Origin of the sequence: Pseudomonas sp. LS-2 (assembly GCF_003605735.1) — a bacterium.
In the GTDB taxonomy this organism is placed as follows: domain Bacteria; phylum Pseudomonadota; class Gammaproteobacteria; order Pseudomonadales; family Pseudomonadaceae; genus Aquipseudomonas.
The window spans coordinates 243646-301068 of record NZ_QXTJ01000026.1 but is presented as its reverse complement, the minus strand read 5'-3'; the positions used below and the strand labels follow the sequence as shown (position 1 = coordinate 301068).

The 57423-nt window shown below is 56.4% G+C and carries 50 protein-coding genes, 1 tRNA gene and 4 pseudogenes (1 of these 55 only partly in view); 19 read left to right on the top strand and 36 right to left on the bottom strand.

The genetic code is table 11. The annotated features are described in order from the left end of the window. Positions 1-95: 95 nt before the first annotated feature. Together D3M70_RS16170 and gpmI are read left to right on the top strand one after the other, a co-directional pair. Positions 96-1103 (top strand): annotated as a pseudogene (locus D3M70_RS16170) (aldehyde dehydrogenase family protein); the annotation flags it as partial. Between the two features lie 13 nt (positions 1104-1116). Continuing rightward, positions 1117-2639 (top strand): annotated as a pseudogene (gene gpmI, locus D3M70_RS16165) (2,3-bisphosphoglycerate-independent phosphoglycerate mutase). A 189-nt stretch (positions 2640-2828) separates the two neighbouring features. Here the strand turns inward: gpmI and D3M70_RS32340 are convergent. From D3M70_RS32340 to D3M70_RS16150, 3 genes are all read right to left on the bottom strand, one after another. Next, complete coding sequence (locus D3M70_RS32340; RefSeq protein ID WP_218568424.1) at positions 2829-3317, bottom strand: restriction endonuclease; 489 nt, start codon at positions 3315-3317, stop codon at positions 2829-2831. 553 nt (positions 3318-3870) lie between these two features. Continuing rightward, positions 3871-4158 (bottom strand): hypothetical protein, encoded by a 288-nt coding sequence (locus tag D3M70_RS16155; protein WP_177418430.1) that lies wholly within the window; start codon positions 4156-4158, stop codon positions 3871-3873. Between the two features lie 79 nt (positions 4159-4237). Continuing rightward, positions 4238-5143: a DUF6216 family protein gene (locus tag D3M70_RS16150; RefSeq protein WP_133306477.1), complete on the bottom strand. Its 906-nt coding sequence runs from the start codon at positions 5141-5143 to the stop codon at positions 4238-4240. 201 nt (positions 5144-5344) lie between these two features. On the opposite strand from D3M70_RS16150, the gene D3M70_RS16145 reads away from it, so the two are divergent. Further along, the gene (locus D3M70_RS16145) at positions 5345-5713 is read left to right on the top strand and encodes a histone-like nucleoid-structuring protein, MvaT/MvaU family (RefSeq protein WP_120126716.1); all 369 of its coding nucleotides are present in this window, start codon (positions 5345-5347) and stop codon (positions 5711-5713) included. 90 nt (positions 5714-5803) lie between these two features. On the opposite strand, the gene D3M70_RS16140 is transcribed toward D3M70_RS16145, so the two are convergent. The 7 genes from D3M70_RS16140 to D3M70_RS16100 form a co-directional block, all read right to left on the bottom strand. After that, a complete protein-coding gene (locus tag D3M70_RS16140) occupies positions 5804-7555 on the bottom strand; it encodes an ATP-binding protein (protein ID WP_165869818.1) in 1752 nt (583 codons plus the stop codon). 3 nt (positions 7556-7558) lie between these two features. Further along, positions 7559-8839, bottom strand: a complete 1281-nt coding sequence (locus D3M70_RS16135; RefSeq protein ID WP_256659870.1) for an SIR2 family protein — start codon at positions 8837-8839, stop codon at positions 7559-7561. A 770-nt stretch (positions 8840-9609) separates the two neighbouring features. After that, positions 9610-9966 (bottom strand): hypothetical protein, encoded by a 357-nt coding sequence (locus D3M70_RS16120; RefSeq protein ID WP_120126714.1) that lies wholly within the window; start codon positions 9964-9966, stop codon positions 9610-9612. A 473-nt stretch (positions 9967-10439) separates the two neighbouring features. Further along, a complete protein-coding gene (locus D3M70_RS16115; protein ID WP_120126713.1) occupies positions 10440-13157 on the bottom strand; it encodes a hypothetical protein in 2718 nt (905 codons plus the stop codon). Positions 13158-13702: 545 nt separating this feature from the next. Beyond that, positions 13703-14179, bottom strand: a complete 477-nt coding sequence (locus D3M70_RS16110; protein WP_120126712.1) for a hypothetical protein — start codon at positions 14177-14179, stop codon at positions 13703-13705. Between the two features lie 175 nt (positions 14180-14354). Then, on the bottom strand, positions 14355-15500 hold the full coding sequence (locus D3M70_RS16105) for a hypothetical protein (protein ID WP_133306476.1): 1146 nt from the start codon (positions 15498-15500) through the stop codon (positions 14355-14357). A 491-nt stretch (positions 15501-15991) separates the two neighbouring features. Continuing rightward, entirely contained in the window at positions 15992-16648 is a 657-nt protein-coding gene (locus D3M70_RS16100; protein WP_120126844.1) for a histidine phosphatase family protein, read from the bottom strand. A gap of 141 nt (positions 16649-16789) precedes the next feature. Between D3M70_RS16100 and D3M70_RS16095 the strand changes: the two genes are divergently transcribed. From D3M70_RS16095 to D3M70_RS16080, 4 genes and pseudogenes are all read left to right on the top strand, one after another. Continuing rightward, positions 16790-17092 (top strand): nucleotidyltransferase family protein, encoded by a 303-nt coding sequence (locus tag D3M70_RS16095; RefSeq protein WP_120126843.1) that lies wholly within the window; start codon positions 16790-16792, stop codon positions 17090-17092. 173 nt (positions 17093-17265) lie between these two features. Beyond that, a pseudogene (locus D3M70_RS16090) lies at positions 17266-17535 on the top strand (hypothetical protein); the annotation flags it as partial. 122 nt (positions 17536-17657) lie between these two features. Further along, positions 17658-18827 (top strand): restriction endonuclease, encoded by a 1170-nt coding sequence (locus D3M70_RS16085; RefSeq protein WP_120126709.1) that lies wholly within the window; start codon positions 17658-17660, stop codon positions 18825-18827. Between the two features lie 163 nt (positions 18828-18990). Then, positions 18991-19530, top strand: a complete 540-nt coding sequence (locus tag D3M70_RS16080) for a hypothetical protein (protein ID WP_120126708.1) — start codon at positions 18991-18993, stop codon at positions 19528-19530. 411 nt (positions 19531-19941) lie between these two features. Here D3M70_RS16080 and D3M70_RS16075 read toward each other — a convergent pair whose 3' ends face one another. Beyond that, complete coding sequence (locus D3M70_RS16075; RefSeq protein WP_120126707.1) at positions 19942-20415, bottom strand: transcriptional regulator; 474 nt, start codon at positions 20413-20415, stop codon at positions 19942-19944. Between the two features lie 361 nt (positions 20416-20776). Here D3M70_RS16075 and D3M70_RS16070 point away from each other — a divergent pair, with 361 nt between their 5' ends. Next, on the top strand, positions 20777-21337 hold the full coding sequence (locus tag D3M70_RS16070; protein ID WP_165869817.1) for a hypothetical protein: 561 nt from the start codon (positions 20777-20779) through the stop codon (positions 21335-21337). A gap of 10 nt (positions 21338-21347) precedes the next feature. Beyond that, complete coding sequence (locus D3M70_RS16065) at positions 21348-22307, top strand: hypothetical protein (protein ID WP_120126706.1); 960 nt, start codon at positions 21348-21350, stop codon at positions 22305-22307. 83 nt (positions 22308-22390) lie between these two features. Here D3M70_RS16065 and D3M70_RS16060 read toward each other — a convergent pair whose 3' ends face one another. Continuing rightward, entirely contained in the window at positions 22391-23338 is a 948-nt protein-coding gene (locus D3M70_RS16060; protein ID WP_120126705.1) for a site-specific integrase, read from the bottom strand. Between the two features lie 179 nt (positions 23339-23517). On the opposite strand from D3M70_RS16060, the gene D3M70_RS16055 reads away from it, so the two are divergent. Both D3M70_RS16055 and D3M70_RS31725 read left to right on the top strand, forming a co-directional pair. Next, positions 23518-24588, top strand: coding sequence for a DNA-binding protein (locus D3M70_RS16055; protein ID WP_120126704.1), 1071 nt, complete (start codon positions 23518-23520; stop codon positions 24586-24588). After that, complete coding sequence (locus tag D3M70_RS31725; protein ID WP_133306475.1) at positions 24585-24785, top strand: hypothetical protein; 201 nt, start codon at positions 24585-24587, stop codon at positions 24783-24785. Before D3M70_RS16055 ends, D3M70_RS31725 begins: the two co-directional genes overlap by 4 nt. On the opposite strand, the gene D3M70_RS16050 is transcribed toward D3M70_RS31725, so the two are convergent. Together D3M70_RS16050 and D3M70_RS32005 are read right to left on the bottom strand one after the other, a co-directional pair. Next, positions 24750-25160, bottom strand: a complete 411-nt coding sequence (locus D3M70_RS16050) for a helix-turn-helix domain-containing protein (RefSeq protein ID WP_120126703.1) — start codon at positions 25158-25160, stop codon at positions 24750-24752. The two genes, D3M70_RS31725 and D3M70_RS16050, sit on opposite strands and share 36 nt — an antisense overlap. A 270-nt stretch (positions 25161-25430) precedes the next feature. Then, positions 25431-25664 (bottom strand): hypothetical protein, encoded by a 234-nt coding sequence (locus D3M70_RS32005; RefSeq protein ID WP_165869816.1) that lies wholly within the window; start codon positions 25662-25664, stop codon positions 25431-25433. Positions 25665-26367: 703 nt separating this feature from the next. Between D3M70_RS32005 and D3M70_RS16040 the strand changes: the two genes are divergently transcribed. After that, the gene (locus tag D3M70_RS16040) at positions 26368-28089 is read left to right on the top strand and encodes an RNA-directed DNA polymerase (RefSeq protein ID WP_120126702.1); all 1722 of its coding nucleotides are present in this window, start codon (positions 26368-26370) and stop codon (positions 28087-28089) included. A gap of 194 nt (positions 28090-28283) precedes the next feature. On the opposite strand, the gene D3M70_RS16035 is transcribed toward D3M70_RS16040, so the two are convergent. Together D3M70_RS16035 and D3M70_RS16030 are read right to left on the bottom strand one after the other, a co-directional pair. After that, positions 28284-28838 carry a DUF262 domain-containing protein gene (locus D3M70_RS16035; protein ID WP_120126701.1) on the bottom strand — a complete coding sequence of 185 codons (555 nt, stop codon included), beginning with the start codon at positions 28836-28838 and terminating at the stop codon, positions 28284-28286. 180 nt (positions 28839-29018) lie between these two features. After that, positions 29019-30395: a recombinase gene (locus D3M70_RS16030; protein ID WP_120126700.1), complete on the bottom strand. Its 1377-nt coding sequence runs from the start codon at positions 30393-30395 to the stop codon at positions 29019-29021. A gap of 73 nt (positions 30396-30468) precedes the next feature. Here D3M70_RS16030 and D3M70_RS16025 point away from each other — a divergent pair. Next, positions 30469-30553, top strand: a tRNA-Leu gene (locus D3M70_RS16025). A gap of 478 nt (positions 30554-31031) precedes the next feature. Here the strand turns inward: D3M70_RS16025 and D3M70_RS16020 are convergent. From D3M70_RS16020 to D3M70_RS15990, 8 genes are all read right to left on the bottom strand, one after another. Further along, on the bottom strand, positions 31032-31268 hold the full coding sequence (locus tag D3M70_RS16020) for a hypothetical protein (RefSeq protein ID WP_305955087.1): 237 nt from the start codon (positions 31266-31268) through the stop codon (positions 31032-31034). A 107-nt stretch (positions 31269-31375) separates the two neighbouring features. Further along, on the bottom strand, positions 31376-34057 hold the full coding sequence (locus D3M70_RS16015) for an excinuclease ABC subunit UvrA (protein WP_177418428.1): 2682 nt from the start codon (positions 34055-34057) through the stop codon (positions 31376-31378). A 34-nt stretch (positions 34058-34091) separates the two neighbouring features. Then, a complete protein-coding gene (locus D3M70_RS32000) occupies positions 34092-34259 on the bottom strand; it encodes a hypothetical protein (protein ID WP_165869815.1) in 168 nt (55 codons plus the stop codon). Next, positions 34256-35314 (bottom strand): DNA topoisomerase IB, encoded by a 1059-nt coding sequence (locus tag D3M70_RS16010; RefSeq protein ID WP_120126699.1) that lies wholly within the window; start codon positions 35312-35314, stop codon positions 34256-34258. The genes D3M70_RS32000 and D3M70_RS16010 overlap by 4 nt, the downstream gene beginning before the upstream one ends. 110 nt (positions 35315-35424) lie before the next feature. Then, the gene (modC, locus tag D3M70_RS16005; protein ID WP_120126698.1) at positions 35425-36513 is read right to left on the bottom strand and encodes a molybdenum ABC transporter ATP-binding protein; all 1089 of its coding nucleotides are present in this window, start codon (positions 36511-36513) and stop codon (positions 35425-35427) included. 7 nt (positions 36514-36520) lie between these two features. After that, positions 36521-37201, bottom strand: a complete 681-nt coding sequence (gene modB, locus D3M70_RS16000) for a molybdate ABC transporter permease subunit (RefSeq protein WP_120126697.1) — start codon at positions 37199-37201, stop codon at positions 36521-36523. Then, on the bottom strand, positions 37202-37969 hold the full coding sequence (gene modA, locus D3M70_RS15995; protein ID WP_120126696.1) for a molybdate ABC transporter substrate-binding protein: 768 nt from the start codon (positions 37967-37969) through the stop codon (positions 37202-37204). A gap of 136 nt (positions 37970-38105) precedes the next feature. Further along, positions 38106-39188 (bottom strand): nitronate monooxygenase family protein, encoded by a 1083-nt coding sequence (locus D3M70_RS15990; RefSeq protein WP_120126695.1) that lies wholly within the window; start codon positions 39186-39188, stop codon positions 38106-38108. 136 nt (positions 39189-39324) lie between these two features. On the opposite strand from D3M70_RS15990, the gene D3M70_RS15985 reads away from it, so the two are divergent. Together D3M70_RS15985 and D3M70_RS15980 are read left to right on the top strand one after the other, a co-directional pair. Beyond that, positions 39325-39963, top strand: coding sequence for a TetR/AcrR family transcriptional regulator (locus D3M70_RS15985; RefSeq protein WP_120126694.1), 639 nt, complete (start codon positions 39325-39327; stop codon positions 39961-39963). 47 nt (positions 39964-40010) lie between these two features. Then, positions 40011-40994, top strand: coding sequence for an MDR family oxidoreductase (locus D3M70_RS15980; protein WP_120126693.1), 984 nt, complete (start codon positions 40011-40013; stop codon positions 40992-40994). On the opposite strand, the gene D3M70_RS15975 is transcribed toward D3M70_RS15980, so the two are convergent. The 5 genes from D3M70_RS15975 to copC form a co-directional block, all read right to left on the bottom strand. Continuing rightward, complete coding sequence (locus D3M70_RS15975) at positions 40985-41449, bottom strand: RES family NAD+ phosphorylase (protein ID WP_120126692.1); 465 nt, start codon at positions 41447-41449, stop codon at positions 40985-40987. The two genes, D3M70_RS15980 and D3M70_RS15975, sit on opposite strands and share 10 nt — an antisense overlap. After that, on the bottom strand, positions 41449-41898 hold the full coding sequence (locus tag D3M70_RS15970; RefSeq protein WP_256659868.1) for an antitoxin Xre/MbcA/ParS toxin-binding domain-containing protein: 450 nt from the start codon (positions 41896-41898) through the stop codon (positions 41449-41451). Before D3M70_RS15970 ends, D3M70_RS15975 begins: the two co-directional genes overlap by 1 nt. Before the next feature lie 51 nt (positions 41899-41949). Beyond that, complete coding sequence (gene ada, locus D3M70_RS15965; protein ID WP_120126690.1) at positions 41950-43059, bottom strand: bifunctional DNA-binding transcriptional regulator/O6-methylguanine-DNA methyltransferase Ada; 1110 nt, start codon at positions 43057-43059, stop codon at positions 41950-41952. A 152-nt stretch (positions 43060-43211) separates the two neighbouring features. Beyond that, on the bottom strand, positions 43212-44081 hold the full coding sequence (copD, locus tag D3M70_RS15960) for a copper homeostasis membrane protein CopD (RefSeq protein WP_120126689.1): 870 nt from the start codon (positions 44079-44081) through the stop codon (positions 43212-43214). 4 nt (positions 44082-44085) lie between these two features. Beyond that, entirely contained in the window at positions 44086-44472 is a 387-nt protein-coding gene (gene copC, locus D3M70_RS15955) for a copper homeostasis periplasmic binding protein CopC (protein ID WP_120126688.1), read from the bottom strand. Positions 44473-44789: 317 nt separating this feature from the next. Between copC and D3M70_RS15950 the strand changes: the two are divergent. Then, positions 44790-45956 (top strand): annotated as a pseudogene (locus D3M70_RS15950) (pyridoxal phosphate-dependent aminotransferase); the annotation flags it as partial. 561 nt (positions 45957-46517) lie between these two features. Next, entirely contained in the window at positions 46518-47846 is a 1329-nt protein-coding gene (locus tag D3M70_RS15945) for an OprD family porin (RefSeq protein WP_120126686.1), read from the top strand. Between the two features lie 69 nt (positions 47847-47915). Here D3M70_RS15945 and D3M70_RS15940 read toward each other — a convergent pair whose 3' ends face one another. From D3M70_RS15940 to gcl, 3 genes are all read right to left on the bottom strand, one after another. After that, entirely contained in the window at positions 47916-48818 is a 903-nt protein-coding gene (locus D3M70_RS15940; RefSeq protein WP_120126685.1) for a 2-hydroxy-3-oxopropionate reductase, read from the bottom strand. 181 nt (positions 48819-48999) lie between these two features. Beyond that, on the bottom strand, positions 49000-49782 hold the full coding sequence (hyi, locus tag D3M70_RS15935) for a hydroxypyruvate isomerase (protein WP_120126684.1): 783 nt from the start codon (positions 49780-49782) through the stop codon (positions 49000-49002). 39 nt (positions 49783-49821) lie between these two features. Next, positions 49822-51597 carry a glyoxylate carboligase gene (gene gcl / locus D3M70_RS15930; protein ID WP_120126683.1) on the bottom strand — a complete coding sequence of 592 codons (1776 nt, stop codon included), beginning with the start codon at positions 51595-51597 and terminating at the stop codon, positions 49822-49824. Between the two features lie 129 nt (positions 51598-51726). Here gcl and D3M70_RS15925 point away from each other — a divergent pair, with 129 nt between their 5' ends. Continuing rightward, complete coding sequence (locus D3M70_RS15925) at positions 51727-52635, top strand: LysR family transcriptional regulator (RefSeq protein WP_120126682.1); 909 nt, start codon at positions 51727-51729, stop codon at positions 52633-52635. Positions 52636-52772: 137 nt separating this feature from the next. On the opposite strand, the gene D3M70_RS15920 is transcribed toward D3M70_RS15925, so the two are convergent. The 3 genes from D3M70_RS15920 to D3M70_RS15910 all read right to left on the bottom strand — a co-directional run bounded on the left by D3M70_RS15920 (position 52773) and on the right by D3M70_RS15910 (position 56258). Continuing rightward, positions 52773-53540, bottom strand: coding sequence for a 2-keto-4-pentenoate hydratase (locus D3M70_RS15920; RefSeq protein ID WP_120126681.1), 768 nt, complete (start codon positions 53538-53540; stop codon positions 52773-52775). 84 nt (positions 53541-53624) lie between these two features. Beyond that, positions 53625-54935 carry an MFS transporter gene (locus D3M70_RS15915; protein WP_120126680.1) on the bottom strand — a complete coding sequence of 437 codons (1311 nt, stop codon included), beginning with the start codon at positions 54933-54935 and terminating at the stop codon, positions 53625-53627. Between the two features lie 117 nt (positions 54936-55052). After that, positions 55053-56258, bottom strand: a complete 1206-nt coding sequence (locus D3M70_RS15910) for an alanine--glyoxylate aminotransferase family protein (protein ID WP_120126679.1) — start codon at positions 56256-56258, stop codon at positions 55053-55055. A 157-nt stretch (positions 56259-56415) separates the two neighbouring features. Here D3M70_RS15910 and D3M70_RS15905 point away from each other — a divergent pair, with 157 nt between their 5' ends. Further along, positions 56416-57144: a GntR family transcriptional regulator gene (locus tag D3M70_RS15905; RefSeq protein WP_120126678.1), complete on the top strand. Its 729-nt coding sequence runs from the start codon at positions 56416-56418 to the stop codon at positions 57142-57144. Positions 57145-57217: 73 nt separating this feature from the next. Here the strand turns inward: D3M70_RS15905 and D3M70_RS15900 are convergent, their stop codons facing one another. Continuing rightward, a protein-coding gene (locus D3M70_RS15900) for a DUF2790 domain-containing protein (protein ID WP_120126677.1) crosses the window boundary here: on the bottom strand, positions 57218-57423 show its 3' portion. The gene runs 67 nt beyond the window's last position; the window shows 206 of its 273 coding nt (coding positions 68-273); its start codon lies beyond the right edge, outside the window; the stop codon is at positions 57218-57220.

The window sequence follows — 57423 nt, the reverse complement described above, 5'->3', positions numbered from 1 at the left end:
ATGTGCTTGTGTCGGGTGAAGATATACAGCAGAACCGTGCCGCTATACAGCGAGGCCGGGAAGAGTGTTGCGGCGCCGAGCAACTGAGTCAGGGCACGGTGGTCTTCAAGCCAGCCAAGTTCGGCGTGTTGTTGATTCGCCCATTGCTGGAGGCTTTCCGTGACAGCTTCCCAGCCGGGGTGATCAACGTAATCTACGGCAGTGGTCGTGAAACCGTTAGTGCTTTGATGGCCAGCGGGAAGGTGGACATCTTCGCCTTCATTGGTACCAACAACGGCGCAAGCGCCCTGAAGAAACTGCACCCTCGTCCACAGCGCTTGCGTACGGTGCTGGGCTTGGACGCGAAGAATCCAGGTATAGTGCTTCCCGAAGTGGATCTGGACAATGCGGTCAATGAAGCCGTGACCGGATCGCTCTCCTTCAATGGTCAGCGCTGCACCGCCCTGAAAATCCTTTTCGTACATGAGGATGTGGTCGATCAGTTCCTAGAGAAATTCAATCACAAGCTGGCCTCCTTGAAGCCAGGTATGCCCTGGGAGCCTGGAGTTGCGCTGACGCCGTTGCCGGAGCCAAGATAGGTCGATTTCCTCAATTCGCTGGTAGCTGATGCTCAACAGAAGGGCGCACGCATCGTGAACGGGGGTGGCGGGGAGGCGCGCGGTTCGTTCTTCTTCCCGGCTGTTCTGTACCAGGTTTCTTCTGAAATGAGGATCTACCAAGAAGAGCAGTTTGGCCCACTGGTACCCTTAGGGCCTTACCGGGATATTCAGACCGTCATCGATTACGTCCTGAACTGTGATTTCGGTCAGCAACTGAATATTTTCGGTACAAATCGAAAAGAGGTGGGTCACCTCGTCGACGTGTTCGCCAACCAGGTTGGACGCATCAATCTAAATACTCAGTGCCAGCGCGGCCCGGATTCATACCCATTCAATGGGCGCAAGAATTCGGCTGAAGGCACGCTCTCTGTTCATGACGCGCTTCGGGTGTTCTCGATCCGTACCCTTGTTGCCAGCAAGTTCAACGAGCAAAACAAGGAGCTGGTGAGCGATATCATTCGGAATCGCGAATCGGGCTTCCTCACCACCGACTACATCTTCTAAGCGAGCACCTGAAATGGCTGCCTGCACACTGATCATCCTTGATGGGATTGGTGTGCTGGCAGAGAGGTTGAGGCCAATGCCTTTGCCGCTGCTCGCACCCCCACGCTGGACAGTCTTTTTAAACGATACCCGCATAGCCTCATTGCCACCTCTGGTTTGGCTGTCGGATTGCCAGATGGCCAAATGGGCAACTCCGAAGTCGGTCACATGAACCTTGGTGCTGGCCGGATCGTTTACCAGAATTTCACTAGGATCAACAAAGCTATCGAGGACGGCAGTTTCGCAGTCAACCCTGCGCTTACCGAATTGATAGATAGAACCAAGGCCCGTGGCGGCGCGGTGCATGTGATGGGGTTGCTCTCACCCGGAGGTGTTCACAGCCATGTCGACCAGACCATTGCATGCTGCAAGGTGTTGGATGAGGCCGGTATTGACCGATTGTGTGTCCATGCGTTTCTCGATGGTCGCGATACACCTCCAAAGAGTGCCGCTGACTCGATAAGCCTTTTGGAAACCCACCTGGCTCAACAGCAATGCGGTCGGATCCCTACGGTCATCGGGAGATACTACGCACTAGATCGAGACAAGAGATGGAGCCGGGTTGAGGCAGCGTATGAGGTCATCACTCAGGGCAAAGCTGAATACCTCGCCGAGTCCGCCAGAGATGCCCTTCTAGCCGCTTATGAGCGTGGAGAGTCGGACGAATTCGGCCAGGCCACCCGCATTGGGAACACTGAACCAATCGGGTTGGATGACTCGATCATCTTCATGAATTTTCGGCCTGACCGGGCTCGCCAGCTTTGTGAGGCACTGGTGTCTCCGAGCTTCGATGCATTCTCAAGATCGGCGGTGTTCCCCAAAGATCAACTGCTGACGCTGACCCGATACTCCAATGAGCTCGATGGCCCCTGTGCATTTCCTCCCCAGGCCATTGAGAACAGCTTGGGTGAGTACCTTGCGGGGATGGGAAGATCTCAACTGCGCAACGCCGAAACTGAGAAATATGCCCACGTCACCTTCTTCTTCAACGGTGGCCGTGAGAAACCTTTCGAGCGAGAGCGGCGGGGGTTGATCCAGTCCCCTCTAGTGGCGTCCTATGACCTACAACCTGAAATGAGGGCCTTTGAGGTCACCGGTAGTTTGCTAGCTGAGATCCTGAGTGGCGAACACGACCTGATCGTGTGCAACTACGCGAATGGGGATATGGTGGGGCATACGGGCTCGTTCGATGCTGCAGTGAGAGCAGTTGAAGTCCTTGATGAATGCTTGGCCAAAGTTGTCGAGGCCACACTCACAACCGGTGGACATTGTTTGATCACTGCGGATCACGGCAACGTTGAGCAAATGATCGATCCAACCACTGACCAGGTGCATACGGCCCATACCACTAACCCTGTACCCCTGATCTACGTTGGTGGTGAGCTCGGAGGACGACTGAAAGATGGCCGGTTGTGTGATATAGCTCCAACCATTCTTAAGATCATGAGACTAGCCATTCCAGAGCAGATGACTGGCCAGCCGCTCACCGAATCGTAGATGAGATCTTCGTAGATCGAGGATGCGGCATCCGTTTCGCAAAAGGGGATGGGTGCCGGCGCGCTGTCCGAGCGCCATCCTCCGAAGTTGCTATGTTTGCGGAGGGGGCGTGTGCGCTGTTGGTGTAGAAGATTGTGTCAGTTATACACCGCCAAGTGTCAGCCAATGGCCAACGGGTCTTCGCAAGGGTCATCGTCGCTTGTTGATCAACCAGCTTAGGAGGCCACTATTGATCACCAGCGCAGCGATGTCCTCTATCCCCCACAGATGAACATTACCGTCTTTGCAGGCCAGATCACTGAGGTCTTCGGTGGCGGTGTGGTACACAAAAAACATCTCGTCGAAATCATCGTATGATCTAAACGTATCGATGTACTTCTTGGCCTCGTGTCGGTTGGTCTGTGACTTGATTTGTATGAATGCCCGCCTCTGAGTGGTTGGCGCATACGCGTCAATATCGATGTCTTTTTCGGTTTCGCCCAAAACGGAGAAACGTTGCCAGCCAGCTTTGGAAAATATCAGGTCGGTCAGCAGTTCGAAATCTTTCCACCACAGGCCTGCTATCAGTCCGCAGACCTGCGTGCGCAATGCCGTCAATGTCTGTTCAACCTCTGTAATCTCGGGTGCCACTTCACCCCGAAGTTTACGAAGTAAGTAGTCTGCATCGATACCGCGCATATCGTTCCTCGAAACGCTTGGACTTTCGTTACGCGCCCGTCCAGATTCTCCACGCTGAGGGGGCTCCCACTTTCATCAGTGCACGACCATTGACCGATAACCCGACGAATTCGGCTTCCGTCTTCAGGTAGCTCTTCAACCTCACCAGCTGCCCGGCACCAATACATGCGCTTCTTGTGGAAGGTTATCCAAATGTCATTTTCGGATGCCTCGTAGAAGTCCCGAATTTGGTTGATGTCCCGTGTGGCGGCACCTTTGTCATTGTTACGAGCATTTAGCCAAAAAGCTTTGACCTGATCCCAATCGCCTTGTAGCGAGGCTTGGTGGACAGGGCTTTGATAGCCCAGTCTCAGATATCCTTCTCGGATACAAAAGTCTTCCCACCGGCCAGCTTCGCCGAGCTTTATGAAACGAATCTTTGGTAACGGCTTGTCCATTCAGTTTTCTGTCTTGAAGGTGAGGGGAAAGAGGCAAGAGTGAACCTGATCTCTAGGAGCTCGTGCGTGTGACGGTGCCCGGAGATAAGGTTGACGCGTGCCGGATTGTGAGGAGTTCACTCTTTTAGTTCGATGTCCCAAGTTCCTGTAACTCTCAAGCCGTTCTCAAGCTCGCTCCAGGTGCCATCCAGCAGATTATCTTCTGGTTGACTGAGATAGGCCTCTGCGGCGAAGCCCTCAATTTCAGACACGTGATCAAGGTTGTACCGCTCGCCCTCCAGTTCACCACGATACATTGAGTGGCCGCTTTTACGTTGATATTCGATCACCATCTCCTTGTCACGAATAACTACCACGCAAGACTCCTCTTCGGCTCCTTCGTAACCATCGTAGTAAGTCGTCATCACTGAATTTGCATATCGCATTCTGCGGGTTGCCTCTGTTGATCTGATGGCACAAGTAAATGGATTGGCTGAGATCTCGTCACGCCGTTTCTGTCGTGGGCTGAGATTGGCTGATCGGGAGGGGCTCAGAGTCTGAAGCAGCCTTGTTGCCTGGGATTGAATCTGTGCTGGAAGACTTCGCCCCCAGCGCCGCCTGCAACTCTTTAGCTCCCGCCAACCAGAAACCGACGAAGAGCATGGCTACAAAACACCCAACACCGAACCCCCTCAAAACCCATGATGCTCTGGTTTGTGATGCTATCGCTTCAGCGATAAAGCCATCGTTCATCCCTAGGACGAGCCGGCAGATAACATCCTTGTCCCAGATGTTGTGCAGCGGAGTCGAATCTTCTACATACCTGCAGTCGCCCTGCTGCAGCCGCCAGGGATCACCTCGGAGCCATTCTGGAAAGTCGAACCTGACGCTGTAGGCTTCGTTGTTACCAACCCAGAACCATGTCTCTGTGGCCTTTACTCTTAGCAATGCATAGTCGTCTGCGTCTACGGACTGGCCACCGGCAAGAAAGCCCAGTCCTAGAGCCATAATCAGTACAACGGACATCCTCGTTTGCCACCTGGTCGGGATGTCGAATTTGATTTGGTTGGCTTTGAAAAACCAACCAGCTCGCCTCAAGTCGGCGAACTCAAGATCGTGCTCCCTCATCCAGCGATGCAGCACCGTTTTAGCCTTCGCAGATTTTAGGTGGAAGCCGGTCTTCAGGTTGAATTTGTTGAGGTCTAGATACTCGTCAGCGACCCTTTGGTCATCTGCATTTGTGTACTTACCCTCAAGCCCAAGCCATTTCAGGATCTGGTGGAAAAGAAAAAACAGTGATCGTGTTCTGTACCAGACGACCCCTACGGCCACTAGCCCAACGACGATAGGCCAAAGCTTGTACAGCACGTCCAGGTAGTGCATCAGCGACGTAAAAGTCTGTTCAGTCAAGATCACTCGCTCCATGAGGGCAAAGGCCGGCATCCTACCGTGACCTGATTGCTTGAACAGCATGTAGCCTGAAAATCAACTCGCTGTGAAATCGTGGAGTTGGCTGTTGTCCCCGATTACACGCCTGCTTCAGATAGGCAGTGGCTCTTAAGTTCGGCTAGCATGGCGTCTATACCAGCCATCCTGCTCAAGGAGCAAGCAATGTCCCGCCTCGCAGAGTTCCGCAAACTCGAACAACAGCTCGCAGCCCAGCTCGCGGAGCTTGAAACACTTAAAAATGACGACGGCCTCAAGCGCGAAATCGAGTTTGAAACCAAACTCCGTGATTTGTTGGCTGCACATGGCTACAGCCTCCGCGATGTGATCAACATCCTTGATCCACAGGCTGCCAGCCGCAAGGGCGCGTCGATTGTTCCTGAGAAAGGTACCCGTCGTGCACGTACTGTGAAAGTCTACAAAAACCCGCATAACGGTGAGATCGTCGAAACCAAAGGGGGCAACCACAAGACTTTGAAGGCGTGGAAAGCTGAACACGGCAGCGACAAGGTTGAGTCTTGGCTTGCTCAGTGATCTGTTGAACTGACCAAAAAAGCCGTTCACTTGGGCGGTTTTTTTGCCATAGATCTCGGCTCTCGTTCGCCCTCAATGCCTAGTGCACGGCTACAGGTTTTCCAGCTCGCCTGGGGGGCTAGGAACGGCTGGGGCACCCCACAAACCTTGAAAACTCGGCCCGTCTGACTTGGGTGGTTGGCTAGGGCGTCCCATCTGAATCGTTACCGGAATCGGAAAGTCTACCCCTACAAGTGCAACTTCACCTTGCTTAAGATTGGGCAAGAAAGCAGCCGCCGATCGATCCAGTTCTCCGCATGCGCGCTCTACCACTTCGCGATCGCGATCATTGGTCAGTCGGTGAACCAGTAAAGTACCCATCTGGCTGAGAACTCCCTCTGTGATATCCCTCGGACGCTGTGTTGCGAGGCAGATATTGAGTCCGTATTTACGACCCTCTTTCGCAATGAGTTCGAAGGCATCCAAATTTTGAACTTCGTCTTCCCCGCCTAAGGTTTTGCCGAGGAAGTTGTGTGCTTCATCGAGAATCACAATGAGCGGACGGTTCCGAAAAACCTCATCGCGTGCTCGACGTAACAAAAGCCTGCCAATCGCGTTTGCGATGACTTCTCGAGCGTTGAATTCGTATCCGACAGAGCTGAGGCAAATTCGAAATAACCGCTTTTCGCTCTCAATAAAATAATCCAAATGTTCGACCAAGCTGGGCAGCCCCTCCGACGGGCTGAACACGCTGCCCAGTGACGGAGACTCCATGACACTCATGATCCGAGTCAGGAGGGAGGAGCAGTATGTGAGCTCAGTACTTGCAGCTCCCCAGCGAGACATGTCGTTGTTTGGCCCTGTAGGAAAACAGCACTCCTCGACAATTTGTCGCACCAGCATCGCTGGATCGAATGGCAGACTCGGGTTGCCAACCCGATTGCCATTGCCATCGCGATTCATGGCCCTTCGATAGTTTCCTTTGGATTGATTGACCTTGGGGACGTATCCTTCAGGGAAAATATCCGGCGCCAACGTCGCTAGCCGAAGGCTTTTAATAGCCTCCCTGAGCTTAGGGCCCTGTGTTTTGCCCGAAGGTTGGAACAGGGCTATGAAATCCGTTTCGTTGAAGCAGGTTGGAGGGATTGCTACCTCTAACGATTCGCGGGCCAAGTGAAGCGGGCTTCCCAAGTGGTATTGGCTGGTATCACTGCCCTCCAGCGAGCGGTATTCACCAGTTGCGTCGATGAGTACAACTTTACACCTGTATCTACGACATTCCTGAATCAGCTTTGAGGTTGTCCAACTCTTTCCTCCGCCGGTTGAGCCCAATATCGCGCAATGGCGACCAAATAGCTTCTCAGGTGTTACAGCAATTGGAAATCCCCCGTCGCCAGATACATAGCCGAGACCTAATACAACGCTTGGAGGTTCTCCATCTATACCGTTTGAGATCAGTGAGGGGATTCGTGAAATGAAAGAGCCAGGAGCTGAGTACACTCGATCACCTAATCTGGGGTAAGAGGTCACTCCGGCGCTAACCTTTAGGGTGCTGGGGTGGACGGAACCCAGCAGGCGGATGAATCCGATCGCATCGATTGCTTGGGTTCCAGCGAAGTCCTGCGAGATTTCAGTGCGCTCGCGGTCTGGCAAATTAACTTCAGTGATGCGGCCTAGGAGAACAGCTTGCTGACCTTCGATGAGCACCAGTTCGCCGACTTCACCCTTACCGTAGCGGTTTTGGCCTAGGTACCGTCCGCTTACCTCTCCTGCATGGGCGAGATTAGTTTTTATCAGCTGTGCCCCCACGCTGGTAACCACGCCTATTTTTAGTGCGCCGAGGAGAATACCTTCTGGTGACATTGCTTATCTTCCAATCCGTTTGACAGCGTTTGCCAACTGTTCAGCTGGCGAGGCGGTGCGTAGGTGAGGGATGTGGGAGGCTAGGTCGCTGAAAGAACCACTGACGAAATGAACGTCAAAGCCACGTTTTGCCAAGTCATGGAATTTTCCCCAGTAGGAGCTAGATCCGTGGAAGCCTCGATTATGCAGATGGTTGATGCATTGGAAGTCGCAAAGGATGAGCTTTAGGCTTGGGTTCGATTGCAATGCTGAATAGATCGGTTCGGAAAGGTGGTCATCGTTGAAGCCGAATCCAGAGACGACCAAGCAACTGTTTGGCTGACGCAAAAACTCTAAAAATCTTGAGAGCAGTTCCAGATGTGGTTGGAGAAATGCTTGTTGATATTTTCCCTTCGCAGGATAAATCAAGCAGGCGTTCTCCGGCGTTGGCTGACTGTCCTCGTAGACCTCGTGATTTTCCCGGCTCCAACTGACCGATCCATGCAGCTTCAGTAATTGAAAAATTCCTTCCGCGAACTCGTGGCTATCCGACTCGCGCCGCACAATGTCATAAGTAAAATGTTTACCGTCGAACCGGCGTCGTCGTGTGTAAGAGAACCCGTCAATGATGACCATTCCCAGTTCTGACGCCGCAGTTTCAAAGCACATGTCATAGTTTGTCGTAAAGACCTTCAATCGAGGGTCGCGAACTCTCCTTCTGGCCAGCTTTTGGAGCAGTTCTCTGTAGGCCGAAATGTCTGATGTCGGTTGGGTTATGAACGTTGAGCAGGCATGCAGGATTTTCCCCTTCACCTGCGCAACAAACGAGCGTACGACCTCATCCTCGTTGAACGCCAGATAGGCGTCGCATTGCGATAGGAAATGCTCAATATTTGGATTTGTGCGTTCCGTGTATCTCACGCTGGCAGTCACCTGAGTTGCCAGCTGTGTGAGGGCAGCGGGCGACTCTGGCTCACACATGGTGTCTACCCAGAGCTTCCACATGCTCGGGCCTCCAGGGCTACCTAACGAGGTGCCACTTCCTGCAAGAAATCCTAAATTAGGAACTTGCAGAGCAGACGAGAACATGTCGCTGAGTGCGTTCCTATTCGACCGAATCACCTGATCATCATCAAGCTCTGCGCCTTTGAGCACAGCGTATGAGTCTGCGGTGAGTGGCAACCACTCTGCACCGCCAGGTGGTAAATACGCTTGCTGACCTTGATGCTGGGATGAGAGAGGAACTGGCGGTGGGGATGGTACTTGAGCCGGCGGTGCTATGGGCGGCGGGATATCCAATGGCATGCAATACGATCCTGTGTTTGGAGGTAAATGCCTGAAGGCTCGGTCTGTTCAGCCGCATTCAAAGCGGGCCTTCAAAATGAGCTGACGAGCATCATAGTCTGGGTATTGAGCTGGAAACCAGCGCGTCACAACCTAAGCCGGCAAAGTGAAACGGGTAGCCAACGGCAGAGGCAGTCTTCCAGCACCCTTCCTTAAAATGAACTGACGTGCAATAGCGGAGTGATGAAGAAAGCGGTGGCCCAAGGCGCTGAAGGCTGTGCTCAGTGACTTGACCGCGACAGTGTCGATCTCCAGGGAGAGGGCAAGCCTGAGAGTGGTGAGCAACTTGCGCATGACAATGGCTGAACCTTCCTAGAAATACTCTTGGCTTACCTCGAAGCGGACTGGATAGATGTGCACGACTGTCGCGCCCTTGTTCAACGCACGAGGGGGCTCTTCTGTTGGTAGTTGTGTTTATCTTCAGCGCTCCATCTACATCGCATTGGGTGTGCTGCGATGACCCCCTCTAGATAGGGCGGGGTTGGTGGTCAGCGACTTTGGCTACCTGTGTGTATAACTGCGTGGGACACAGCTACCGGACTCTTCGAGGCAAGCGGAGCGCGCAGGCGCGAAGGGGGGAAGCCCGCAGGGCCGAGACGCCCGCATGAGGGCGGCTCGGTTTACGACAACCTGGCCAGTAGGCGCGCCAACGCAGCCATCAATTCTCCTCAATCTATCGACCGGGTGAATCAACGGATGCCATCTTACTATGCTGCCAAAACACTGGGGCCCTAGCGATGGTAACGGTGGATTTCGTGATGATGACGACGCTCCCAATCTCTACGGCGTTCAGCCTCTCTGCGGGCTTGCTCTCTGCGCCAATGGGCTCGACGCATTTCTTCTCTGCGGGAGTGCCATCGACCGTCGTGCCAGTAGCGGTCGCCCTGGGCCAGCATTGGCCCGGAAGTTGAAGTGTCCACGCTCGCCAAGTTAGGCCACGGGTTTTCCACGGGGTGGGACATGGCCTCTGCAGCTGTCGGATCCGTCGGCGTATCTGCACTGTGCTGCATCTGCATGGCTGATACGTTGCTCAGCACCGTGAACGAGAAGAGACCTGCCAGCAGCACTTTGGGAATGTAGGATTTCATTCAGGTACGCACCTCAGCTGAACAATGGAAGGCATGAATATCGGCCTAGCTTGATCAAATAGACCTGAGATGAAAGAAAAGTTCGTCAAGTGGCCCGGTTAAATAGCCATATAAAACAACAATTTACATATTGCTTACACTGGCTTGACAGAGGCGGTGCCCGCTTAGGCGCCGTATCTGTGTTCGAAGATCGGAGTCAAACTACCCCGGGCGTTCAACGGGTTGGAGCTCATCGCTTGTCCCACGTAGTCCAGCGTTCATCAGATGGGTAATGCCTAGGCAATTCAATACCGGCGGTCTGTGAGCAAAAGCGCGTGAGGATGGAAGCGACCAATTCGTAAATCAGATCAACATGATAAACGCGCAATGCTAATGGTTTCTCATTTTTTGTGAACAGAGCCGCCCCCGGCGGCTCTTCTCGTCCTGTGCTATTGAACGTTATACCGGCGTATGTGAATTAAGCAGCAGTCTGGTCAGGAGTCCCCTGCGGACTGATCAATTGTGATATTGAATACACCGAACTGCAATCGTCCATTATTGATCATGTCATCTATTGCCTCCCCAAGATAAGGATTTATAGAGTTTGCTAATATTTCCTTTTTGCGGCTGCACGGTTTGACGAAACTACATTGACTCGTCTTGTCCGCAGGTTTGTCAAACCAAAAACACTCGAAACCGGAAGAAATTTCTGCGTCTTCGCTCCAAAACATAAAGGGGAAAAGCGACAGGCCAGTTTGTGATTCTGGATCAAGTAAGACGGGGATTTCTCTAGCTAGTTGCGTGGTCGAGGTAAAGCCTACGGTTTCGATAAAGGGTTGAATGTCATTGGCTACTTTGAAAAGCCCTTGATAGGTGCCCATTTTGAAGGGCGTAGGTCTAGTCTCAGAAACGTAGCCGAATTTTTTTCCCCTGACCACTTCAAGGCATAGATTTATTATCAAGAAAAGATGGCTGTGACTGTCAAATGCGTCATCTGCTAACTTCTCGTGTTTATGCTGAGTAAAATCAGATATGGATTTGTTTAGCTGTTCCATGTGTTTCGGGAGAATTTTTAATAGCTCCGCGCAGAAGAAAAGACCATTGCCACCATGCTCCAACGCTCGTTCAAGCAGATCTTTCAATGGGCCCATCGAGCGGTGTTGAAAACTTTTTAGAAACCGTGTGGATGGCTTGGCTGATAGGGATTCAGCCGCTGTGCAATATGCTAAAAACGCTAATGCGGCCTCGAATGCTTCCCTTGCGACAGATGTGGATTGTGTAGAGTTCTTGACGTCCAAGTATTTTCTAAGCGGGTAAGCTACTGGATACGGAAGTAGAGCGAGGGCGTCGCTTAGACCTAGCCAGGACGACTTAGATGCTCGGAGTTTTGTCGTTTTGACCTGATCTTGGGTAATCATGCATATTGCCGAACAACTGGTGCCAAAATCATACCCTATGTAGTTAGCAGCCGAACTATCCTTGCTTGTAGGTGCGGTCATGTCGATGGCAAACGCTTTGCCCTCGACAATATTGCCCGAAACGCCAAACTCTGCATTAGGCTGTTTATAGATAAATGTAGGTTTGGCGGTTCCGTCTTCACTGACTGTAAGTTGCACTGTTAGCGATGAGTCAAAATGTTTATTGTCTCGCGTGTGCACGACTTGAGACTCGACATTGTAAACATCGTCTTCACCTTGCTCCGATGGTTTGGAAAATACGTAGGTTAAATGACTTTTTGGAGGGCTGTTGAGTCTAATCTTCCATTGGAGAGGTTGATTGATAAAGTTGTTTAGCGCAAGTGCGGAAGGCATGAGATCTGCGGGTTTCGCACCCTTCATGTCAACTTTGTCACCAACAGATATGAAGATTTTGTTTTCTTCAAATCCTTTATTGTCGGGATCTAGCTTGAGGCGTATAGGGTTATAAGTAACACCCACAAATTCAGATTCATCTTCGTAGTAGCGTCGAGCGCATTCAATTGCCAATCCGGTAGCTACTACCTCTTGAAATGATTGGCTGATTGGAATTGGTTCAGCGCCTGCAAGCTCATTTTCAAAATCCCGTATCAGAAGCTCTAGCAACCATCTGATATTAGAGGATCCACCAGAAATTAATGTCGTGGTAATCTCTTTGCCAACTAACTCTGGCTCAGCTGCCTTAAATACCTTTTTAATAACCCTATGTAGATGCTGATCCCAGATTTTTTCAATAAAAATATTGCGAAGCTGATGCGCGTACAGGTCGTCTTGAATCCAGGGCTCGTCTACGAATGGATCCTTGGGCAGCTCTATGCTGATTTTTTCGTAAGCGTCATTATTTAAGCTCCAGCTTTTAACTGAAGATACTAATCCAATTTTATAATGTTCACATTTTTGAATTAGTTGTCGAAAATTTTTGATAAATATTTGTTTTTTAGGGCTCAAGCTATCGAGCTGAAGTTCGCCTGATCTAATACGATGATGGTTTTTTATGCAGCTATCTGCATCGGCTTTTGTGCGAGGGTCTATGCTTCGTTTTATAAGATATTCGGCTAGGCACTGATTGATGTAGAACCCGCCTTTAGCAACTGAATCAGCGCCTAAGGGTTTCGAATGCTTTCCGGATAAGCTGATATCCCCCTTGTTAGTAGATTCTATGATACATCCGTCAAACGTGCCACCGCCAAAGTCTAATACCAGTGCGATATGTTTAGCATTTTCCTGTAGATGAGGAATTCGCTGTCCATACCGATAATATTGGTAGACCGCGAATGGTTCAGGTAGAAACTCAACCTCTTCGTACCTGCTTAAAATTCTTCGTATGTTCCCCCTGTAATTTTGCACCCATGCCTTATAGTTCTCCTGCAGCTGGAAGTTTAGCGGCTCCGCGACAATAATCTTTGCAGGTATTTTAGGTTCGTTATTTGGGTTGAGTTCACGCTCAATTGTCGACAGAGAATTCTCTATAAAGTCCTTGCTGAGTTCGTAGGCGCTTTTTTCAACTCCTGACTCAGTGGGGAATAACTTGCGAGTACTAGAGCCCGGAGATATGTCGCCTAAGTCTATCTTAAAGTTGTTGTTTAATATCCCGGACGTGACGGTGATAGCAGGTAAACCAAAGCTTACGTCTCCATCCTTTCCATACCTTAGTGCTGTAGGGATGTATCGGCTTCCGTTGATTTCAACAGGTTGAACGCCAGTGACCCATAGCGTTTTTTGGATTTTTATTGTCATTACTGTCCTTGGATCGTTCAGGCCCTGCGAAACATGGTAGGAAACGCCTTTGGGACGTGCCCCTAACACAGGTAGCCGCAGAGAGGGCTTGGTTGATTTCCCTAAATTGCTATTCAACCTATCAAAACACTTCACTTCCGTCCATATGCTGGGAATACATTGATGGCCTCAGTAAATCAGGCAGTCCTTCATGGATAGATGTGCCTCCTGAGACAGTTGCTGGCGGCGTTTGCTATTCATCTGATTGCGCTTTCGCTGAAACGTCAACATAAGAAAATGCCATTCGTTTTCCTCACTTTCTCGCCACCCCACGCTGGCCGCGTCTGCCGACGTCGTAAGGCAAGATCAACGGGTAAGAGCGGATCGCTTGCCCTACGTCGTCCACATTCATCTGATGGGTATCGCTGGGGCAGTGCCGCAGGGTTTGTGAGCAAAAGCGCGTGAGGATGGAAGCCCGCAGGGCAAAGACGCCGTTTGGCGGCTTGGTTCACGACAGCCGTGCCGGAGGCCACGCCCAACAGCTTAGAGTCTGAATCGCTGCGACCTTATTGGTACACGCTTTGACGCTTGAGCCAGTGACTAAGCCGCTGCTGTTCGGTGTACTCAAGCTTGCTTAGCGACGACTCGAGCATTCGTACGACAGTGGTGTGATCCTCATGCGCTGGAAACCAGTCTGCGAGCTCGACATTGCAATGCTCATTTTGACCAATTGCCCAGGCCGTAACCATGTCAGCAGCGGCACGGAAATGGTCTGCCATGTAGATCGCCGAATCGAGATGCCAACCACGTTTTGCGAGTTCTTCGCGGGCATCAAGCACACCAGTGGTACCAAAAAGAAACGAGGTATCGGGGTAGTGAATCCCTGCCAACGAGACTTTCACTTGCCCACCGTCCCTGTCCCAGTAACCCAAGACATGCCACCCACCAGTGGTCGATCCCGGCCATGGAAAATTTATCGCTGCTTTTCCGGTGATGTAGTGAGCTTCAGTGACCCTGGTAAGGTCGAGATCGAAGTTCGCCAACAGCTTGCTCCCGAATGATTGGATGTCAAGAAACGGCTGGCTCGGACAAGCGGAGCGCGCAGACGCGAGGGTGTCTGCCCCTAAGGCCGAGACGCCGGTAGGCGACTTGGCTTACGACAGCCGTGCTCGAAGTGCTGCCCCCTCAGCATTCCTAGACATAAACCTCCACCCGATCTCACTCAATGCGTTCATAACCATAGGTGTCCGAAAAAATGTCTACCGTGCTGCACAAATAGTTACTTACCAGTGTTTGGAAGAACCTAGATTCTTCTTTATACGACAGAGTGACCCTGACGAGGTGGGAGCTGGACACAGTGGTGGTTGCATTGGGATGTATAGCTTTAATCCTTGGCTTGGCGAGTGACGCGGTGGTGCTTGCACGGAAGGTATTGTACCTGCTTAACGCTTTTTCCATCTCTTGGAGTTGGAACGTATGAAAATTGGCGTGTCTAACCATCAGCGCTTTGATTTGATCGGGATTTCCACCTTCGCCTCTTAATTTGTTGATCGCTATGTCGTTATTTAAGGCGGTGAACATTAGGGTGCGAATTCGGCCAAACACGGCAGTTACTGGCATGTTGCGTCCCGGATTGTTTTTGCTTGCGGGATATTCGTGGCTGTCGTCTCTGACTTTCCAGTAAAATGATCCCGCACCATAGGCATCTCTTGCCCATGGAAATTTTTTCTGTAGTTTGCGCATCACTCCAGGATAAACGGTGCTCCAAACGCCACTAACCGCCGGCCCTCGATCTTCGGTAAATAGTGATTCGACATGTATCGTTTCGCACCGCCCCAGAGCGACCATTTCCTCTATGCGATGACGGTATTGTGGCTTTACAGACTTGCCTTGGTTGTCGACGATCAACAGAAAGAAGCATTTATCCAAGCCCTCACTTTGAAAGGCATCAAATATCTCGCAAATTGCTCTGCCAGACACTACCGTGTCGACAAAGATAAACTTCTCACTCGGCATGTTTCTTGGGTTTACATAGGACGGCCAATGACCTTTGACTAATTGTTCGACAATGCATCTATATGTTTGTAGGTAAGGACTGGTGTTATTTCGCCTAATAATAGCGGCTAGCACTTTAGTCCAAAATAGTCTGATAGCAGAGGATGTCTGACATGTCGTATCCGGGTCTGCAGAGAACGGTAGGGTCAGTTCGCGATGTATAGGCGACGAAAGCTGCTCACTCTTCGCGGCCCACCGGGCATCAAAATCTTTATAGCTCCGGATCTCTAGCTCCCATAGTGTCTGAGCTAAATCTAGGATTGGATAGGCTCCCCGGCTGGGAACCACAATCGAGTCATACCCATCCATAAAAAGGACTCGATAATGGGTATTGATCTCTCGTGCTGCCTCTGCGTAGCTCTTGAGGTGTTGGTGCGAAAACACGGTTTGCCAAGCTGACGCCATATCCCTGCCTGTTCTGAGATCTGATCCATAATTTGCGAATATAGCGATTCGCCATGGAGTTTTACAACTGATCAAACCCTATTCGCGAGCAAGATACGTCTGAGATGCACAGTATTGAGCATCAGCGGCAATTACCCGTGATTTGGACAAGATGCCTGCGCCTTGGATTGAAATTCTTTCCATGAATCGCTGCTATTCGCATCTGCTGATGCCGCGTACGTGTCACGGCAGTGCCATCAAAAGCGTCGTCATCTGAGTCCTGCACGCAGGATGTTGCTCAGAGTGACTGCTCGGATCGAAGGTAGGTTAGGTGGCTGGGTCAGCTTGGCAAGCGGAGCGCGCAGACGCCAGGATGTCTGCCCGCAGGGCCAAGACGCCCTCAGGGGCGGCTTTGTTTACGACAGCCGTGCTCGAAGAGCCGCGCCCTGAACACCTCTTGGCATCAGTCTCCAACCGTCATCACTCTGTTCATACATGAGTTGGTATCCGCCGCAATTCTCCACGTGATTCGCGATCTCGTACTCTCTCCAATCAGTCATCGCTTGGCTGTCGATCTCCGTAGGCTGTCGCTCGATCAACCAGGCCACGGCACTGATGAACTGCCCATGCGAGAAAACCACGATGTCCCTCGACGGATTGGCCGCAAGCCGCTCCAGGAACGCCTGTGCCCGCGCTACGAACTCAAGGTATGATTCTGCTCCATCACCGTCTTCAAACGAGGGATTGGCCTGGTTCCAATACTCCTGCACCCAGTCCCGCCGCTGAGCCACTGAAGTGTTTATGCACCTTGCCGGCTCCAGGTACGTGAACTCCTGAATGGCCCAAGTTTCCATGGGGACAGACGGGAATGCGCTCGCCGTGAACTGGGCGGTGGCCAGAGCGCGAGCAAACGGCGAAGTGACGATCAAGTCTGGAGCTGTGGCGAATGAATGGGCGACTCGGCGAGCCTGATCAACGCCGTGCTCAGTGAGGGGTATGCTTGCGTGATCCTGAGTAGCGGCACCGGCGTTTGCTGCACTTTCACCATGGCGGATTAGCCTGACCAACTTCATCATTTGCCATATTCTCAGAAAGGCTGGGAGAGGGCCGACCTGTGCGAAAACTCGCTTCCAGTGCTGGGCGGCAGGCTAGATCCTAACATCCTCAATGCCAATGTTGGCCGGGTGCCTCAGGGACTCACAAAAGGCAAAATCATGAAACCGTCTCACGCGATCCACGGCAAAACTAGAGAGATCAAGTTGCTCATTGAGTCTTATGGATTCGTGTCCCCGGCCATATTCGGATCAGCAGCAAGAGGAAATGACGAGGAGGGTAGTGACCTCGATATCCTGGCGAGCATCCCTGCCGGCATGCGAGGCACAATCTCACTATTCGACATCCAGCATTTCCAAGAGGCGTTGGAAGCCCTGACAGGAGTGGCTGTCGATTTCAACGTAGAGAACGCCATGCCAGATCATTTGAGACCCTTCATAGAGAGTGAGATGGTATTGCTGTAGCACGGGGTATCGCTGGGCTTTCCTCGTCTAGACTGACTTTGTCATTCACTGAGAAACCCGCCATGCAGCAGTCACCCTATGCACAGTACCGATCCATTCTGGTGGACGATTCTTACGGAACAGCATGCCGGCTTCAGGAGTTCGTTCTCCATCAACAAGACGGCGATCAATANATCTACACCGAGCTCAGAGAGTGGGTATGGCAGCACGGCCTGGACTCCGCATTCAAAGAGGTAGTTCGGATTATCATTGCCAAGCGACAGGAAGAGGCCCAAGCGAATTTTGATGAACTGACCTGGCTTCGGCACATGTCACCCGAAGATTTCCAAACTGAGTCCGGTGAGACGCCGGTTGAGGGCCATCGACGCGCAATCGCGACCTGTGAGATGTGGCAAAAGCGATATGCCGAGAAAGGGTTTGTGGCTTGCGCGGATATGAGTTGAGTTGGTGTCGCCAGCGCTCTTCCCAAGTGGGGTTCGAATACCCAGCGCTACGCAAATAGACGATAGTGTGGCACTACGCTATCTTCCCAGGCCTGGATACCTGCGACCAAGGAAGGACAGCCGTGATCTACCAGTGCAATTCTTGCCACCGAACAACCTTCGAGACTGTTTGTCCTCGGTGCAATCCCGGGGTCGTCGCTTCAACCGTGCAAGCTGGCGAGCAACGGCTGACACCGCTTGATCCGTCTTTCTATCCTGACTTCCAGTACCAATCTAAGGGTTTCCTGAAGGACATCTTGGGCAAGAAAAAAGAGCAGGCACAGTTGAACGACCTGCTCAATAACGTCCTTCGCAAATACGCGGAACTGAAGACGCCGTATTTCACCAACTTCATCCATACCTCTCGTGACACTGCTGGTGATGGAGGAGATGAGGCCGCTGTTCCCGGTGCAAGAATGGACGGCGTGTACACTGAGCGTGAGCTCTTCAGAGAGGTCTTAATTCGTAGAGGCTTCGACGAGCTTGAACAGCTTCCAACACTGCTAGACAAGCTATTGCTGACCACAGCTTTCAACTCGGCGTATGCAGGTTTTGCAAGGGAGGTCACCCGCCACATCAGACCAGACCTCGCGGGCACGCTGCGTTCTTGGATCGAAGAGGCGGGCACGTCTTTCAGGGCCGACCTGGCACTGTTCTTTTTCTACGTTTGGGAAAATGACATCGACTTTCCCGAGATACAGTTCAACCCCCAAGCCGCATCCACCGCTGGCCAACCCTTGGTGCCGCTGCTGAATTTTCGTTCTGCCCTTGGCCACTGCGAATCGATCTACTTCGACATATTGGTTGAGCGCCTTGGCAGCCAGCTCGAACACTTCAATCCTAACCGGTTCATCACAATGTATCTGGTCGATGCCACGGATGGATTCCAGTTCGAAGCCTTCCTGGTAGAGATCTTCCAGACCATTGGGTACGACGTTAAAGGCACGCAGAAGACTGCTGATCAGGGTGCTGATCTGTTTGTCAGCCGCTTCGGCAAAACCATGGTGATCCAGGCAAAGAACTACACCAACTCGGTGGGTAATTCTGCTGTCCAGCAAGCGATCTCTGCCAAAGCGTTCTACGGCTGCGATGACGCCATGGTCGTAACTAACTCTTGGTTCACCAAGTCAGCCAAGGAGCTCGCCACGACTGCGAACGTTCGCCTGGTTGATCGTGAAGGCCTCCAGACGTACTTGGATGACTACAACCAGAAGCTAATCGAAATATTCCAGGCCGAAGCTGAGGAGGCTTGAAGGTACAGCTAGGACGCAAGCAACTGATCGTACCGTCAGCAGGATCCAGAGATTGGCTTCAGACATCGCCGGGCTCCAGCCGGGCTACTTTGGAAAAGATGCCGCTACGCACGAAGAAATGACGAACCGTTTATAAAAATAAGAAAAAATGAAAGGCGAACCCATGAACTTGTCACACCAAGATACAACGCAAGCAACCTCGTCGAGATTCACCCGTGAATTCGATTGCTGGCGCGGGCTAGCGGATAGCGAAAAATATCCGTTCACTGTAGAGGTGCTGCCGTCGGGCAGAATCAGGTTGGGGCTCGACATCCTTGAATTTGGGGTGAGCCCGGCTGTTGCACTCGCACTATCGCATTGCCTGAACGATGCGCTGGCGATCCAGATCATGGACGACAACCAGTTCATCCTGGAGGAGCAACAGAGGTTGTTGACGGTAAGTTATCCCTGCCAAAAGAACAGGGCAATGCAGTACAAGGCGGAGAGTGAGATTGAGATCACTGACGCGAGCCCTGAATTATTTGGAAATTCAAACCATGGGGCGACCCAGGTCGTCGTCAGCACTATTCCTGGCGGCGGATATGAGTTCGACTTTGGATTCACGTGTTTTTCGTTTTCGGCCCAAGATGCCATTTGGTTGTGCGATACGTTGCGCGAGGCTTGTGGTCTTGCCGAAAACCAAAGCTTTGAAGCTCACGCCTAACACGTCAAACGCCTTGGGCTGGAGTCATGGTCAGTCTCAGCATCCGCGCTGAACATCATCGGCAGGACGCCCAAATGTTGATGGCTGCCACGGCCTTGGAGCGCGCTGCAAGGCACTGGAAGACGGTCATACATTTTGGCTAATTGGGAGTTCGGCCACCAAAGCAAGCCGAGCGCGCAGGCCGCAGGCCGAAGGTGAGAGGATGGAAGCCCAACGGGCTGAGACAGCGAGAATCGCTGGCTCAGTTCACGACAGCCGTCCCCTGATAAGGGGCGAACCAAACATTGCCTGCTACCAGTCTCACTTTGTCTGACTTTAGGCGGCCGAAGCAGACCTAAGCGATCGGTGCCACGACAATTTAACCTTCTTTAGTGACGTCCTAAATGACAAGCCACTTTTGCTCACTGTAGATCATCCTTTCAACCAGTATCGCCGCACGGTCGTCACTGCCAGCCCGAGCTGCTTCGCAGTCTCGCTTGGGGACATACCTTTACCTTTGCACTCAAGGACAGATGCAAGCCTCTCAGAGTTGACCTGTGCTCCAGCCGGCTTCGATATCAGCTTTCCATCATCAAACATCTGGGCGAAGGAGGCTTCATTTACGCCGAGTATTTCCAGTTGGCGAAGCTCATCCTTGATCTCAATCAACCTTTCGGAGGGAGTGACGGCTGTACCAAGACTGGAGGAGAGAATCAGCAGCGAAGCTGGGCTCACGTTCAACACGTTAGCTATAGCTTCGATGGTTTCGAGCTTAGGATCAGTTCTGCCTGCTTCGAGATTGTTCATGTGCCTAGGGTCGATCGCACCAGCGAACTCATCCACGCCTAGCTTGCGTGCCTTGCGCACTAGACGCAAAACCGCCGCGAGCGAATCCCTGTTTGGCATTTTCTATCCCCAAAACAGAGGATAGAGCCACACAGGTTAAAACCACTCCATGAAATACAGTTCCTGAAATGGTTGATTCGCTGTGGCGTTTTGATATTGTGTCGCTGCTTCAAGGACGGTTCGTGGCGACAGGTCGCTTCGCGAACGTAGTAGTCGAGAGAAAGGACGTATTCCCGTGCTTGTAAAACCTGACATCGCCCCTGGTTAGCAACCGGGCTAACGGCTAAAGCACTGTCACCGGCAGGGCCTGGGCAGTTTAGACCCGTCATTCCAAAACAACGATCTCGCTAAAGCGCAGTTGACCAATCTGCGCTTTGAATCTGTTCGCGTGCAATTTGAGTGCAAATTTTAAGGAAGTGTTATGAAGTTTGATTGTTTGAAGGTGTCGGGAAAGCTCGATTTTGTGCACGTTGTCCAGCCAATGAAGGGCGGCTACAAGACAACGATCAGTATCGATGGTGTGAAAATTCCAAACGTACAGCTAACCAGTAAGTTCTACGAAGAGTTGGATGCCGGCGAGAACGTGACCCTTTATGGACTCTTCAAGAACTCCAGCAAGAAAGAAAAGAACGACGGTGTGCTTTACGGCTTGAAAAAAGCGAGCGGCGAAAGAATGTTCGCCACACATTTCCGCTTTGTGGTGCCAATGATGCTCACCGTTTACGCCGCGTTGGCGTTTTGTTTGGTTTTCGTCTTGGGCTGGATGGCGTCAACTGTTCCTGTTGTATGGCTATATGGCAAGGAAGACATCAACGGATTCATCTACCACACGACTGTGTTCGCGCTCGTCGAGGCTTGCCTAGCAGCCGGCTTTTTTCTGTGGCGCGCCTGGTTAATGGTCAGTGTTACGAATGATCCAGAGAGCTGGAACGTCATGTCGCCGGCAGCGCTTTCGACCCGTTTTTCTAAATTTCACAAGTAGAAGCACTCACATGAAGATGATTACTAGCAAACCAGCGACTAATAGTATTCTGCTCGCCACAGTGGCCGCGTTGGGTATCTCATTGTTGTCCGGGTGCGGACAAGAGTCCGTACCCGCGCCCAAGGTTGATGCGAGAACTGAGAAGCAGAAGAAAGCAGACGCAATCTATAATCCGACGCCAGAACAGAAGGCCCAGCAAGCGGCAGAGCGCCAAGCTCGCATTGATGCGGATTTGCCCCGCCGTATCGATTTTTCAGATCCCGGATCCGCTGAGGATTCGAAGTACTTGGACATCGGAGAGACGTTTGTCGCGTACAAGGTGTACAACGCGAAAAAAGCATGGGATGAAACGCCAGAAGACATCGCGAAAAGCACGCTGATCTTGCAAGCCACGAACGGAGTGGATCCTAGGATTTCGGCCATTGGCAATAAGCTATGGCACGCTCGGGACGCGTTCGAGAAATCAGATCTTCAGAAAGAGCAGGCAGCGATTGTCACTGAGATTTCTCAGCCTTACCACGAGACTCAATTGGTCAAAGTGTCTCTGCCGAGCAATGTCGCAGGCCTTGAATCATATGACTTTAACCAGAAAGGATTCCCGGTTGCCGAGGTGCTGTTCACGGATAAGCTTTCGTTCACGGAAACCGACAGCAAAAACCAGCAATACGGGAATTCCAAATCCGTAAAGCCAGTCAAAGCCTACCTGTCTAACACGCCGTCCGACTATAAAATCGGATTCACCGGCGCTGCTGATAAGACGCTGATCAAAGTTGAAGACGAGCAGTTGGCGCGCAAGATCGAAGCTGCACGTCAGCATGCCGACGTAGTTTTTTATGGCTACATCGAAAGCGTTCAGCGCAGGCGCTTGGCAGGCAACGACCAGAAAGAGCGCTTTGTGATGATTCACATGCAGAAAATTGAGATCAAAGATGCGAAGACGAACGAGGTTCTGATCTCGACCTCCATCTAGTAGGCCGCCATCGGCGAACTGAAGAGGGAGCACATACCGCTCCCTCGTATGGCAATGGGGCTTTCAGAAGGCACGTAACCTACTCAGCTTTCGCCCGACAAGGTCACCACAGGTTCAACTGCAAGGCCACCGAATGAGGTGCTGCCGTCCACGTACTTCAGCGCAGACTTCATGTCTCGCCAGCCGACGTAACTCATCAAACTTTTGATGTCCCACCCATTGGCGGCGGCCCAACTCGCAAAGCCACGTCTGAGCGAATGACTGCTGTACGTATCTGCTGGAACGCCAGCTCTTTCTAGGATTGTTCGCAGGAGCTCAATGGTGCTACTGGGATTCAGCCCGTCACTCCCCAGGTTCCCCCAGCGATCGATTTTTCGAAACACTGGCCCTGCCGCTAAGCCGGCCACGGTGATCCAGTCGATGTAGGCGTTCACAGGACACAGTCGTTTCAATGCCGGCGTGTGGAACGTCGTGCCCTGGTGCTGACGGTCGCCCTTGGTGTACGGCAGATAGAACGTGATGCGACTCCCGGCTTCCGCCTGAGTGTGCTCAACCTGCAGCCTGGCAAGCTCATCACTTCGAAAGCCTCGCCAGAAGCCAATCAGGAGGAGGGCGGCATCGCGTCGACAGCGCATTAGGGTTTTGTGATCACCCGACTCAATCGCTCTCCCGGCCTCAGCATCCAGCCATCCTACCGCAGTCTCTAGATGCCGAAGCTGCAAGGGGGCTGCTTGCTTCTGCTGCGCCGGATGTAGAACACGAATTCCTTTCAGCACCTGGCGCACCTGGGGCGACTTGGTGGGGTCTGGAAATCCCTGAGTGATGTGCCATTGGGCAAGTGCAGCCAAGCGCTGCTTCAGAGTGCTCAGCGCATGGAACTCCGCGTACTCGGCGAGGTAGCGCACGATCGAGTCCCCGGTCGCCGGCAAAAAGCCTCCCCAGGTCACTTCAAAGTGCTCGACAGCTGCCCGGTAGCTTTTCCGGGTGTTCTCTCGCGTACCTGCCTTTAGATACTGCTCAGCCTTGTTCATCGCTCGTTCCCGCCGATTCGTACTACCTCATTAGGTCATTTTCCGACTTTTGAGCCCATAACACAAAATAAAGCCCTATTACTTTGGCTCAGAAAAGCCTTCAAACCCCTTCGCTTTTTATCGTTCCGTAACACATAATTACGGGATACGTATCACACTACGAAATAGTAGGAACGGTCATGGCTCGGGGCGGTATCAACAAGGCAGTGGTTCAGAAAGCGCGTGACGCCCTACGGGCGCGTGGCATGTACCCAAGCATCGACGCGGTTCGGGTTGAGCTCGGGAATACCGGCTCCAAATCAACGATCCAGCGATACTTGAAAGAAATCGAGACGGCCGACCCGCGCCCAGCGGCAGCCCCGGATCGCCTGAGTGATGAGCTCACGAATATGGTTGGCGTTCTTCTAGAGCGGCTGCTGGAGGAGGGCAATGCGGCGCTGGCTCATGAGCGCAAGATTCATGAAGGAAAGATCTCGGCGCTGGAAGAACGTATCGGTAGCCTCGAAGAGACGTTGGCTCAAAGAGACCACGACATAGCCGGGAGGGATGCTGCGCTTCAGGAGCAGGCTCAAGAACTACAGATCAGTCAGTCATCCCTACAGGCTGAGCTAACGCGCAATGCCCGCATTAGCCAGAGCTGTTCTGACCTTGAGTTACGAGTGCAGGAGAAAGACGAGCAGGTTAAGTCGCTGGAGGAAAAGCACACGCATTCCCGCGACGCGCTGGAGCACTACCGGAGCGCAGTAAAAGAACAGCGTGAGCAGGATCAGCGCAGGCATGAATCCCAGCTCCAACAGATCCAGGGAGAACTTCGTCTGGTACGTGAAACCCTCGCGGTCAAACAGGATGAGCTCACTCGACTGAACAGGGATAACGAGCGATTGCTGGCCGAGTCACGCCAACAGACGAAGACGTCACATGCCCAGAACGACCTGGTTGAAGCGCTCAAAGCACAGGTACAGGCACTGACTCTTGCGGATGCAAAAGCGGTAGCGATGGCAGAGCATCACCAGGCACAAGTCGTAGAACTTCGCGCGGAGGTCAAGAGCCTCAACATCGCTGACGCCCAGGCGGGAGTGCGTGAAGCAAACTTGCGCCAGCAGTTGGCTGATCTGCAATCCAAGCTGGGAGGAGGGACGGTCGAAAAGGATGACCAAAGTAAGTCACTGGCCGCTAAAGTCGCTGCAGATACTCAAGGCACTACAAAACCAAGAACTTCATCCTCTAGCCGAAGAGGAAAAAAGTCGTGAAACCTCTGAACGTATCTTCTGAATCTGAACAAGGCATGCAGTGGGCGCATGCGCAGATCAGCCAAATGGCAGCCGCCGGCAGGCTTGATCAGGCATTGAGCCGCAAGACCGGCCACACTGCTGACGGTGCAAGAAGGACGGCAGCTGCCGGCGCGAAAACTTCAGTCCGCGAAACAAAACTCAGCCTGGCGGGATGAGCCTACTGTCCCCGGGTAACCCGGTTTGTTGCGGATCGACCTTGGTTTGACCGTTCGCTGTGCTTCCAGCGGCGCACCCAGATCGCTCAGTGCACCTGCATTCGCCAGCCCGATCAGCTCACCCTCGACCCGTTTGACGAGGGACATAATCGACTGGCCACTTTCTGCGGCTACGGTCAACGCCACCAGCGTCAGTGGACTCACGCTTAGAGGGTCACTCAAGGAGGTGATCATTTCCAGTGTAGGGCTGCATTGCCCCCGCTCTAGCTTGGAGATGTATGTCCGACTGCTAACTTCCGCGAGGTTTTTCTGTGAAAGCCCTCGTGTAGCTCGCATCGATTTGAGCACCGCAGCGAAGGCTGTTTTGAGTGACATAAAAAGCGTTCCTTGGGGTTCTTTTTCTTCGTCAAACTGCTGAGCCCGGCCTCTGGTGAGTAACTGGACAGACAGGGAGCCTACCCCTCTACGCTGCCTAGTACCACCTATGTATAAACGATCCGGGGCCACGCGCTAGACGCACTATGGGCAAGCGGAGCGCGCAGGCGTGAGGATCGCTGTCCGAAGGGCCGCGACGCTGGCGGCGCGGTTCACGAGAGCCGACCCAACGGGCACGCCCAAATCAACGGGCCTGAGGGTCAACAACATTCAACCAAGCAAACGCCTAAGCAGCCCTGCAACTTGGCTACCTTCAGGCGTGGCGCACAGCTCATCCACCTTGGCGTTTCGACGTTCTTTGGCGTTAAGACTCAACCCGTGCACAGCGTTTATCAGCCGGTCATGCCCCTCGACGCCTTCTAGAATTTCCTGCCACATCGAGTTGTTCATTTTCACAGACAACGCCAGTTCTGCCGCCATATCGAGCATGAGGATTCGCGTCATACGCGTCGATCAGCATCCTTTCGTGATTACCCTGAACGCTGAAGAACCAGGGCTCACCGAAAAGCTTCAAGCCATCCCAAACACCGGCACCGCGATCAATAAGGTCGCCCACTGCGATGAGCCGATCTTTCGCTAGGCGCAACCAATGCGCGCAGGCCACGATTTAGATCATTTGTCTTGAAGTGAATGTCGTCTACAACAAAGTCACGGCCGTGAGCGTTTTTGGGGAGCTGAAGTATTAGGGAGGTCATAGAGAAGGCTTGTCTCCGGTGAGGTTTCCGGTACATCCGTAGCCACGTTATTTTCCGCTTCGCAACTGTGGCAGTAGAGGTAAATGACCCCGAAAATGAACAGTCCGTAATGACCCTAAAACGGCACATTAAGGCTGATTTCCAGGGTTAAAGTGCCTAATTCGGGACATTGCGAATGCTCCAAATCCGCGCAGATTTGAGACCCGCCATCACGATCGCAGAGCTTTTTGCCCGATCATCGAAGGGCAGGGGAGGTGGTCAGCATCCGGGCAACTCCCTAGCTACCCTTGCTGACCTATTGCCGTGCTTGGGGCTAAACCCACGTGGTGCCACTGGCGGGTTTTGAGACAGCGAGTCAACGAGATTTTGGGGTAATAGGGGGTGCTCATAGCCGCCGATTGAGTGATGATAAAAACACCTCCGCACATTTTCCTCCGCTTCACAGGAACGCTATGCAGCTAAAGGATTTGCTTTCCAAAGGGTATTTCCCGATTCAACTTCCCGTAGGCTTCAGTACCAAGCAAATGGCGGAAAACATTGGGCAGCTCGTAGCAGCTTGGGACGAAGCTTTGGAAAGAAGGAAACCCATATTGTCCCAGGCCGAAAGGTTTTCCGTAGCAAGGTCGTCATATAGCAGGCGCATCACCTCGATCCCCAATCCAGTCAATTTTTATGGTTTGGCGAAGGATATCTGCGAGTACTGGCCTCAGATCCAAGATCATTTCAGTAAAAGTGAAATCTCCCGCAGCATTCCAGGCGTGGAGGGCGGTTTGAGAGCGATTTCGCTCACAAAATTCACCGACCTCTACGAGGAGCGCGTGCGGCAATCGGCCGGGGCACGGTACGCATTGGTGACGGACGTATCGAGTTATTTCCCCACCGTCTACACGCACACCATTCCATGGGCGTTGCATACCAAAGCTGTGGCAAAGGTTCACAGGGCTAAGACTGGGGAGTTCTTCGGCAACATCCTGGATCACCGGTGCATGGGAACGCAGGACGGCCAAACCATAGGCCTACCTATTGGGCCCGATACGTCTCATATCATCGCCGAGATCATCGGGGTCGCAATTGACGACGCCATTCGAACGGGATTGGGTGGCTGGCCCAAAGGGTTCCGTTATGTAGATGACTTCACGTTCTTCTTCAACACGCGTGAGCAGGCTGAGAAAGCGCTCGCCGTCATCATCAAGTGCGTCAGCGCCTTTGAACTGCAGATCAATGCCTCCAAAACGAAGATTGTCGAGGTACGCGAACTCGTACAGGAATCTTGGAAATACAGCCTAAAAAAGCTCAGTCTTGCCGCGAACAAACGCCAGCAGAAGGATGACATCCACCATTATTTCGAGGTGCTCTTCTCCTTGGAGTCGAGATTCAAGGATGAGAGCCTCGTCAAATATGGGTTAAAGCAGTTGTCATCGTACATCATCAAGAAATCCAACTGGCCCATTGCCGAGGCTTACCTTCTCAAATGTGGGTATGGCTTTCCCAACACCTTGCAGGTGATTACTCAGATCCTCACGACCTACCATCGACATGACTACCCATTGAACATGGGCGCGCTGAGGGACTTCTGCAGAAACCTCCTAGGATCAGCTTCGGCAGCGAATCACCACAGTGAGACGGCTTGGCTGCTATGGCTGTGCAAGGAGCTCAATATCCGTCTGGATTCCTCGGTGATTCAACAGGTGATCCAGATGGAAAGCTCGGTTTGCTCACTGATTGCGCTAGATCTGAATCAGTCGGGATTGGTGGACGGGAAGATCGAGCTTGCCCCCCTTACGGTACTCGCTACCGGTCAGGCCCTGACTGGGAATAATTGGTTGCTCGCTTATGAAGGTGGCCGCCGGCATTGGCTTGCCAACGAAACCGAAGCCTTCATTCAAGAAGATCCCTGCTTCGAGGCACTGCTAAATGCAGGAGTCGGATTCTACAACGCGGAGGCGAGGCTCCCAGCCCTATTTCAGCAGAAGCAGGACGCCCCGGCTGATATCGATTTCGACTCCGACAAGGAAATCGAGAACGCCTTCGACTTTGACGATATGGATGAGGAGTATTTTGACTCCATCTCCCAGGACGATGATGAGGATGACGGGGAGCTGGTTGGTGCACAGCAGCTGGAAGCTAACTTGGGAGATCTTGCGGTAGACCCGGAGGCGCCAGACGACTGGTGACGGTGTATTCATTCCTGTGGGGCGCTTCAGCGAGTGGTGAAGTGTGCAAGTCGTCATGACTCGCCTTCAACGGCAAGCGGAGCGCGAAGGCCAAGGGCCGTAGACTCGAGGATCGAAGCCGAACGGGCCGCGACGCCGGCGGAAGCCGGTGACGCGGTTTACGACAGCCCCCCCCGAAGGGGCGAGCCCAAAGATCAGCAGTTGCTTCCAGTTGCTGCACGCTGATCTTCAGAATGCGGCGTACCACCGAAAGCCCGCAGATCATAAATCTGGCGCAGAGCTCTCTCATCTCCAGAATGCACACGAGCCTGGGTGAAAGTCATCCCAAGGAACCGCCGACGCTCGTTGTAGCCGAGTTCCGACCACAGCCTGACCTGTCCGGACGCGTCTGGCACTCCGAAGCGCCCCAAAAGGTAGCCTTCAAGCGCAGTGAGACGCTGCTGGCCGTCAAGCAAGACTTCGCTATTGAGCACATATGCACCTTGATCATCGAACTCGTACCAGCCGTTGACAAGATAAGACCCGAGATCCCCACCCATCCAGACAGAAGTGATAAACCGAACCTGCTGTTCTTCTGTCCAAACTGGAGGCCGCTGCCATGTCGCCAGCGGATGCCCCATTGCAAACCGCGTTGCCCAAGGATATTGGGCTTTGACGCCTCCAGGATCAGCTGAATACTTTTCGAGGTTTGCGGCAAGCATGTCCACTTGGAACTTAAAAACCTGCACCACAAGCTTCTGTTGAGGCATACAAACAGTTGATTCGTCTGCGCCGCTGTGCCGCAGAAATACTACGTATGGTGCCGTCATTTGAGTCTCACAAGTAAGCTATAAACAAGGTTAGGGGGAGCGATTGACCACCCAACTATAGGTGCGCCCCGACTCGCAGTAGCATGGTGCTATTTCGGAATATCGGAAAAATAGAAGGCATTAGATGCTTACGAAGAGTGTGTCCATCGAGCGAGTATCGAGGGTCTCAAGTGTGCTCAGCAATCCCCGACATACAACGTCTTTCGCAAGGCCAGCGCTGGCAAGAATTTCAGTCTCAATCTGTGAGGTGGCTTTCCTGATCTCCGATAAGTAGGCTGTTTTATAACCATCGGTTACGTCTACTGTTTGGCCGTGGCCACCATGGTTGCAGAGCACTTTGATATGAAATGCACTCACTCCGGCACGCTCGGCTGTGGACATGAAACTCGCGCGACCGATTTTACGTGGCAAATGGCTTCCTACAGATGCCGAGACCCTAGTGAGGAAGTCTCTAACGCTAGACTCACTCATCGTCTCTTGATGTACGCCGGGGAAAACATATTCCCCCGTAGTATGCTTCATCGAGTAAAGTAACTGGCAGTACGCAGTGTCGTTAAGCACTAGGTGAAACTCCTTTCCGTTTTTAAGTGTCGTTTTTGAACCGGAGGAACCTTTCTTTGGAAACACTACGGCCCTGGTTTTATGGCATACGAACGCTCTCTTAATTTTGGAGATTTCCCCCGGTCTAACGCCAGAAAAAAGCATGAAGAGAACTGCCGCTGAAACAGGTTTAAAAGATGTAGGCACTTCACGGAGTGGTTGCGTATCAGCCACTTCAATGCAGCCTTTGATAAAGTCATTCAGTTTGTTGGGGTTAATTCTGACTTTGTCACGGTTGTTATCATGCCATTGCTTCGTATATTTCATAATGTCAACCGGGTTGTATTTGAAAATCGAGTGGCCGTCTTCATTTTTATAAAGGGCGATTGAAAAAGAAAAGATCCCGCGCAGAAGTCCGACAGCTTTGTTAGCAGACCTTTCTCTCGGAGCTGTAAGCTCTCCATTTTTTCGCAATACCGGCTCAGTAATTTCGGCGTGCAGGTCGAGCACGTCTTCTGATGTAATGCTAGAGAGAGCCCTTGAGCCATATCTAGCTTTAATGTAGTTCGTGTAGGTTAAGTTGTAGTCCTCAATAGTTCTCGACGATAGTTTTTTCTTCCTTTTCAGCATATTGTCGAATGCCATATCAACCGTGATGGCTTCTCGCTTAGCTTTTGTAGCTTCTGCGATAAGGATTGCATCCATATTTGCGTAGACCTTCAGGGCGGTCTCGCGGATCAGCGGAAGTTTGGTAGACTTAGCGTTAAAAAATTCTAGCTTTTTGCGTTTATCCTTGCCTTTGATTTTTCTGATTACATAAAAGGTTTTCCCGCCAGCCCTGGTGACTCGAAGAGCTAGTCCCTTGGTTTCTGTGTCATATACCAGAATATCTGACTTCTCAGGCGGACAAACGATTGCCTCCAAAGCAGCTTTTGTGAAGTTAATTTTCAATGCCATGGAAGGGATCCTTATGATCTTAACCTGTTGATTTCATCTGTCTTTTCGTGTTTAATCCGACGCCTGCCACACCGCTCCGATGGTGAAATTGGTATACACAGCGCACTTAAAATGCGCCGCCGCAAGGCGTGCCGGTTCGACTCCGGCTCGGAGCACCATCTCTTCCCACCTTCCCTTGCCAGTTTTTCTCCACTCGAACGTCATCTGCGTCTGAAGAGTTCGGGATAAAATCCGTCCATCTTCTGAACCTTTGTTGGCCAATTTTCTGTGAGCTGCGTCGGTAGCTCTTGGGAGCCGCTCGGTAGCTGCTACTGAAAGCCGCTTACCTCTGCCGCCCTCAGCGCTCAGCTTTCGGCAACGGTAGAAGCCTAGAAAAATATGACTCTAACCTTCTGATTTTCATAGTTTTTAAGCCCAAAAACACGTCCAAAAGCTTTCTTAAGCTCTCAGCTGCTTTTCGCTGCCGATGTGGGGCAAGATGACTTAAAATCCGTCGTCCGAAAGGATGTGCCGGTTCGACTCCGGCTCGGGGCACCATTCAGATCAGCCGCTTACGGAGCAATCCGAAGCGGCTGTGTCGTTTCTGGACTTGCGCCATCCTGAAACTTTTTCCGCAACTCCCAGGCAGCATCGACACTACTTTCCTTCCGTTTTCTCGCCTGTCGAGGTCGCTGCTTCCTTTTTCAGCGACTCGGTTTCAGCACCCGCATTCGCGCCGGACGCTTCTTCTCCCTTTTTATTCGCTTTTTCCTCGTTGGACTCGGCTGGTTGGGCGCTGTTGTCCACGGGCAGTGCGGTTTTTGGATCGGTGTCGCCCGCTGTTGCGTAAAGCGGGCAGGTCGAAAGCAGGCCTGTGAAGGCAAGGGTAGTCATTAGCCTGTTCATGGTCAGGATCTCGTTGTGGGCGGTATCGCGTTGGAGGCGCGGCGCCTGGAAAGGTGCGAAGCACGGGACGGACGGACGCCAACGGCGCTGTCGCGTCACACGCTTCTCCCGGTGAGGACGCTGCGCAAGAACGGCGCCGTCCGGCTGGCCTTTGTCTTTGCGACCTTTTCTGGCGTTCCACTGGCGACAATGTTCCCGCCTTGATCGCCTGCACCGGGTCCGATATCGATCACCCAATCACTCTGGGCAACCACGCGCATTTCATGTTCGACGACGATCACGCTGTGGCCATTGTCCACCAGGGCGTTGAGTTGTTTGAGCAGCCTGTCGACGTCGCTGGGGTGCAGCCCCGTGGTGGGCTCATCGAGCACGTACAGCGTCGCACCCCGTTGATTGCGTTGCAGCTCGGTGGCAAGTTTGATGCGCTGCGCTTCGCCCCCGGACAGCTCGGTCGCGGGCTGGCCGAGGCGCAGATAACCCAGGCCGATGTCGCGCAGAACGGTCAGCGATCTGAGGATGGCCGGTTGTTCGGCGAATACGTCGACAGCCTGCTCCACGGTCAGTTGCAGCACCTGCGCGATGTTCAGGTTTTGCCACTGGATAGCCAGGGTGTCCGGGTTGTATCGGGCGCCATGGCAGGTTGGGCAGGGCGCATAGACGCTGGGCATGAACAGCAGTTCGACGCTGACGAATCCTTCGCCTTCGCAGACCTGGCATCGACCTTTGGCCACGTTGAAGGAGAATTGTCCCGCATCGTATCCCGCCGCTTGAGCATCGGCTGTGCCGGCGAACAGTTTGCGTACGTTGTCGAACAGGCCGGTGTAGGTCGCAAGGTTCGAGCGCGGCGTTCGGCCGATGGGCTTCTGGTCCACCTGCACCAGTCGTTTGATCGCTTCCAGCCCGCCGGCGATGCGCCCGCCGGTGATTTGCGGCGCGTCATCTTCGAGGCTGGGCTCTTCCTGTTCGCTGCTGCTGGCGGGACGGCCGAGTCCTGCGCCGACCAGTTCCAGCAACGCCTGGCTGACCAGGCTGGATTTGCCAGAGCCGGAGATACCGGTGACCGAAGTGAAGCAGCCAAGGGGGAATTCGGCGCTTAGCTGATCGAGGTTGTTGCGGGTGATGCCTTCCAGGCGTAGCCAGCCCTGGGCGGTTCGGCGCGAGGTGCGCAATTCGCTGTGGTCGGCGAACAGGTGCAGGCGGGTCTGGGACTCGTCGATGTCTGCCAGCCCCTGTGGCGGGCCGCTGTATAACACCTGTCCCCCATGCTCTCCAGCGGCAGGACCCACGTCGATCAGCCAGTCGGCTCGGCGCATGGTTTCCAGGTCGTGCTCGACCACGAACAAGGAATTGCCGGAGGCTTTGAGTTGTTGCAGCGCCGTGAACAACGCCTCGCTGTCGGCGGGGTGCAGACCGGCGGAGGGTTCGTCCAGCACGTAGATCACGCCGAACAACTGTGAGCCGAGTTGCGTTGCCAGTCGCAGGCGCTGAAGTTCGCCAGATGACAGAGTGGGTGTGCTGCGCTCAAGAGCCAGATAGCCCAAACCCAGGTCGGTGAGGGTGCTGACCCGCGCCAGCAGGTCCTGAGCAATGCGTTGCGCGGCTAGGCGTTTTTCGATGGACAGATTCGGCGTTGCGCGCACATCAGGCGCGGCATCGTGTGCCGCGCCGCCAGCCTGCACACGCTTGTTGCGTGCCTTGGCGATTTGCTGGCGATCAAGTGTGTCGTTGCCGGGCGCGACGTCGAATACACCGTCGGCCACCGGGCGCAGCACCTCTGCCAGGCGCAGCAGCGGCATCTGCGACAACTCGCCGATGTCCAGCCCGGCGAAGGTGACCGACAGCGCTTCGCGTTTCAGCCGTTTGCCGTCGCACAGCGGGCACGGGCTGCCGCGCATGAACTGCGACACGCGTTTCTTCATTAGCGCGCTTTGTGAGTGGGTGAAGGTGTGCAGAACGTAACGACGGGCGCCGATGAAGGTGCCCTGATAGCTGGGTTCGAGTTTGCGCTTGAGGGCGATGCGTGTCTCTGCGGGCGTAAGCCCCGCGTACACCGGTGCGGTGGGCTGCTCTTCGGTGAACAGAATCCAGTCTCGCTGTTTTTTCGGCAGATCGCGCCAAGGAATGTCGACGTCATAACCCAGAGTGACGAGGATGTCGCGCTGGTTTTGGCCCTGCCAGGCCAACGGCCAGGAAGCCACCGCTCGTTGGCGAATGGTCAGCGAGTCGTCGGGCACCATCAGTTCTTCCGGCACGTCGTACACTCGCCCAAGACCGTGGCATTCCGGGCATGCGCCCTGGGGCAGGTTGGGCGAGAAATCCTCGGCGTACAGCATGGGCTGCCCGGCAGGGTAGTTGCCGGCGCGGGAGTAGAGCATGCGGATCAGGCTGGACAGGGTCGTTACGCTGCCCACGGATGACCGTGTGCTGGGCGTGCCGCGTTGTTGCTGAAGGGCCACGGCGGGCGGCAGGCCTTCGATGGAGTCGACATCGGGCACCCCGACCTGATCGATCAGGCGGCGGGCGTAGGGCGCTACTGATTCGAAGTAGCGACGCTGGGCCTCGGCGTAGAGCGTCGAAAAGGCCAAGGACGATTTACCCGATCCCGACACGCCAGTGAAGACCACCAGCGCGTCGCGGGGAATGTCCACGTCGACATCTTTCAGGTTGTGTTCGCGAGCGCCCCGCACACGCACGAAACCGGGTTGGTCCGGAGCAACGGTGAAGGAAACGGTGGGACGGGCGTCGGCGTCGTCTGGCAAGTGTGGCGCTGTGGTCATGAATGGGCCTTGGACAGATGGCGATGACCGGAGCTTAGCCGGCATCGGGGACTTTGGGGGTGTGTCCGGCGTCATCGTGTTCGCCACCGGTCAACGGCTCTTCCTTGCGCGTTTCATCGGTGCGCTCGCGATCATCGGCGACGTCGGCGGGTCTGGCGTCCGGGTCATTGATTTTCTCGCCGGGCGTGTGGGCTGATTTCATGGTTTTTCTCCTGTGGTTTCACATAACGCTTCGGCTGCCTGCAAGCCCCGCAGAAACCCCGCAAGCGCTGCTTCTTCGAGCCGCAGCCCCTTGCGTTGGCGCGAGCGTGGCAGTTTAGCCAGTTCGCCGATGAGGAAGGCTTCCAGCACGGCGGGGTGGATGTAGCATTTGCGGCAGACGGCGGGGGTGTTGCCCAGCAGGCGGGCCACCTCTTTGACCATCGTGACGATGTGCTTTTTGGCGTCTGCCTGCGGTTCCCAGTCCAGCTTGCGCAGGGTGGCCAAGGCCATCGCGCTGCCAGCCCAGGTGCGGTAATCCTTGGCGGTGAAGTCAGCGCCAGTCAGGTCGTGCAGGTAGTGATTGATGTCCGATGAGCTGACTGTGTGGCGTTTGCCCTCTTCGTCCAGATACTGGAACAGGTTTTGGCCGGGCAGTTCCATGCAGCGCTTGATGATATTTGCCAGGCGCCGGTCTGTGACGCTGACCTGGTGTTCGACGCCGCTCTTGCCGCGAAACTGGAAGAGAATCTTGCTGCCGTGCACGTCGACATGCTTATTGCGCAGGGTGGTCAGCCCATAGGAGCGATTGTCCCGCGCGTACTGGCTGTTGCCGATGCGGATCAAGGTCTGGTCAAGCAGCGACACCACGGCCGCCATGACTTTTTCCCGGCCCATGCCTGGCGTCGCCAGTTGCGCTTCGAGCTGTTTTCGCACCTTGGGCAATGCCATGCCGAAGGCGATCATTCGCGAGTATTTGTTCTCGTCGCGAATCTCCCGCCAGCGCGGGTGGTAGCGATACTGCTTTCGGCCTCGGGCGTCTCTTCCCGTCGCTTGCAAATGGCCTTTCGGGTCGGCGCAAATCCACACATCGGTGTAGGCCGGGGGAATGACCAGCGCGTTGATGCGTTTGATCTCGGCCTCGTCACGAATGCGCTCGCCTTGCGTGTCGAAGTAGGCGAATTTGCCGCGCAAGATCTTGCGCGTGAAGCCGGGCTGGCTGTCATCGACGTAATGCAGGTCCTTTGGCAGGTCCTCGCTGAGAGTGGTGTCCGGCATAAGCGGCAATCCTGAGTGCTGGTCTTTGGATTGACCGTTGCACCTCGCAGTCGTGCCGACTATTTACTCAATCGCTTGCTCACCCGGTTGCGCCACCGCGCATGGCGGACTCACGCGAGCAGCGCCACCGATTTGATCTGTGCCCACAGCCGCTGGCCCGGATGCAGGTTCAGCTGATCCCGCGAGTAACGGGTGATTCGCGCCAACAATGGCGTGCCTTGGGCGTCCAGGCGTACGAGGACGTGGGCGGCGTTGTCGGCGGGCACTTCTTCGACGACGGTGACGGGCAGCCGATTGAGGATGCTACTCTGATCCTCCGGCGCCAGATTGAGGCTGACGTCGCGGGCCTGAACCTTGAAGCGCAGCGGTTTGCCCGGTTCCAGCGGCGAGTGGGCGACGCGAATGCACAGGTCGCTCCGGGGCAGGCGCACCGTGACCAGATGGTAGGCGGCATCAAACGCGCTCACCGAGCCTTCTATCACCACGCCCGCGTCATCGCCCATTGCCAACGGCAGGTCCAGCCGCGCCAACGTCTCGCCGATCGGTCCGCTCGCCAGCGCTTTGCCGTCGCTGAGCAACACCAGATGATCGGCCAGGCGTGCGACTTCATCCTGAGCGTGGCTGACGTAGAGCATGGGGATCTCGAGTTCGTCATGCAGACGTTCCAGATACGGCAGGATTTCGCTCTTGCGGCGGGTGTCCAGCGCCGCGAGCGGTTCGTCGAGCAGTAACAGTCGAGGGCTGGTCAACAGGGCGCGGGCGATGCCGACGCGCTGGCGTTCGCCGCCCGAGAGTTTATCCGGCTGGCGCTGCAGCAGGTGATCGATGCCCAGCAGCGTGGTGGCTTGATCGAACTGCACGCGACGGTCTTTGGCAGAAATGCGCCTAAGCCCGAATTCCAGATTGGCCTTGACCGTGAGGTGGGGGAACAGACTGGCTTCCTGAAACACGTAGCCAAGCGAGCGCTTGTGGGGGGCGAGAAAAATCCCGTTGGCGCTGTCCTGCCAGACTTCACCGTTGATGCGAATCAGCGCGTTCGATGCCTTTTCCAGTCCGGCGATGCAGCGCAAGCAGGTGGTCTTGCCGGAACCGGAGTGGCCGTACAACGCAGAGACGCCGCGCCCCGGCAGCGACAGGTCGACATTCACGGAAAAGTTGGGGAAGTCCACGTTCAGGCGAACGTCAATCGATGAGGTCATGGTTCAGTCAGCTCCAGGCCGCTTTGGTCTTGCCGCTGGAGTAGAGCGCCAACAGAACCAGAAAGGAGAATACCAGCATCGCCCCGGCCAGCCAGTGGGCCTGGGCGTATTCCATGGACTCGACGTGGTTGTAGATCTGCGTCGACACCAGGCGGGTTTTCTCGGGGATGTTGCCGCCGATCATCAGCACCACGCCGAACTCGCCGACCGTGTGGGCAAACCCCAGGATGGCGCCGGTAATGAAGCCGGGACGCGCCAGCGGCAGCACCACTGAGAAGAAGGTGTCCCACGGATTGGCGCGTAACGTGGCCGCCACTTCCAGCGGGCGCGGGCCGATTGCCACGAAGGCGTTTTGCAGCGGCTGAACCACGAACGGCATGGAATAGAGCACCGAGCCGATCACAAGCCCGGTGAAGCTGAACGTCAGGGTGCCCAGCCCCAGGCTCTGGGTGAGTTGGCCGAGTGCACCGTTGGGTCCCATCAAGAGCAAGAGGTAGAAGCCGATGACGGTTGGTGGCAATACCAGCGGCAATGCCACCACCGCGCCCACCGGCCCCTTGAGCCAGGAGCGGGTGCGTGCCAGCCAGAGGGCGATGGGCGTGCCGACGATCAGCAGGATCACCGTGGTCAACGACGCCAGTTTCAGCGTCAGCCAGATCGCTGCGAGGTCGGCACTGTCCAGCGCCATTTACAGCTCATACCCGTAGGATTTGATCACGGCTGCCGCTTTCGGCCCCTTGAGGTATTCCATCAGCGCTTTGGCCGCCGGATTGTCCTTGCCTTTGTTGAGGATCACCGCGTCCTGCTTGATCGGTTCATGCAGATCGGCCGGAACGATCCACGCCGAGCCACTCGTCTGCTTGCCATCCTTGAACACCTGGGACAGCGCGACAAAACCCAGCTCGGCGTTGCCGGTCTGCACGAACTGGTACGCCTGAGCGATGCTCTGACCCTCGACGATCCTGGCTTTGGTGGCGTCGGTCAGGCCCAGTTTGTCGAGTGTTTGCGTGGCTGCCAGGCCGTAGGGCGCAGCTTTCGGATTGGCGATGGAGAGGTGTTGATACTGGTTCCCTTTGAGCACCTGGCCCTTGTCATCGACGTAGCCTTCCTTGGCCGACCACAGCGCCAGGGTGCCAACGGCGTAGGTGAAGCGCGAGCCTTTGACCGTTTCGTTCTCGCTCTCAAGCTTGGCCGGGGTGGTCTCATCGGCGGCAAGGAACACTTCGAATGGCGCGCCATTCTTGATCTGGGTGTAGAACTGCCCCGTCGCGCCGAACGAAGCGACCAGCTTGTGCCCGGTGTCCTTTTCGAAATCCCTGGCGATGGCCTGAATCGGTGCGGTGAAGTTGGCGGCGACAGCCACCTGGACTTCGTCGGCCAATGCACTGCCGGCCGAGAGGGCGGCGACAGCGATCGTCAGGGATTTCAGGGTAACGAGAAGGGGCGTAGCGCGCATGAAACGGCTCCATGGTGTCTTTATGAGGTGATGACAGGCGCGAGCCGGATACCGGCCACACGCTATGCACCAGAATATATAGCGAGTCACCCCCTCAAGGAAGCCTGATGTTGTGTCGCACAGGCGGTGCGTCCGATCAGTGCTGGATGCCGGCCAGTTTCTCCAGGGTCTGGATGGCCAGTTGGCGCGTCCATTCTTCGGCGGGCAACCGGTGTTTGATGCCCACGGCCTGACCGGCCCAGAGGTTCATGAAACCGGAGTCCCCCTGCGGTTCAGCCTTGGCTCGCAACGGCACCAGTGCACCGCCTGCGGTGGGGAACGCAGGCGCACTGGCGTTGACCGGGCCGATCTCGCGCATGATGCGATTGACCAGACCGCGCGCCGGGCGACCGGTGAACAGGTTGGTCAGTGCGGTTTCGCTGTCTTTGCCTTCACGCAACGCGGCCTGGTGCAGCTGGGTGGTTTTGGCTTCTGGAGAGAACAGGTAGGCCGTGCCCAGTTGCACCGCCGATGCGCCCAGCATGAAAGCGGCAGCCATCCCGCGGCTGTCTGCTATGCCGCCTGCGGCGATGACCGGAACGCTGACGGCGTCGGCGATCTGCGGCACCAGCGCCAGTGTCCCCACTTGGGTATGGAGCTGATCGCTGAGAAACATGCCGCGATGTCCGCCCGCTTCGTAGCCCATGGCGATGATCGCGTCACAGCCACCTCGTTCCAGCCAGATCGCTTCGTCTACCGTGGTCGCCGAGGAAATGACCTTCGCGCCGGTGGCCTTCACCCGTGCGACCAAGTCGGCGAATGGCAGGCCGAAGTGGAAGCTGACCACTTGGGGTTTCAGTTCCTCGACCAAGGCACAACTGGCCTCGTCGAACGGTGCGCGATTGGACACGGGCGTCGGTGCATCGAAGTCGGCGCCCAGTTCCTGATAGTAGGGTTGCAGCAGGTCCTTCCAGGCCTTGTCGGCCTCCGGATTGGCCTCAGGTGTCTGATGGCAGAAGAAGTTGAGATTCAACGGCGCGCGGACGGCAGCCCGGATCAGGCCGACTTCTTCGCGAATCTGATCGTGACTGAGCATGGCGCAGGGCAGGGACGCCAGGCCGCCAGCCTTGCCTACCGCGATGGCCATTGCCGAACCGGCGGCGCCAGCCATCGGCGCGAGAAGGATGGGCACCTCGATGTCGAACAGCTTGAGGAGTCGGGTGTCGGGCCAGGCGATCATGGGCAGTTCTCCAAAGGCAGTAGACAATGAATGAAAGGCGGGTGCGCAGGTGTGGCACGCACCTCAAAAGCTGAATTTCAGTCATTGCAAAAAGATACGGTTGATTTAATAGACGCTCAGTCTAATATGCAACCCCATGAACGACATGACTTCAAAACCCAGACGCCCCGGCCGCCCGCCGAAAATCGCCCGCCCCGATGACTTCGATACCCGCGAAGCGTTGATCCGTTGCGGCGTGGAGCTACTGACCGAACAGGGCTTCATGGCCACGGGCATCGACGGCATTCTCAAACGCGTCGGGGTGCCCAAAGGCTCCTTCTATCATTATTTCGCCAGCAAGGAAGCCTTTGGCCTTGCGGTGCTGGCCAGCTACGCGGGGTATTTTGCCCGGCGTCTGGATCGCTGGCTGCTCGATGAGTCGCTGTCACCGCTGGAGCGTCTGGCGGGTTTCGTTCAGCATTCCAAGGTCAGCATGGCCCGCCATGACTACCGCCGCGGTTGCCTGGTCGGCAACATGGGGCAGGAAGTCAGTGTCCTGCCGGCAGGGTTTCGCGACGCGCTGGAAAGCACCTTTCTCGACTGGCAACGCCGCTTGTGCGCGTGTTTCGACGCGGCCAAGGACGCGGGCGAGCTGCCACGTCACGCCGATAGCAACGAACTGGCGGCTTACTTCTGGATTGGCTGGGAGGGCGCGGTGTTGCGTGCCCGACTGGTGCAAGGTGATGGCCCCCTCAACACATTCATCGCCGGATTTCTGCGCGGCCTGCCGCGCTGATTTCCCGGCTTCATTTATAGACGATTGGTCTATATCGGAGGCGACGCATGTTCAACGGCATTTTGATCGACAAAGATGACACGGGATATCACGTTCGGCTGACCGCCATCGATGAAGCGCAGCTGCCTGAAGGCGACGTCACGGTGCGGGTGTCCCATAGCACCCTGAACTACAAGGACGCGTTGGCCATCACCAATAAAGGCCCGATCGTGCGCTCGTTTCCGATGGTGCCGGGGGTGGACCTGGCGGGCACCGTGGCGCAGAGCAGCAACCCGGACTTCAAACCGGGCGATCAGGTGCTGCTCAATGGCTGGGGTGTTGGCGAAGGGCATTGGGGCGGTCTGGCGCAGGTGGCACGCCTGCATGGCAAATGGCTGATACCGCTGCCCGAAGCGTTTACCGCCTCTCAGGCCATGGCGATCGGCACAGCGGGCTACACGGCGATGCTGGCGGTCATGGCGCTGGAGAAAAACGGCGTGACGCCGGACAAGGGCGAGGTACTGGTGACCGGGGCCAACGGTGGCGTCGGCAGTTTTTCCATCGCGATTCTGGCGAAACTCGGCTATCGCGTCGTGGCCTCCACTGGCCGGGCAGCAGAAAGCGATTACCTCATGCAACTGGGGGCAGCGCAGATCATCGACCGCGCCACGCTGTCCGAGCCCGGTCGCCCGTTGGCCAAGGAACGCTGGGCCGGGGCGATTGACTCAGTGGGCAGCCACACCCTGGCGAACGTCTGCGCCAGCATGCGTTACTGGGGCACCGTGGCGGCGTGCGGACTGGCTCAGGGCATGGACTTTCCTGCGTCGGTGGCCCCGTTCATTCTGCGGGGTGTCACCCTGGCCGGCATCGACAGCGTCATGCGTCCGCGTCAGGACCGCATCGATGCCTGGGCGCGACTGGCGAGCGATCTGGATCAACAGAAGCTGGCACTGATCACCCATGAGATCGGCTTGAGCGAGGCAATCGACACCGCCCACCGCCTGATGGAAGGTCAGGTGCGCGGCAGGGTGGTGGTCGACACTCAGCGTTGAACGGCAGCGGATCTGCCGAGACTGAAGTCCTCGACCTGCACCACCTCGATCCGGTTGAACGCAGGGTGCGCGGGGTTGATCAACAGGCACCGGGCCTGTTCCATTGCCACAGAAGGCAGGATCAGGCCCAGTTGCTCCCCTCGATCGAGCCAGCGACTGCCGAAGTCCATACCGGGACTGTCCGCTGGCAGCGCATCCCAGCCGGTTGGCAGTTCAGCCCGGCACGGTTCCAGGTACAGACCCGGATCGTCGGGCAGTCGCAGCGTCATGAGCTTCAGCGGCAGGCGCGGTACGTGGCCGGCGAGGATGAACGGATCCAGCGCGCAACCGGCCGGGCTCAGGCCCAGGTACAGCGCAAACCGCTCGGGATGATTCCAGCGCCCGCCGAACAGTGCAGCACCCGCCCCGGACAGATCGTCGATGTCTCCAGGCTTGGCGATTCGCCAGGCAAGCATCAGAGCACGCCACCATGCTGCAGTGCCGCCAGCGCCCGACGCACCTGGCTGGCGCCGATTTCGGTGACGCACAGGGCCAGGGGCGTCTGGTCGTTGAGCGCGCGATTGGGCGTCATCATCCAGCGTTGGGCGACTTGCTGGTCCTCGAACACCTCCGCCGCGCGGACGGCGAGGGTGGCGACGCGATCCAGGCGTTCGGAACCCACCAGATCCAGCGGCCGCTGCTGCCGTTGACGACGCTCCAGCGTAGACACCGAGGCACTGAGCAGGGTTTCAAGCTGGCTGTTGCTGAGTTGAAAGGCGCCGCGCACGATCTTGACCCACCCCGGAGGAAATCCCAGGCGGATGTAGGCCAGTCGTTCGGTTTCGTTGCGGGTGTGAAGCTGATCGGCGATCAGCCAGAAGGCGGGGGCGGCTTCGTGGTGTGATGCGTGAGAAATGGCGGACACTTCCATGCTCCTTCAGTCGGACTTCCAGAAGCACCGGACGTTACGCCCCTGTCACCGTTTCTCAAGCGCCAAGCTGTTACAGACATTTGCCTGGGCTTCGTGATCGAGCAATTTGCGCTTGCGCTCGGCCCCCCAGCGATACCCCGAAAGACCGCCATCGCTGCGCACCACCCGATGGCAGGGAATGGCAACCGCGAGGCTATTGGCGCCGCAAGCTTGTGCCACGGCGCGAAAGGATGTGGGCGCGCCGATGCGTTGCGCGATCTCGGCATAGCTGACTGTGGCACCCGGAGGAATCGTTGCCAGTGCCTGCCAGACCCGTTGCTGGAAGGCCGTGCCTTGCAGGTCCAGCGGCAGGTCCAGGCCCAGCCCCGGTGCTTCGATGAATCCGATGACCTGGGCGACCAGGCGCTCGAACGGTTCATCGCCGCCAATCAGCGTCGCCTTGTGGAACTGGTCCTGCAGGTCCTTGACCAGTTGATCCGGGTCGTCGCCCAGCAGAATGGCGCAGACCCCGCGCTGGCTTTGCGCAACCAGAATCGAGCCCAGAAAGCACTCACCCACGGCAAAACGTATGGCAGCGTTGGTGCCGCCTTTGCGGTAATCCGAGGGCTTCATCCCCAGCAGCCTGTCGCTGCTCTCGTAGAACCGACTGTTGGAGTTGAAACCTGCGTCATACATGGCTTCGGTGACGGTGCCGGTGTCTGTCAGCCGACTTCGCACCCGACCCGCTCGGTGCGCGCTGGCCCAGGCTTTGGGGGTCAGGCCGGTGACGGATTTGAACACGCGGTGAAAGTGCCACGGACTCATGTGTGCCTGCGCCGACAGTTCACTCAGGCTGGGCGGCTGCTCGGCGTCGACGATGTGCCGGCAGGCGCGTTCGACGCGCGCCGCGTACTGTTCGGCAAGGTGCGTCTGGTCGGTCGCCGCGCGTTTACTCGGGCGATAACCGGCCGCTTGCGCTGCAGCAGCGTTGTCGAAGAACAGCACGTTTTCCGGCCTTGGCAAGCGGGACACGCTACTGGGCCGGCAATAGATGCCAGTCGTGCGGGCGGCATACACGAACTGACCGTCGGCAGCGGGATCGCGGGCCAGGACGGCGGCCCATCGAGGATCCTGCTCGGTGCGCTGTCTGGACGTCGGGGATTTGCTGCGGCCCATGGTCGGTACCTCTGAGAAACCCTGATGTGCCAAAGGTTAGTGGGTAATGGGGTGTTTCAAACTCCGAGTCTTGCGATCAAATTCGAACCGGCATTTGCGAGCAAAGATGCTCAGACAAGCCGCTTCAAACAACCTGCTTCAGACATGCTGCTTCACACAAGCATCGGCGGCAACGTGCCCAGCAGTGACACCGCAGCCAGCGCAGCCGCGCCGAAGACACCTTCAAGCAGGACGCTGGCGCGCAATGCCGACAAGCGCAACTGTGGTTGCCGGGCGAGACTGCGGTTCACCGCCGCGAGCAGCAACATGCACAGCACCATCAGCAATTTGACCGCCAGCACCAGGCCGAATCCGGACAGCGCAGGTGCGGGCCAGAGCGCGCCACTGAGAGCACGCACGTTGATCATGCCGGTGACGATAATGACTGCAACCAGTGCGTAACCGATCCCGCTGAATCGCGACAGCACGCTGCGCACGTCGACCGTGGCGCACGTAAGCAGCATCCCGAGCATCAACAGCCCGCCGAGCCAGGTACCGGTGCCCAGCAAGTGCAGCATCTGATTGAGAATGAGCAACTGCCCCTGAGTGCCGTCGTACATGGCGCCGTGCCCGACGGGGGCCAGGGTCAGCAGCAACAGGGTGTTGAGCAGCAGCGCGGCGCGAGGCGCCAATGCCCCCCAGCGCCACGCCAGCAGCAGTGCGGTGAGGTTGAGCAGCAGATGGATGATCCAGACCCGCCCGAAGAAGGTCTGGCTCAGCAGCAGAGAGATCGTCTGTGGATCGATGGCGTCGCGCCAATCGTCCGCCATGTTCGCGGCGGTCAGCATCAGCCAGCCCGTTGCGCTGATCAATGCAATCGCCGTCAGCGCGCCCAGCGCACGCTCAAGACTGCCCCGCCCGGGGCTGGCCTCGAAGGCGTGCAGCCACCGGGCGAACAGAACCTGACGGAAAACGCCGACGCCGAACAGCAGCAACACTGCCGCAAAATGCACGAATCGGCACAGGATCAATCCGTCTTGCATGAGGTTATGGCGTCACCAGAAAGCGATAAACACCTTCGCTTTTGTGCGTGTCCACCGACACCGCATGCCATTCAACCTTGTACTTGCCTGGCGCAAGTGGCACGGCAGGGATCACGATCAGCACTTTTTTGTCGGCAGGGTCGGTAGAGACACTCTGGGTCTGAATGATTTCAGTGCCGGTGCCAGGCCCGTCGAGGCTGATGGCGACTTTTGTGAATTTCTCTTCGACGCCTTCGGAAAAGGTCAGGCGCAATTCCTTGGGCGTGGTCACTTCGCTGTCCGCGGCGGGCAACTGGCTTTCAAGATGGGCATGGGCGAAAACGGCTGTGGTGGTCAGGGCGGCGAGCAGGGACAGGCAGGAGAGGGCGAGCTTTACGCGGGGGGCAGACATCTAAGGGCACCTTTGGCTGTGCTTTTAGCAGCAACGTTCAGTTCATGGCAGGAATCGATACATGCCGATTCCGATAAATTCGAGCGCTACTAGACCAGAAAGCGGGCTCGGACTCCAGCCCATGAGCGAATCTCTCGGTTATACCGGCAAGCCTTTTCCCGGCCGGGGTCGTACTATCGCTCAGCGCTCGCTAAGCGTGCTGACTGAAGAACACCCCGGCTGGAAAACTTATTCGGTAGGTCGCAACGTCATTTTCAGGCGCTTGGGTGCAGGCGCCGGATACGGGTCATCCTTCGTTCATCACAAGAGGTTCTGGCATGCGTTTTTCTCCCTTCGTACAACGGATTTCCGGACACGGCGTTGCCGCATGGGACATTCATCACGCTGCATTCGATGCCCAGCGCGAGGGTCAGGATGTGATCATTCTGAGTATCGGCGATCCGGATTTCGCGACACCCGGGTTCATCACCGACGCGGCCGTGGCTGCGCTGCGAGGCGGCGATACGCACTATGCCGACCTTCCCGGCCGGCCAAAATTGCGTCAGGCGATTGCGGCGCGGTATTCGGCAAAACTCGGCCGCCCGGTAGCGATGGACAACGTCATTGCGGTGGCAGGGGCGCAAAACGCTTTGTTCGTCGCATCCTTGTGCCTGTTGCAGGCGGGCGATGAAGTGGTCGTCCTCGACCCGATGTACGTCACGTACGAAGCGACGCTCAAGGCCTCCGGCGCTACGGTGGTGCGCGCCACCTGCGATGCCGATTCAGGCTTTCGCTTGAACGCTGCGAACCTTCAAAGCGCCATCACCGAGCGCACCCGCGCGATTTTTCTGTCCAACCCGAACAACCCGACGGGTGTGGTCCTGAACCGCGACGAACTCCAGGTCATCGCCGATCTGGCGATTGCCCACGACCTCTGGGTGGTGGTGGACGAGGTCTACGAGAGCCTGTGCTACGAACGTGAGCACCAGAGCCTGGCGAGCCTGCCGGGTATGGAGACCCGCTGCGTGGTGGTCGGGAGTCTGTCCAAGTCCCACGCGATGACCGGTTGGCGCATGGGCTGGCTGGTGGGGAATGCCGACTTGATCGGCCATGCAGAGAACCTGTCATTGAGCATGTTGTATGGCTTGCCCGGCTTCGTCATGGAAGGGGCTCTGGCGGCCGTGCTGGCTCATGACGAGGTCACGCAGGGCATGCGCGACATCTATCGCCGGCGCTGTGATCTGGTCGTCGCAAAGTTAAGCGAATGCCCCGGTATCCGGGTGCTCAGGCCCGATGCAGGGATGTTCGTGCTGGTCGATGTGCGGGGCACGGGTCTCACATCGCTCGATTTTGCCTGGCGGCTGTATCGCGAAACCGGTGTTTCAGTGCTCGATGCGGCGGCGTTTGGAGAGCCGGCCCAGGGGTTCGTGCGACTGTCGTTCACCTTGGGCGAGGAGAAACTGGTCCAGGCCTGTGAGCGAATTGCAGGCTTTTGCGAAAAACTTGCCTGATTCTGCAAAACCTGTGGTGCGATTACATGATGGAATCGCCGAGTGCCTGCTATTAACCGGACAGTGAAACTTGTTTAACTAATTATTTAATAAAAAAAGCCACCGCACTGACGTGAGGTGGCTAAAAAGTCTTACCAAAGGAATGATGAAGTGGAGCAAGATTCGATTGCCTGATGCTGCGGATTCACCAGACAGTTGAGTCGTGTTCTTCATCGCCGACAACGGTAACACCCGATGGAAGATTTCAACTATTACGAAGATCGATAGTGACTATCACGACTCGTTTAGGAACCGTCGGGCGGAAAAGTGCTAAAAGTTTTTCGGTCCAGGGAGCACGCTGGACAACTGTGCAACGCATTGCGTTGCCGCAAGGACAATAACGAAACGGGCTGAAAGCCTGTAGTTTTGCCGTGGATATCAATGACGGAATTGATGTATTTAGCCCATCTGCCATAGCGCGAATTCCACCGTTTCATACTTCGCCTGAACTCAGGAGGATGCCCCGTATATCGGGGTTTGCGGAACGTTGGGCCTTAATTGAGACAGGGGATAATAATGACGTTTGTGAAATGGAACCTCGTGACGCTCGCGGTTTCGCTGGGCGTGAGTCAACTGGCAGCGGCAGGGGTTGTCAGTGACCAATCGGAATCCAAAGGTTTTGTAGAGGACAGCAGCCTTACCGTCCACCTCAAGAACTATTACTTCAATCGGGACGGCAAGAATGGCGGCGGCGACCGCAAGGACTGGACCCAGGGCGTACTGGGCAACTTCAGCTCCGGCTTCACCCAGGGCACGGTCGGCTTCGGTGTCGATGCCTACGGTTACTGGGGCATCAAGCTCGACGGCGGCGCAGGCACGGCCGGCACCGGTAACCTTCCGGTAGACCGCCACGGTGAACCGGAAGACGAATACGGCACCGCGGGCGGCGCCATCAAGATGCGCATTTCCAAGACTGAACTGCGTTACGGCGATCTGCAGCCGACCGCGCCGGTATTCGCAGCCGGTGGTTCGCGTCTGTTTCCCCAGACCGCAACCGGTTTCAACCTGTTGAGCAGCGACATCGCCGGGCTTGAGCTCGATGGTGGTCACTTTACCGGCGGTAACGGACCGGTCACCACCAACCATGACCATGACATTTACGCCTCCTATGCCGGTGTCACGGCGTCGAGCATCGACTACGCCGGTGGCAAGTACAGCTTCAACGACAACCTGACGGCCAGCCTGTACGGCTCCAACCTCAAGGATGTCTGGGATCAGTACTATGGCAACCTCAACTTCACCCAAGCGATTACAGACGATCAATCGGTCAATTTCGACTTCAATATCTATCGCACCGTGGATGCCGGTTCTGCGAAGGCCGGTGATATCAACAACACCACCTGGTCGCTGGCCGCAGCGTATTCATTCCTGACCGCGCACACCCTCAGCCTGTCGTACCAGAAAGTGCATGGCGATACCCCCTTCGACTACGTGGCCTTTGGTATTAACGGCCCTGGCGATACCGCCGACTCGATCTTCCTGGCGAACTCGGTTCAATACTCCGACTTCAACGGTCCGGGCGAAAAATCGTGGCAGGCGCGTTACGACCTGAACATGGCAAGTTACGGCGTGCCGGGGCTTAGTTTCATGGCGCGTTATATCACCGGTGACGATATCGACGGTTCGCACATGCCGTCTAACAGCACCTATGTCAACTATGGGTATGGTGACGACGGTAAACACCACGAAACGGACATCGAAGCCAAGTACGTCGTCCAGTCCGGTCCGGTCAAGAACTTGTCGCTGCGCATGCGCCAGTCGTTCCACCGGGCCAATGCCGATCAGGCTGAAGGCGATAACAACGAACTTCGTCTGATCGCTGATTACCCGATCAACGTGTTCTGATCGTTTATTCGTGGTGAAAAAAAGCCAGGCTTCCCGAAAGGGGCCTGGCTTTTTCATGCCTGATGGAAATCAATCCGGCGTGTGATCGCCACGAATCGAGAAGTTCGACATGTGCTCAAGGCCTTTGATCAGTCCTGAGTGATCCCATCCGCTGCCGCCCAGCGCTGCGCAGGTGCTGAACACTTGTTGTGCGTTGGCGGTATTGGGCAGGTTCAGGCTCAGCTCCTTCGCGCCTTCGAGCGCCAGGTTGAGGTCCTTCTGGTGCAAGGAGATGCGGAAGCCTGGATTGAACGTACCTTTGATCATCCGCTCGCCGTGGACCTCGAGAATCTTCGATGAAGCAAATCCGCCCATCAGCGCTTCACGCACCTTGGCCGGGTCGGCGCCGTTCTTGGAGGCGAACAGCAGGGCTTCTGCCACGGCCTGAATGTTAAGGGCAACGATGATCTGGTTGGCGACTTTCGCGGTCTGGCCATCGCCGTTGCCACCGACCAGGGTGATGTTCTTGCCCATGGTCTGAAACAGCGGCAGGGCGCGGTCGAAGGTCCCCTGATTGCCGCCGACCATGATGCTCAGGGTCGCGGCCTTGGCGCCCACTTCGCCGCCCGATACGGGTGCGTCGAGGTACTGCGCGCCGGTGGCGTTTATTTTCTCGGCGAATGCCTTGGTCGCGGACGGGGAGATTGAGCTCATGTCGATCACCACCTTGCCAGCGCCAGTGCCTTCGCTCAGGCCGTTCTCGCCGAACAGCACGTCGTTGACCTGGGGGGTGTCGGGCAGCATGACGATGATGAATTCGGCTTCCTGCGCCACTTCACGCGGATTGCTCAAGACTGTCGCGCCGCCCTCGACCAGCGAGGCCGGTGGTGCCACGAAGTGCCTGGACAGGAACAACTGGTGACCTGCTTTCTGCAGGTTTTCCGCCATTGGCAGGCCCATGATGCCGGTGCCGATGAAACCGATGTTAGCCATGAGATTTTCCTCTATTCGATATCGGGCGCCGAGAGCGATTCTGGCCTCGACGCAGAAATGGTTTTTGCAGGAGCGCGCTTGCCCGCGGTGGGGATACGCCTGTGCTTGATGTGTCTGCTGACTCACCGCAATCGCGGGCAAGCGCGCTCCTACAGGTATTACGTTCAGATCAGGTTTGCGTTCAGATCAGGTTATGGGTTTTCAGCCAGCCAAGGCCCGCTTCGGTGGTGGTCAGCGGCTTGTACTCACAGCCGACCCAGCCGCGATAACCCAGCTTGTCCAGATGCCCGAACAGGAAGCCGTAATTGATCTCTCCGGTCCCCGGTTCGTGGCGCCCGGGGTTGTCCGCCAACTGCACATGACGAATCACCGGCAGATTCTTCTCGAGGGTCCGGGCGAGGTCCCCTTCCATGATCTGCATGTGATAGATGTCGTACTGCAGCGACAGATTGCGACTGCCGACTTTCTCGCGGATGTCGAGGGCCTGAGCCGTGGTGTTCAGGTAGAAACCGGGGATGTCGATCGTATTGATCATCTCCATGACCAGATCGATGCCCTGAGCCTGCAACCGGTCGGCGGCGTATTTGAGGTTGTCGACGAAGGTCTTTTCGATCAGCGCATCGTCGAACCCCTGTGGCTTGATCCCGGCCAGGCAATTGACCTGGGTATTGCCCAGCACCTTGGCGTAGGCAATGGCCAGATCGACCCCGGCGTAGAATTCCTCGACCCGATCCGGGTGGCAGGCAATCCCGCGCTCACCCTTGGCCCAATCGCCAGCGGGCAAGTTGAACAGCACCTGGGTCAGACCGTTGGCGTCCAGTTCGGCCTTGATCTGGGCCGAGCTGAAATCGTAGGGAAACAGGTACTCGACACCGCTGAAGCCCGCGTTCGCGGCGGCTTCGAAGCGTTGCAGAAAGTCCAGCTCAGTGAAGAGCATCGACAGGTTGGCGCATAAGCGTGGCATGGTGGGCTCCTTGTGCTCGCTCTTGTTAATGGACGCTGATCAATCCAGCAGGCTGATGGCGGTCGGGGCGTCGTCGCGGTGTTCGGCCAACGATTCGAATTCATTGATCGCGTTGATCTCGGTGCCCATGGCGATGTTGGTCACGCGCTCCAGGATGATCTCGACAACCACCGGCACGCTGTACTGCTGCATCAGGCTCGACGCTTCTGCGAAAGCCGCCTGAATGTGCGCCGGGTCGGTAACCCGGATCGCCTTGCAGCCCAGACCTTCGGCGACCGCGATGTGGTCCACGCCATAGCCTTCCAGCTCCGGTGCGTTGATGTTGTCGAACGCCAACTGCACGCAGTAATCGATGTCGAAGTTTCGCTGCGCCTGACGGATCAGCCCCAGGTATGAGTTGTTCACCACGACGTGGATATATGGCAGCTTGAACTGCGCGCCCACGGCCAGTTCTTCGATCATGAACTGGAAGTCGTAGTCGCCGGACAGCGCAACGACCTTGCGGCTCGGATCAGCCTTCGCAACGCCCAGCGCTGCCGGAATGGTCCAGCCCAGAGGGCCGGCCTGGCCGCAGTTGATCCAGTGACGCGGCTTGTACACGTGAAGGAACTGCGCGCCGGCGATCTGCGACAGGCCGATGGTGCTGATGTAGCAGGTATCTTTGCCGAAGTACTGGTTCATCTCTTCGTAGACACGTTGCGGCTTGACCGGAATGTTGTCGTAGTGCGTCTTGCGCTGCATCGTGCGCTTGCGTTCCTGGCAACTGGCGAGCCACTGACGGCGGTCCTTCAGCTTGCCAGCGGTGTGCCATTCACGGGCCACTTCGAGGAACATCGCCAACGCTGCGCCTGCGTCGGAAACGATACCCAGATCCGGCGTCAGCACACGACCGATCTGCGTCGGTTCGATGTCAACGTGGATGAACTTGCGGCCTTCGCTGTACACCGAAACGGTGCCGGTGTGGCGGTTGGCCCAGCGGTTGCCGATGCCCAGCACCAAGTCCGATTCGAGCAGGGTGGCGTTGCCGTAACGGTGGGAGGTCTGCAGACCGACCATGCCGGCCATCTGCGGGTGATCATCGGGAATCGTGCCCCAGCCCATCAGGGTCGGGATCACCGGAATACCGGTCAGCTCGGCGAACTCCACCAAGGCGTCCGACGCGTCAGCGTTGATGATGCCGCCACCGGCCACGATCAGCGGGCGCTCGGAGGCGTTAAGCATCGCCAGGGCTTTTTCGATCTGATTGCGGCTGGCCTGTGGTTTGATCACCGGCAGCGGTTCGTAGGCGTCGATGTCGAATTCGATTTCCGCCATCTGTACGTCGAACGGCAGGTCGATCAATACAGGGCCCGGACGTCCGCTGCGCATCAACTGAAAGGCCTTCTGGAACACGTACGGCACCTGGCCCGGTTCCATGACGGTGGTGGCCCACTTGGCGACCGGTGCCGCGATGCTGGCGATGTCGACGGCCTGGAAGTCTTCCTTGTGCATGCGGGCACGTGGGGCTTGACCGGTGATGCACAGGATCGGGATCGAGTCGGCGGAGGCGGAGTAGAGGCCGGTGATCATGTCGGTCCCGGCAGGGCCGGACGTACCGATGCACACACCGATATTGCCGGCGATGGCGCGGGTATAACCCTCGGCCATGTGCGAGGCGCCTTCGACGTGGCGCGCCAGCACGTGATCGATGCCGCCGAGTTTCTTGAATGCGGCGTACAGCGGGTTGATCGCAGCGCCGGGAATACCGAACGCGGTATCCACCCCTTCGCGACGCATCACCAGAACGGCGGCTTCGATGGCTCTCATGATGGTCATTTGTTAGTCTCCTCAACTCGATAGTTTTTGTACGTAGCTTTATTGTTTTTCTACGTAAGCAGCCTGATTTGAATTGAAGTGTTTGTGAATGGCTGCTTTTGGCAGTTCTGTCGGTATCAGGAGTATCGAATGGACCGTTACACAGAAGTGCGCAGCTACGTCCTGGTCGCCACCCATGGCAGCTTTGCGGCAGCGGCATTGGTAGAAGGCGTGACGCCCGTGATCATGGGAAGGCGACTCAGCGCGCTGGAGGATCGACTGGGGGTGAAGCTGATTCACCGCTCGACACGCGGCCTGACCCTGACCGATGCCGGTGATTCGTATCTGGAAAACGCCAAGCTGGTGTTGCAGTCGTTCGAGGAACTGGACGCCAGCATCAGCGAGAACGAAAGCAGCGTGCGCGGCCATCTGGTCGTGTCGGCGCCAGCGGGATTCGGCCGGCAGCATGTGGCGCCCCATGCCCCGGAATTTCAGGCGCGATTTCCGGATTTGCAGCTGTCGTTCAACCTCACCGACAATGTGGTGGACCTGGTGCGCGAAGGCTACGACATGAGCATTCGCATCGGCGAAGTGCTGGACCCCAATTACGTGGCGATCAGGCTCTACGCCAACAAACGGGTGGTCTGTGGCTCACCGCAGTATTTCGCCGAGCATGGCTTTCCGCAGACCCTCGAGGACCTGGCCGAGCACAACTGCCTGTCGTTCAACCTTCAGGGCGGTCAGCACCGCGGCTGGACCTTCCTGCGCGACGGCAAGCAAGTGGCGATCAAGGTCGCGGGCAATCTGTATTGCAACGATGGCGAGCTGTTGTACGACTGGGCCAAGCGCGGTCTGGGGCTGAGCTGGCGTTCGACGTGGGAAATCCAGAACGAAGTCGAGAAGGGCACACTGGTGACGGTGCTCGATGACTTTGCGTTACCGAGTTACGACATTCAGGGCGTTTACCCGCAGCAGCATTACCTGCCGGCGAAGGTGCGGTTTTTCATCGCGTTCCTGAAAGAGGTGTACAACCGGCCGGGGTACTGGAAGCAGGACTAGTGCGTCCTGCAAACATGTTGTTGAGACAAGGATCGTAGCCTGTAGCGGCGCGGCTTGCCGGCGGTGGCGTCGTTGAAAACGCTACCGCCGGCAAGCCGTGCGGCTACGGCGGGCGTTCTTGCCATCGAAGGTGGGCGTCAGATCAACTCCACCGAAATCGGTGGCAACCCACGAATCTCACCCAACGCAACGCCTGGCCCCTTGGTCTGATACATCCCGGTGTAGGAACCGGTAGTGATCACAAGATCCGGCGTCACGCTCAGGCCATTCTGCGTGTGGTGATTGACCAGCCAAGGCAAAAGCCGGCGCGGATCACCGGCCGGGTTCGCGCCGTCGCCCGGTACGATGTCTTCATCGGCATAGGTGAAGGTCAGCGCAGGTTCAAGGAAGGGGAAACTGGCGTCATAGGGCACGAACTCGCCAACGATCAGTGCGCCGTGGTTCAGCAGATCACCCAGCGCCAACAGGGGTTCGATCTTCGGCCAGGCGGCAAAGCGGCTGGACACCACTTCGATGGTCGCGCCCATGGAACCGATGCTGTTCAGCACTTCTTCATCCGAATAGGGCTGATCCCGTGGGGCGAATTCGCGGTTCAGGCGGAAGGCGATTTCCAGTTCCAGAATCGGCGAGGGGTAGTCAACGCATTCCAGCTGACTGCCGCTGGCAAACAGGCCGTCTTCGGGCAACAGTGCGCCATTGATCGGGCCGCCACTGGTGGATTTGGAGCCGACCTTCCAGCCGCCGACCGAGGTGTCGCGCAGGCGCAGGATTTCCCGTTGCAAGGCGTAGGCGCTGGCCGCATCGGCAGGGACGTGTTCAGGACGTATCTCGGTGAGTTTCTGACCGTTGCGCATGGCGTCGACGATCAATTCGGCAATGTTCGCTGGGTGAGACGGTTGATTCACGCGGGACTTCCTTCAGGCAAATGAATGGAAAGTGCTCCACGGTCCAGACCGTCTGACCGTGGAGCCAGCACTGCTACTCTAACCTCATTTGCTCGCGACCGCAGAAGAGGGCGTCTGGCTTGCGGGCAGCAGCGCGCCGGCGGCGGGCGCTTCGGGCATGCTGAATTTATCCTGCGGTTTCATGCGCAGGGCCAGAAACACCCCGATCGCCATCAACACCACGCTGCCGACAAAGGGCAATTCCCAGCTGCCGAATCGATCGATGACGTAGCCTGAAACGACCGGCGAGAGGATCGCCGCTGCCGCAGAGCCGGTGTTCATGATCCCCGAAGCCGTACCGCTGTATTGCGGCGCGATGTCCATGGGGATGGCCCACATCGGGCCGATGGTCATTTCGGCGAAGAAGAAACCGCCCGCCAGGCACGCCATCGACACGTAGACGTTGTGGCTGAACATGACCGGGATCACGCACAGCAGGGTCAGGAACATGCAGATCGCGACCATCCAGCTGCGCGAGCGCTTCAGGCATTGGGTCTTGACCAGTAGCCGGTCAGTCACCAGACCGCCCAGGGTGTCGCCAACCACGCCTGCCAGAAACACCGCCGAGGCGAAAATGGCCGACTTCTTGAGGTCCATGTTGTAGCTGTGCAGGAAGTATTGCGGAATCCACGACAGGAACAGCCAAAGGGTCCAGCCGTAGCAGAAGTAGACGATAGTTACCGGGAACATGCGCTTGAACAGCGGTTTCCATGGCACTTTTGGAGGCTTCGGTTTGGGCGGCGGCAGCAAGGCCAGTTCGGCCTGAGTGATGCTCGGGTGATCCTTGGGGTGCTCGGTGAACACGAAGGCCCACATCACGACCCAGACCAGACTGATCGCACCACAGACGAAGAACGCGGCGCGCCAGCTGTAAGCGGCCATGATCGCAACCACCGCGGCTGGCGCCACCGCGTTGCCGATACGTGCCGCCGAGTGGGTGACGCCTTGGGCGAAGCCGCGTTTTTCCTTGGGCACCCAGCGCGACATGGCAGCCGTCGCAGCAGGAAACGTTGCGCCTTCACCCAGACCCAGCAGCAGGCGCGCGGCGAGCAGGGAAAACAGGCCGCCGGCGAAACCGGTGAGCACTGTCGCCAGGCCCCACAGCGCGCCGCAGACGATCAGGGTCCGGCGCGCGCCGTACTTGTCGCTGATCCAGCCACCGATGATCTGAAACACCAGATAGGGATAGGCGAAGGCAGAGAACACCAGACCGATCTGGGTGTTGGACAGCCCGAATTCGGTGCCGAATCCGGAGGCTGCGGTGCTGACGTTGACGCGGTCCAGGTAGGTGATGAAGTACATGACGCAAAGCATGAGCAAGACCATGCTCGTGGGGCGCAGGCGGAACAGTTTCATGACGCTATCTCCAGTTTCTTATTGTTTGCGCCCGTGGGCACATGAGTCGGGATAGGACAGGAGCAGTGACAGGTTGCAAGGCTCAAGCGGCGAACGGGTTGCCGCTCGAGCGGGTTTTCAGCGTTTGAAGGGGACCTTCTGCGAACCGATGAAATCCATGGCTGCCGCGACGCCGCTGCCGTTGAGCTTCACCCCGGCCATTTGCAGCCCCATCTCGCAACCGGCGAGGGTCGCCATCAGGGTCAGGTCGTTGCAGTCGCCCAGGTGGCCGATGCGGAACATGCGGCCTTTCATCTTGCCAAGGCCGGTGCCCAGCGACATGTCGAAACGCTCGTAGATGACCTTGCGCACCTGATCGGCGTCGACGCCATCCGGGGTCATGACGCCGGTCAGCACCGGGCTGTAGACCGACGGATCAGCGCACTGGATCGGCAGACCCCAGGCGTTGACGGCTGTCCGACAGGCCTGGGCCAGGCGGTTGTGGCGCGCGAAGACATTGTCCAGCCCCTCGGCCAGAATCATGTCCAGTGCTTCGGACAGGCCATACAGCAGATTGGTGTTAGGGGTGTACGGCCAGTAGCCGGTCTTGTTCATCTCGATGATTTCGTCCCACGCCCAGAAACTTCGGGGCAAGCGCGCAGACTTGCTGGCGGCGATGGCTTTGGGCGACAGCGCATTGAAGCTGATCCCCGGCGGCAGCATCAGGCCTTTCTGCGAGCCTGAAACGGTGACGTCCACGCCCCATTCGTCATGGCGATAGTCCGCCGAGGCCAGGCCGGAAATGGTGTCCACCAACAACAGCGCGGGATGACCTGCCGCGTCGATTGCCTTGCGCACCGAGGCGATGTCCGAGGTGACCCCGGTGCTGGTCTCGTTGTGCACCACGCACACCGCCTTGATGCTGTGAGCCGGGTCGTTGCGCAGGCGCGCCTCGATCTTGCTGGCGTCCACGCCGTGGCGCCAGCCTTCGATGCCTGGCAAGCCGAGAAACTCCGGTTCGATGCCCAGGCTCTCGGCCATCTTCTTCCAGAGCGTGGCGAAGTGACCGGTTTCGAACATCAGCACCTTGTCACCCGCGCTCAGCGTGTTGCACAGCGCTGCTTCCCAGGCACCCGTGCCGGAAGCGGGGTAGATGATCACCGGTTGGGTGGTTTTGAAAATCTGTTTGATACCGGCCAGAACCTTCAGTCCCAGTTCGGCGAACTCCGGGCCGCGGTGGTCGATGGTGGGGTAGCTCATCGCACGCAAGATGCGATCCGGCACCGGGCTGGGACCCGGAATTTGCAGGAAGTGACGGCCGGCTGGGTGGAAATCGAGCTTCATGGTGGTTCGCCTCTATTTTTGTATTTTGAATGCAAAATACATTAGCAGCGCGTTCGGTCCCGTCAAATCCATGAAGAAAAACCTAACCACAGGCGCTTTTGAACCGCAAAGGCGGGATTTTTGTCTTAGTATCCGTGCACCACTGTGAGGGTTTTGTATGCAAGATTCAGATTTCTCGATGACCACGGAAGGCGTGAAACAACTGCCGAAACTGGCGCGCCAGCGTCTTCATGACACCGTGGTAGAGCACCTGCGCAGTTTCATCATCGAGGGCACGCTAGGGCCGGGGACCAAGCTTAACGAGCGGGAACTGTGCGAAACCCTGGGGATTTCCCGCACGCCGCTGCGCGAAGCGTTGAAGGTTTTGGCGGCCGAGGGCTTGATTGAAATCTTCCCCAACCGCGGCGCCAGCGTCGCCCGAATGTCGGAATTGGAGATTCGCGAATCGTTCGAACTGATGAGCGGTCTGGAGGCGTTTGCCGGTGAACTGGCGTGCGAACGGATCACCCCGGAAGAACTGGACGAGATCAAGGCGCTGCATTACGCGATGGTGGTGTGCAAGAACCAGAACGATCTGCCTGGCTATTACCAGCGCAATCGGGCGATTCACGACCTTATCAATCGGGCGGCGCGCAACTCGGCGTTGCGCCAGACCTACATGGCGCTGAACGGGCGGATTCAAGCGTTGCGGTTTCGTTCGAATTTTCAGGCGCCGAAGTGGGACAGGGCGGTGCATGATCACGAGGACATGATTCAGGCGCTGGAGACTCGTGACGGCAAGCGGTTGAGCGCCATTCTGCGGCAGCACCTTCTGGCCAAGCGCGATGCGTTGATGCTCATGGTAGGCCAGGCGGACGAGCACCCGGGCTCGGTTCGACGTCCATAAAAAAACCGCTGCGTTCGATGCAGCGGTTTTTCAGTGGGGACCGGATTTCACGCGCAGTTCGCTGCGCCGAACATCAGCCATTCTGGCAGCCATCGCCCAGACGGGTGTATTCGAGGTTGTGGGTCACGCCTTTGCTGTCGACGTAGACCATGTGCGCTTCGACCGGACCGCATTCGGTGGCCGCGTCGTTGGCGCTGGTTACGCTGATGACCTTGGCGATGTCCAAATGCTGCGAGTAGTTATACTCGACGGGCGCAGGCGTCGAATCACTGACCGGGC

Bases quoted from the DNA above. Each gene is read 5' to 3' on its own strand.
- D3M70_RS32340 (WP_218568424.1), bottom strand. From the start codon at position 3,317: ATGCGCGGTATCGATGCAGACTACTTACTTCGTAAACTTCGGGGTGAA.
- D3M70_RS16155 (WP_177418430.1), bottom strand. From the start codon at position 4,158: ATGACGACTTACTACGATGGTTACGAAGGAGCCGAAGAGGAGTCTTGC.
- D3M70_RS16145 (WP_120126716.1), top strand. From the start codon at position 5,345: ATGTCCCGCCTCGCAGAGTTCCGCAAACTCGAACAACAGCTCGCAGCC.
- D3M70_RS16140 (WP_165869818.1), bottom strand. From the start codon at position 7,555: ATGTCACCAGAAGGTATTCTCCTCGGCGCACTAAAAATAGGCGTGGTT.
- D3M70_RS16135 (WP_256659870.1), bottom strand. From the start codon at position 8,839: ATGCCATTGGATATCCCGCCGCCCATAGCACCGCCGGCTCAAGTACCA.
- D3M70_RS16120 (WP_120126714.1), bottom strand. From the start codon at position 9,966: ATGAAATCCTACATTCCCAAAGTGCTGCTGGCAGGTCTCTTCTCGTTC.
- D3M70_RS16115 (WP_120126713.1), bottom strand. From the start codon at position 13,157: ATGACAATAAAAATCCAAAAAACGCTATGGGTCACTGGCGTTCAACCT.
- D3M70_RS16105 (WP_133306476.1), bottom strand. From the start codon at position 15,500: ATGGATGGGTATGACTCGATTGTGGTTCCCAGCCGGGGAGCCTATCCA.
- D3M70_RS16100 (WP_120126844.1), bottom strand. From the start codon at position 16,648: ATGAAGTTGGTCAGGCTAATCCGCCATGGTGAAAGTGCAGCAAACGCC.
- D3M70_RS16095 (WP_120126843.1), top strand. From the start codon at position 16,790: ATGAAACCGTCTCACGCGATCCACGGCAAAACTAGAGAGATCAAGTTG.
- D3M70_RS16080 (WP_120126708.1), top strand. From the start codon at position 18,991: ATGAACTTGTCACACCAAGATACAACGCAAGCAACCTCGTCGAGATTC.
- D3M70_RS16075 (WP_120126707.1), bottom strand. From the start codon at position 20,415: ATGCCAAACAGGGATTCGCTCGCGGCGGTTTTGCGTCTAGTGCGCAAG.
- D3M70_RS16070 (WP_165869817.1), top strand. From the start codon at position 20,777: ATGAAGTTTGATTGTTTGAAGGTGTCGGGAAAGCTCGATTTTGTGCAC.
- D3M70_RS16065 (WP_120126706.1), top strand. From the start codon at position 21,348: ATGAAGATGATTACTAGCAAACCAGCGACTAATAGTATTCTGCTCGCC.
- D3M70_RS16060 (WP_120126705.1), bottom strand. From the start codon at position 23,338: ATGAACAAGGCTGAGCAGTATCTAAAGGCAGGTACGCGAGAGAACACC.
- D3M70_RS16055 (WP_120126704.1), top strand. From the start codon at position 23,518: ATGGCTCGGGGCGGTATCAACAAGGCAGTGGTTCAGAAAGCGCGTGAC.
- D3M70_RS16050 (WP_120126703.1), bottom strand. From the start codon at position 25,160: ATGTCACTCAAAACAGCCTTCGCTGCGGTGCTCAAATCGATGCGAGCT.
- D3M70_RS32005 (WP_165869816.1), bottom strand. From the start codon at position 25,664: ATGACGCGAATCCTCATGCTCGATATGGCGGCAGAACTGGCGTTGTCT.
- D3M70_RS16040 (WP_120126702.1), top strand. From the start codon at position 26,368: ATGCAGCTAAAGGATTTGCTTTCCAAAGGGTATTTCCCGATTCAACTT.
- D3M70_RS16035 (WP_120126701.1), bottom strand. From the start codon at position 28,838: ATGCCTCAACAGAAGCTTGTGGTGCAGGTTTTTAAGTTCCAAGTGGAC.
- D3M70_RS16030 (WP_120126700.1), bottom strand. From the start codon at position 30,395: ATGGCATTGAAAATTAACTTCACAAAAGCTGCTTTGGAGGCAATCGTT.
- D3M70_RS16020 (WP_305955087.1), bottom strand. From the start codon at position 31,268: ATGACTACCCTTGCCTTCACAGGCCTGCTTTCGACCTGCCCGCTTTAC.
- D3M70_RS16015 (WP_177418428.1), bottom strand. From the start codon at position 34,057: ATGACCACAGCGCCACACTTGCCAGACGACGCCGACGCCCGTCCCACC.
- D3M70_RS32000 (WP_165869815.1), bottom strand. From the start codon at position 34,259: ATGAAATCAGCCCACACGCCCGGCGAGAAAATCAATGACCCGGACGCC.
- D3M70_RS16010 (WP_120126699.1), bottom strand. From the start codon at position 35,314: ATGCCGGACACCACTCTCAGCGAGGACCTGCCAAAGGACCTGCATTAC.
- modC (WP_120126698.1), bottom strand. From the start codon at position 36,513: ATGACCTCATCGATTGACGTTCGCCTGAACGTGGACTTCCCCAACTTT.
- modB (WP_120126697.1), bottom strand. From the start codon at position 37,201: ATGGCGCTGGACAGTGCCGACCTCGCAGCGATCTGGCTGACGCTGAAA.
- modA (WP_120126696.1), bottom strand. From the start codon at position 37,969: ATGCGCGCTACGCCCCTTCTCGTTACCCTGAAATCCCTGACGATCGCT.
- D3M70_RS15990 (WP_120126695.1), bottom strand. From the start codon at position 39,188: ATGATCGCCTGGCCCGACACCCGACTCCTCAAGCTGTTCGACATCGAG.
- D3M70_RS15985 (WP_120126694.1), top strand. From the start codon at position 39,325: ATGAACGACATGACTTCAAAACCCAGACGCCCCGGCCGCCCGCCGAAA.
- D3M70_RS15980 (WP_120126693.1), top strand. From the start codon at position 40,011: ATGTTCAACGGCATTTTGATCGACAAAGATGACACGGGATATCACGTT.
- D3M70_RS15975 (WP_120126692.1), bottom strand. From the start codon at position 41,449: ATGCTTGCCTGGCGAATCGCCAAGCCTGGAGACATCGACGATCTGTCC.
- ada (WP_120126690.1), bottom strand. From the start codon at position 43,059: ATGGGCCGCAGCAAATCCCCGACGTCCAGACAGCGCACCGAGCAGGAT.
- copD (WP_120126689.1), bottom strand. From the start codon at position 44,081: ATGCAAGACGGATTGATCCTGTGCCGATTCGTGCATTTTGCGGCAGTG.
- copC (WP_120126688.1), bottom strand. From the start codon at position 44,472: ATGTCTGCCCCCCGCGTAAAGCTCGCCCTCTCCTGCCTGTCCCTGCTC.
- D3M70_RS15945 (WP_120126686.1), top strand. From the start codon at position 46,518: ATGACGTTTGTGAAATGGAACCTCGTGACGCTCGCGGTTTCGCTGGGC.
- D3M70_RS15940 (WP_120126685.1), bottom strand. From the start codon at position 48,818: ATGGCTAACATCGGTTTCATCGGCACCGGCATCATGGGCCTGCCAATG.
- hyi (WP_120126684.1), bottom strand. From the start codon at position 49,782: ATGCCACGCTTATGCGCCAACCTGTCGATGCTCTTCACTGAGCTGGAC.
- gcl (WP_120126683.1), bottom strand. From the start codon at position 51,597: ATGACCATCATGAGAGCCATCGAAGCCGCCGTTCTGGTGATGCGTCGC.
- D3M70_RS15925 (WP_120126682.1), top strand. From the start codon at position 51,727: ATGGACCGTTACACAGAAGTGCGCAGCTACGTCCTGGTCGCCACCCAT.
- D3M70_RS15915 (WP_120126680.1), bottom strand. From the start codon at position 54,935: ATGAAACTGTTCCGCCTGCGCCCCACGAGCATGGTCTTGCTCATGCTT.
- D3M70_RS15910 (WP_120126679.1), bottom strand. From the start codon at position 56,258: ATGAAGCTCGATTTCCACCCAGCCGGCCGTCACTTCCTGCAAATTCCG.
- D3M70_RS15905 (WP_120126678.1), top strand. From the start codon at position 56,416: ATGCAAGATTCAGATTTCTCGATGACCACGGAAGGCGTGAAACAACTG.